The sequence below is a fragment of the Streptomyces sp. cmx-18-6 genome, assembly GCF_046548915.1.
In the GTDB taxonomy this organism is placed as follows: Bacteria; Actinomycetota; Actinomycetes; order Streptomycetales; family Streptomycetaceae; genus Streptomyces.
In genome coordinates this window covers 112012-169682 of sequence record NZ_JAEBEP010000012.1, presented here as the reverse complement: position 1 = coordinate 169682, position 57671 = coordinate 112012, and the positions used below count along the sequence as shown (strand labels likewise).

At 74.4% G+C, this 57671-nt stretch carries 18 protein-coding genes (2 of these 18 only partly in view); 16 read left to right on the top strand and 2 right to left on the bottom strand.

Annotation, left to right across the window (positions count from 1 at the left end):
- The 3 genes in view from ACLJPL_RS26165 to ACLJPL_RS26155 are tightly spaced (each overlapping or abutting the next) and all read left to right on the top strand, a layout consistent with a single transcriptional unit that may run on beyond the window.
- Positions 1–10222, top strand: the 3' portion of a protein-coding gene (locus tag ACLJPL_RS26165) for an amino acid adenylation domain-containing protein (RefSeq protein WP_411083390.1). It extends 7937 nt beyond the left edge of the window; the window shows 10222 of its 18159 coding nt (coding positions 7938–18159); its start codon lies off the left edge, out of view; the stop codon is at positions 10220–10222.
- The gene (locus tag ACLJPL_RS26160) at positions 10219–26331 is read left to right on the top strand and encodes an amino acid adenylation domain-containing protein (RefSeq protein ID WP_411083389.1); all 16113 of its coding nucleotides are present in this window, start codon (positions 10219–10221) and stop codon (positions 26329–26331) included. The genes ACLJPL_RS26165 and ACLJPL_RS26160 overlap by 4 nt, the downstream gene beginning before the upstream one ends.
- Complete coding sequence (locus ACLJPL_RS26155) at positions 26328–42026, top strand: amino acid adenylation domain-containing protein (RefSeq protein WP_411083388.1); 15699 nt, start codon at positions 26328–26330, stop codon at positions 42024–42026. The genes ACLJPL_RS26160 and ACLJPL_RS26155 overlap by 4 nt, the downstream gene beginning before the upstream one ends.
- Positions 42027–42135: 109 nt before the next feature.
- On the opposite strand, the gene ACLJPL_RS26150 is transcribed toward ACLJPL_RS26155, so the two are convergent.
- A complete protein-coding gene (locus tag ACLJPL_RS26150; RefSeq protein ID WP_411083387.1) occupies positions 42136–43125 on the bottom strand; it encodes an ABC transporter substrate-binding protein in 990 nt (329 codons plus the stop codon).
- A 138-nt stretch (positions 43126–43263) separates the two neighbouring features.
- Here ACLJPL_RS26150 and ACLJPL_RS26145 point away from each other — a divergent pair, with 138 nt between their 5' ends.
- The 10 genes from ACLJPL_RS26145 (at position 43264) to ACLJPL_RS26100 (ending at position 54442) form a co-directional block, all read left to right on the top strand.
- The gene (locus ACLJPL_RS26145) at positions 43264–44061 is read left to right on the top strand and encodes a siderophore-interacting protein (protein WP_411083386.1); all 798 of its coding nucleotides are present in this window, start codon (positions 43264–43266) and stop codon (positions 44059–44061) included.
- Between the two features lie 8 nt (positions 44062–44069).
- Complete coding sequence (locus ACLJPL_RS26140; RefSeq protein ID WP_411083385.1) at positions 44070–44942, top strand: alpha/beta fold hydrolase; 873 nt, start codon at positions 44070–44072, stop codon at positions 44940–44942.
- On the top strand, positions 44939–46681 hold the full coding sequence (locus tag ACLJPL_RS26135; protein ID WP_411083384.1) for an ABC transporter ATP-binding protein: 1743 nt from the start codon (positions 44939–44941) through the stop codon (positions 46679–46681). The genes ACLJPL_RS26140 and ACLJPL_RS26135 overlap by 4 nt, the downstream gene beginning before the upstream one ends.
- The gene (locus ACLJPL_RS26130) at positions 46674–48389 is read left to right on the top strand and encodes an ABC transporter ATP-binding protein (protein WP_411083383.1); all 1716 of its coding nucleotides are present in this window, start codon (positions 46674–46676) and stop codon (positions 48387–48389) included. The genes ACLJPL_RS26135 and ACLJPL_RS26130 overlap by 8 nt, the downstream gene beginning before the upstream one ends.
- A gap of 234 nt (positions 48390–48623) precedes the next feature.
- A complete protein-coding gene (locus ACLJPL_RS26125; protein ID WP_411083382.1) occupies positions 48624–49166 on the top strand; it encodes an FABP family protein in 543 nt (180 codons plus the stop codon).
- Between the two features lie 150 nt (positions 49167–49316).
- On the top strand, positions 49317–49730 hold the full coding sequence (locus tag ACLJPL_RS26120) for a DUF4190 domain-containing protein (RefSeq protein WP_411083381.1): 414 nt from the start codon (positions 49317–49319) through the stop codon (positions 49728–49730).
- 138 nt (positions 49731–49868) lie between these two features.
- A complete protein-coding gene (locus tag ACLJPL_RS26115; protein ID WP_370454205.1) occupies positions 49869–49946 on the top strand; it encodes a 50S ribosomal protein bL37 in 78 nt (25 codons plus the stop codon).
- Positions 49947–50214: 268 nt separating this feature from the next.
- A complete protein-coding gene (locus ACLJPL_RS26110; protein WP_411083380.1) occupies positions 50215–51366 on the top strand; it encodes an AI-2E family transporter in 1152 nt (383 codons plus the stop codon).
- Positions 51367–51808: 442 nt separating this feature from the next.
- On the top strand, positions 51809–52735 hold the full coding sequence (locus ACLJPL_RS26105; RefSeq protein ID WP_411083379.1) for an AurF N-oxygenase family protein: 927 nt from the start codon (positions 51809–51811) through the stop codon (positions 52733–52735).
- 54 nt (positions 52736–52789) lie between these two features.
- The gene (locus ACLJPL_RS26100) at positions 52790–54442 is read left to right on the top strand and encodes an FAD-dependent oxidoreductase (RefSeq protein WP_411083378.1); all 1653 of its coding nucleotides are present in this window, start codon (positions 52790–52792) and stop codon (positions 54440–54442) included.
- 105 nt (positions 54443–54547) lie between these two features.
- Here the strand turns inward: ACLJPL_RS26100 and ACLJPL_RS26095 are convergent, their stop codons facing one another.
- Positions 54548–55018, bottom strand: coding sequence for an SRPBCC family protein (locus tag ACLJPL_RS26095; protein ID WP_411083377.1), 471 nt, complete (start codon positions 55016–55018; stop codon positions 54548–54550).
- 137 nt (positions 55019–55155) lie between these two features.
- On the opposite strand from ACLJPL_RS26095, the gene ACLJPL_RS26090 reads away from it, so the two are divergent.
- From ACLJPL_RS26090 to ACLJPL_RS26080, 3 genes are all read left to right on the top strand, one after another.
- Positions 55156–55311: a DUF6131 family protein gene (locus tag ACLJPL_RS26090; RefSeq protein WP_411083469.1), complete on the top strand. Its 156-nt coding sequence runs from the start codon at positions 55156–55158 to the stop codon at positions 55309–55311.
- Between the two features lie 120 nt (positions 55312–55431).
- A complete protein-coding gene (locus ACLJPL_RS26085; protein WP_411083376.1) occupies positions 55432–56886 on the top strand; it encodes a WGR domain-containing protein in 1455 nt (484 codons plus the stop codon).
- A gap of 209 nt (positions 56887–57095) precedes the next feature.
- A protein-coding gene (locus tag ACLJPL_RS26080) for a TauD/TfdA dioxygenase family protein (RefSeq protein ID WP_411083375.1) crosses the window boundary here: on the top strand, positions 57096–57671 show its 5' portion. The gene runs 243 nt beyond the window's last position; the window shows 576 of its 819 coding nt (coding positions 1–576); it begins with the start codon at positions 57096–57098; the stop codon falls past the right edge of the window.

Here is a 57671-nt window from a genome sequence, read left to right as displayed (position 1 = left end):
CAGCGGCGGCATCGACGGGGCGATCAACTACAGCGCCGACCTGTTCGACCCGGCCACCGCACGCACCCTCGCCGACCGCCTGGTGGGGGTGCTGGCCGGGGCCGTCGCCCGCCCCGACTCCCCGATCGGCTCCATCGGCGTGCTCACCGAGGGCGAGGAGCACACCCTCCTGCGCGACTGGAACCCGCACGGCGACCACACGGGCACCCCGTCCGTCCTCGACCGGTTCGCCCGCGCCGCCCGGACCCGGCCCGACGCACCCGCCCTCACCCACGAGGGCCGGACCCTGACCTACGCCCAACTCGACGCCCGTACCAACTCCCTCGCCCGCCTGCTCATCTCGTACGGCGTCGGCCCCGAGGACCGGGTCGCCCTGCTGCTGCCCCGCTCCCTCACCCTCGTCGAAGCGGTGCTCGCCGTCGCCAAGACGGGCGCCGCCTACGTCCCCCTCGACCCGGCGTACCCGGACGACCGCATCGCCCGGACCCTCCGGGACGCCGCCCCCGCCCTCGTCCTCACCGACGCCGCGACCGTCGCCCGCACCCCCGTCACCTGCACCGCCCCCGTGCTCGTCCTCGACGAGGAACCCTGCTCCGGGACCTGGCGGCGGCAGGCGCGGGGACCGGTCACCGACGCCGAACGCACCGCCCCCCTGCGCCAGGACCACGCCGCCTACCTCATCTACACCTCGGGCTCCACCGGCCGCCCCAAGGGCGTCGTCGTCACCGGCCGGAACCTGGCCCGCCTCTTCGACGCCACCGCCGAGCACGCCTTCGGCGCGGACGACGTCTGGACCCTCTTCCACAGCTACGCCTTCGACTTCTCCGTCTGGGAGATGTGGGGCGCGCTCCTGCACGGCGGCCGCCTGGTCGTCGTCCCGCACACCGTCACCCGCTCCCCGGACGACTTCCTGGCCCTCCTCCACCGCGAGGGCGTCACCGTCCTCAACCAGACCCCGTCCGCCTGCCACCAGCTCACCGAAGCGCTCACCGCCCCCGGCTCGCCCGGAGCGCCCCCCGCGCTGCGGCTCATCGTCCTCGGCGGGGAGGCCCTGGACCCGGCCCGCCTCACCCCCTGGCTCCAACTGCCCCGCGCGCCCCGCGTGGTGAACATGTACGGCATCACCGAGACCACCGTCCACGTCACCGCCCTCACCCTCACGCCCGAGGCGACCGTCCCCGGAACCAGCCCGATCGGCCGGGCCGTCGACGACCTGCGCCTCTATGTGCTGGACCGCGCCCTGCGCCCCGTACCGCCGGGCGTGAGCGGTGAGTTGTACGTCAGCGGGGCCGGGCTCGCCCGTGGCTACCGGGGGCGGCACGCGCTGACCGCCGAACGCTTCGTCGCCGATCCGTACGGCCCGCCCGGCACCCGGATGTACCGCAGCGGAGACCTCGCCCGCTGGTCCGCCGGCGGCGTCCTGCACTACCTCGGCCGGGCCGACAGCCAGGTGTCGTTGCGCGGCTTCCGCATCGAGACCGGCGAGATCGAGGCCGTGCTCTGCTCCCGGGGCGGAGCACGCGGCGCCGCCGTGATCCTGCGCGACGACCTGCCCACCGGCCCCGGACTGGTCGCCTACACCACCGGGGGAGCCCCCGCCGCCACGCTGCGCGAGGCGTGCGCCGCCGCCCTGCCCGGCCATATGGTCCCGACCGCGTTCGTCGGCATCGACCGGCTCCCGCTCACCGCCAACGGCAAGCTGGACCGGGCCGCCCTGCCGCTTCCCGAGGCGGAGACCGGGGCCCCGGCGGGCCGGGGCGCGCGCACCCCGCACGAACGGCTGCTCGCCGGGCTGTACGGGGAGGTGCTGGGCCGGGCCCCCGTCGCGGTGGACGAGGACTTCTTCGCGCTCGGCGGCCACTCCCTGCTCGTGACCCGTCTGGCCGGACGCGTCCGCACCGAACTGGGCCTCGACGTCCCCGTACGCACCCTCTTCGAGGCCCCGACCGTCGCCGAACTCGCCGCCCACCTGACCGAGTTCACCCGTGCCGGGGCGACCGGACACACCGCCCCCGCCCGCGCCGTCGAACGCCCCGACCGGCTGCCCCTGTCACCCGCCCAGGCCCGCCTGTGGTTCCTGCACCGGCTCGGCGGCGCGCCCCTCACCTACGCCATTCCCCTGCTGCTGCGCTTCCACGGCCCCGTCGACGCCCAGGCCCTCGGCCGCGCCCTGACCGCCCTCACCCACCGCCACGAGATCCTGCGCACCAGCTACCCCGAGCACGAGGGCCGCCCGGTCCAGCAGGTGCTGCCCGAAGCCGCCTCCGTACCGCTGACTCCGATCACCCTGGACGGCGAGCACGCCGAGGACGCGGCGCGGCGGCTCGCGGCCGAGCCCTTCGACCTGGCGGACCGGCCCCCGCTGCGCGCGTACCTGCTCACCGGCCCCGACGGGACGCGCGCCCTCCTGCTGGTGCTGCACCACATCGCCTTCGACGAGGGCTCCACCGGACCTCTCGTACGCGATCTCGCCCAGCTGTATGCCGATGAACTCCACGGCCACCACGGCTCGTCGCCCGCCCCCGGGCTCCAGTACGCCGACTACGCCCTCGCGCACCGCGAAGCGACCGCCGCCCGCGAGAAGGGCCTCTTGGCGTACTGGCGCACCGCCCTCGCCGGAGCGCCCGCAGAGATCCCGCTGCCCCTGGACCGGCCCCGGCCCACGGAGGTCGACGAGCGGGGCGATTCGGTGGAGTTCACCATCCCCGCCGAGACGCACCGGGCCGCCGTCCGGCTCGCCCGCGCCGGCCGCGCCACCCTTTTCATGACGCTCCAGTCCGCCCTGGCCGTCCTGCTCAGCGCCCACGGAGCGGGCCACGACCTGCTGATCGGCACCACCCTCAGCGGACGCGGCGAGGACGGGCTCACCGACCTGCCCGGCCTGATCGCCAACACCGTCGTCCTGCGCACCGACACCTCCGGCAACCCCACCTTCACCGAACTCCTCGCCCGGGTCCGCGCGGTCGACCTGGACGCCTTCGACCACGGCGACCTGCCCTTCGAACGGCTCGTCGACGATCTCGCCCCGGAACGCTCCCTCTCCCGCCACCCCCTCTTCCAGGTCGCCCTGATCCACCAGAACGCCCCGGAGCGCACCCGTCCCTTCGGCCCGGGCAGCGTCGACGTGGAGCTGGTCGAGACCCGCGCCGCGAAGTTCGACCTGACCCTGGCCGTCGTCGAAGAGGCCGGTACGGACGGGCTCACGGCCGCCTTCAACTTCCGCACGGCCCTCTTCGACCGCCCGACCGTCGAGGCCCTCGCCCGCAGGCTGACCGTCCTGCTGCACCGCCTCTGCGCCTATCCCGACCTGCCCCTGAGCCACATTCCGGTCCTCGACGGGACGGAACAGCGGTGGGTGCTCGACGCGTCGAGCGGCCCCGACGTTCCGCTGTCCGCCCGCACCCTCGCCGACCTGGTACGCGACCAGGCGGCCCGCACCCCGGCCGCCGAGGCGCTGCGCGACGGGGGCCGCAGCTGGAGCTACGGCGAGTTCGACACCGAGGCCGACCGGCTCGCCGGACTCCTCGCCGACCGGGGCGTACGACGCGGCGACACCGTGGCCGTGGCCGTGCCCCGCAGCGCCGAACTGGTCCTCGCCGTCCACGCCGTACAGCGCGCCGGCGCCGCCTACCTGCCGCTCGACCCCGCGCTGCCCCCGGCCAGGATCCGCGACCTGCTCCGGGACGCGGAAGCCTCGCTGCTGGTCACCGACGCGACCGCACCCCTGCCCGACGACGCGGTCGACGGCCTCCCGGCGCTCGACGTCCGCTCCGAGGACGTGCCGCGCTTCACCACCGTGCCCGAAGCGCCCCGCCCCGCAGACCCCGCCTACGTCCTGTTCACCTCCGGCTCCACCGGCCGCCCGAAGGGGGTCTCCGTACCGCACAGCGCCGTCGTCAACCGGCTCCTGTGGGCCCAGGACGTCCACCGGCTCTCCGCCGACGACCGGGTCCTCCTGAAGACCCCGGCGAGCTTCGACGTATCGGTGTGGGAGCTGTTCTGGCCGCTGCTGGCGGGCGCGACCCTCGTCACCGCCGGGCCCGACGACCACCGCGACCCGGCCGCCGTCGCCCGCCTGCTGCGCGAACACCGCATCACCACCGTGCACTTCGTCCCCTCGATGCTGACGGCCTTCGCCGCCGTCGCCGGGCCGGCCGACTGCGCGACCCTGCGCCGCGTCCTCGCCAGCGGCGAGACCCTGACCGCCGCCGGAGCGGACGCACTGCGGCGGCTCGCCCCGCACGCCGAACTCCACAACCTGTACGGACCCACCGAGGCCGCCGTCGACGTCACCGCCCACCACGTCACCGGCCACGACATCGCCTCGGGCCGCATCCCGATCGGCGTACCCGTGTGGAACACCGCGACGCTCGTCCTGGACGACCGGCTGCGCCCGTCGCCGCCCGGCGCGGCGGGGGAGCTGTACCTCGCGGGAGCCCAGCTCGCGCACGGCTACCACGGCCGCGCCGCGCTGACCGCCGAACGCTTCGTCGCCCACCCCTACGGACCGCCCGGCAGCCGCCTCTACCGCACCGGAGACCTGGCCCGGCTGCGGCCGGACGGAGTGCTCGAGCACCTCGGGCGCGCGGACGACCAGATCAAGCTGCGCGGACAGCGCGTCGAACCCGGGGAGATCCAGGCGGTGTTGGACGCCCACCCGGCGATCAGCCACAGCGCGGTGGTCGTGCGGGAGGATCAGGCGACCGGGGCGACGCACCTCATCGGCTATGTCGTTCCGCACGCGGGGGCCGGCGACTCCCGTCCTCGGGCCGGTGATCCCCGGGCCGGTGGCCCCGCCGCGCGGTCCATGGCGGCTGCACGGCCCGTTCCGCTCGCGTCGCCCATTCCGGTCGCGTCGCCCGCAACGCCCGCTCCACCCGCACCGCCCGCGTCGCCTGTTCCGCCCGCACTGCCCGCCGGACTGGACGACCACCTCGCCGCCCGGCTGCCCGCCCACCTCATCCCCACCGCCCTGGTGCCGCTGGCCGCGCTGCCGGTCACCGCCAACGGCAAACTCGACCGCACCGCGCTCCCCGCTCCCGAACTCGCCTCACCGGACGACCGGACCGCCCCCGCCACCGAGGACGAACGCCGGCTGGCCGCCCTCTTCGCGGACCTCCTGCGGACCGAGGACGTCGGCGTGCACGACAGCTTCTTCGCCCTCGGCGGCGACAGCATCCTCTCCATCCAACTGGTCGGCGCGGCCCGCAAGGCCGGGATCGTCTTCACCCCTCAGGACGTCTTCCGCCGACGCACGGTCAGCGGCCTGCTGGAGGTCGCTGAACGGGCCGCCGCAGCGCCGACCGGACCGCAGGACGCGCGGAGCGCCCCGGACGACGAGACGCCGAGTACCCGGGACGACGGGGCCCCGGGACGGCTCACCCCGCTCCAGGAAGGACTGCTCTTCCTCTCGCAGTACGACGGCCTCTCGCCCCACGACGGCGGTCTCGCGCCCCACGACGGCCCGGAAGGCTCCCGGCAGGGCGAGGGGTCCGCGCCGCTGGACGTCTACCACGTCCAGGTCGTCATCCGGCTGGCCGACGCCCTCGACACCGACCGGCTGCGCACCGCCCTGCGCACCGTCGTCCACCGCCACGCACCCCTGCGCACCGCGTTCACCGGCGGCGACGACGGCTGGACCCAGCGCGTACGGGACGGTGGGGAACCGGAGGTGGAGGAGCTGGACCTGCGCCGCCGCAAGCCCCGGGAGCAGGAGCGCCGCGCGGCACGGCGCATCGACGACGAACGCCGCCGCCGCTTCGACCTGGCCGCCCCGCCGTTGCTGCGCGCCACCCTGATCCGGCGCTCCACCACCACCGAACTGGTCCTCACCGGACACCATCTCGTCCTGGACGGCTGGTCCCTGCCGCTTCTCGTACGGGAACTCCTCCACGGTTACGCCGGCCTGGAGCTGCCCCCCGCGCCCCGTTACGCGCCCTACCGGTCCTGGCTCGACGCGCAGGACGCGGACAGCGCCGCCGAGGCGTGGAGCCGCGCCCTGGACGGTGTCACCGAGCCCACCCGGCTCGTGCCCGACGATCCCGGCGAGCCGGAACTCCCCGACGAGCACGTGGTGTCGCTGGACGCCGAACTCACCGGCAGGATCGTCGCGTTCGCCCGCGAACGGGAGCTCACCCTGAGCACCCTCACGCAGACCGTGTGGGGCCTGGTGCTGAGCGCCCACACCGGACGGCGTGACGTCGTCTTCGGCACGGTGGTCTCCGGCCGGCCCGCCGACGTGCCCGACGCGCCGGACATGATCGGCCTGTTCGTCAACACCGTGCCGGTACGGGTGAATCCGCGCCCCGAGGAGACGCTCGCCGCCCTCGCGGAGCGGGTCCAGGACGAGTTCGCCGCGCTGCTGCCGCACCAGCACCTCGGGCTCGCCGCGATCCAGCGGGCGGCCGGTCACGGCGTCCTCTTCGACACCCTGACCGCCCTGGAGAGCTACCCGGCCGACGGGGTGCCCGCCCTCGCCGCCGCCACCGGGCTCGGCCTGGCGGAGATCCGGGGCCGGGACGCCACCCACTACCCGGTCACCTTCGCCGCCGTCCCCGGCGAGCGGCTCACCCTGCGCCTGGCCCACCGCCCCGGCGCGGTCCCGCCGCACCTGGCCCGCGAACTCGCCGGACGTGTCGAGCATCTGCTCCGTACGCTCGTCACCGCCCCGGACACCCGCGTCGGAGCCCTGGACCCCCTCACCCCCGCCGAGCACACTGCTCTCGCCCCGCACCGCGAAGGCCCGGCGTCGCCCCCCGCCCGCACCTGGGCCGAGCTCTTCGCCGCCCAGCGGGACCGGCGGCCGGACGCCGTCGCCGTGGACGCACCGGGCGAGACACTCACGTACGCCGAACTGGACCTGCGGGCGGGGGACTTGGCGGCCCGGCTGCGCGCTGCCGGAATCCGGCCGGGACAGTCGGTCGCCGTCGTCCTGCCGCGCTCCGCCGACCTGGTCGTCGCCCAGCTCGCCGTCCAGCGAGCCGGTGCCGCCCACCTGCCCATCGACCCCGACTACCCCGAACAGCGCATCGCCGCCATGCTCCAGGACGCCCGCCCGGCCGGGACCCTCACCCACCGGGCCCTCGCCGACCGCTACCCGGCGGCGCTGCTCACGGACGGGGAGCCGGGGGTGGAATCCGGCGTCCGTTCCCTGAGCGGGACCCTGGAGGCGGACACCGGCGCACCCTCCGCGCCGCACACCACCGTCACCCCCGACCACCCCGCCTACCTCACCTTCACCTCCGGTTCCACCGGTCGCCCCAAGGGCGTCGTCACCACCCACCGGGGACTCGCCGCCCTCGCCACGGCCCAGGCCGAACGCCTCGGCATCGACGACGACAGCCGGGTGCTCCAACTCGCCTCGCCATCCTTCGACGCCTCCGTCATGGAGACGCTGATGGCCCTGGCCACCGGAGCCGCCCTGGTGATCCCCGACCCCGGACCGCTCGCCGGCGAACTCCTCGGCGAGACCATCGCCCGGCACCGGATCAGCCACGCCCTCATCCCGCCGACCGCCCTCACCGGACTGGAACCCGAAGGTCTGGACTGCCTGCGCACTCTCATCGTCGGCGGCGAGGTGTGCACGGCCCCGCTGGCCGCCCGCTGGGCCCCCGGCCGCCGCATGGTCAACGCCTACGGCCCCACCGAGGCCACCGCCTGCGTCACCATGAGCGCACCCCTGCGCCCCGGAGCCGAACCCCCCATCGGCACCCCGCTGCACGGCGTCCGCACCCACGTCCTGGACGCCCTGCTCCGGCCGGTCCCGCCCGGCGCGACGGGGGAGCTGTACGTCGCCGGGCCCGGCGTCGCCCAGGGCTACCTGGGCCGCCCGGGGCTGACCGCCGAGCGCTTCATCGCCGAGGCCGGCGGCGTTTCCGGCAGCCGGATGTACCGCACCGGCGACCTCGTCTCCCGTACGGCGGAGGGGGCGCTGCGCTACCACGGCCGCGCCGACGACCAGGTCAAGGTCAGGGGTTTCCGGGTCGAGCCGGGCGAGATCGTCGCCGCGCTTCAGGCACTGCCGGAGATCCGCTCGGCCGCCGTGATCCTCCGCCAGGACGGCCCAGCCGGGCCTCGAAGGCTGGTCGCCTACGTCGTTCCGGCGGGCGGCGATGCGGGCGGCGTTGCGAAGGACCACGGGCCGGGCGATGCGGTGGGAGACGCCTCCGGCCATGCGACGGGCGATGCGGTAGGAGCCTCCAGCGACGCGGCGGGAGACGTCCTCAGTGACGCGACGGGCGTCGTCCCCAGCGACGCGGCGGACAACGGACCGGGGACCGCGACGGGCCGGGAGCCGGGTGGCTTTATCGACCCCGCCGCCCTGCGTACGGCCCTGGCGGGGACCCTGCCCGCCCATATGGTGCCCGCCGCCTTCGTGCCCCTCGCCGGGCTGCCGGTGACCGCGCACGGCAAGCTCGACCGCGACGCCCTGCCCGCGCCCGACTTCAGCGCAGCCACCGGACAGGCCGCCCCCGAAGGGCCCGTCGAGGAGGCCCTCGCCGCCCTCTTCGCCGACCTGCTCGCCCTGCCCTCCGTGGGGGCCGAGGACGACTTCTTCACCCTCGGCGGCGACAGCATCCTCTCCCTGCAACTCGTGGCCCGGGCCCGGGCGGCCGGGTTCCGCATCACCCCGCGCGAGGTCTTCGAGGAGACGACGGTACGGGCGCTCGCCGCGCTGGTCTCCGGCCGGGCGTCCGTGCCCGCCGCCCCCGCGACGGCTCCGGCGGCCTCGCCCACCGGTGCCGCGCCGCTCACGCCCATCATGCGCTGGCTCGCTGAACGCCCCGGCCCCACCGGCCGGTTCAGCCAGTCGATGCTGCTCACGCTGCCGCCGGGAGCCGACCACCCCCGCACCGCCCAGGTCCTGAGCGCGGTACTGGACCACCACGCCGTGCTGCGCGCCCGGATCGACCTCGCGGCCGGGACCTTCGTCGTCCCGGAGCCGGACGCGGCGCAGTCTCCGCCGCCGCTGGACGAAGGGTTGGGGGACCCACAGGCCGGCCCGGACTTCTGGGCCCGCGAGGTCGACGAGCTCGCCGCCCGACTCGCCCCGGCCGAGGGCCGCATGGTGAGCGCCCGGAGCTACGCGGGGAACGGGGAGGCCCCCGGCAGGCTGCTGCTCGTCATCCACCACCTGGCCGTGGACGGCGTCTCCTGGCGCATCCTGCTCGACGACCTCGCCCAAGCCTGGAGCGACGCCTCCGAAGGGCGTGCCCCTCAACTACCGCACCCGACGACCTCCTTCCGGGAATGGTCGCTCGCCCTGGAACGGGCGGCCGCCCGCCGCACCGCCGAACTCCCCCTCTGGCAGCAGGTCCTGGCCGCTCCGGACCGCCTCCCGGCCCCAGACCGGCTGCCCGCTCCGGACCGGCTCCCCGCCCCGGCGGCGTACACGCGGCTGGACCTGGGAACGGTCGCCGAAGCCCGCCATCTGACCCGGACCCTGAGCGGCGACCACACCCGCGCCCTCCTCACCGGGGCCGCCGAACGCCACGGCGCACGGGTCCAGGATCTGCTGCTCACGGCGCTGGCCCGTGCCGTACGGGAGTGGAGCGGGCGCGAGGGCGTGGACTTCGCCGCCCATGTGGAGGGCCACGGCCGGGAGCAGCAGATCGAGGACGGCCTCGACCTCTCCCGTACCGTGGGCTGGTTCACCAGCCTCTACCCCGTACGCCTGGCGGCCACGGCCGGCGAGCCCCCGGCCGACACCCTCGCCCGCACCCGGGACCACCTGGGGACGCTGCCCGACAGCGGCATCGGATACGGCCTGCTGCACCACCCGCATCCGGCCGAGGGCCCGTCCGGGGACCGGGCGAACCGCCCGGCCGCAGCCGAGGCGCCCGCCATCGCCTTCAACTACCTGGGCCGGTTCACCACAGCGCCCGGCGGCGCGGGAGCGCCCTGGAGCCCGGCGGCCGAGGCGGGCGTACTCGGCGGCGCGATCGACGACGCGCTCGCGATGGCCCACGCCGTGGAGATCAACGCCCTCACCCGCGACACCCCTGACGGACCGCTGCTGGACACCCGGATCACCTGGTCACCGGCCGCCGTCGACGGCGGGACGGCCCACGCCCTCGCCGACTGCTGGGAGCGTGCGCTGACCGCGCTCGCCACCGCCGGGCCACCACCCGCCGAAGCGCCCGCCCAGGCGCCGGCCCACGGGCTGTCACCCCTCAGCCCCGAACAGACCGCACTGCTCGAAGCCCGATGGAGGAACCGGTGAGCGTGGACCACGGCCTGGAAGACATCCTTCCGCTGGCGCCCCTGCAAGAGGGCCTGCTCTTCCACGCGGACCTCTCCGGCGCGAGCTCCGGCTCCGGCACGGCCGAGGGGATCGACGTCTACACCATGCGTCTGGTCTTCCGCCTCGACGGCGACCTCGACGCCACCGCCCTGCGCCGGGCGATGGACACGGTGCTCGACCGCCACCCCCACCTGCGGGCGGCCTTCCTCCAGGAGGGCCTGGACCGGCCCGTCCAGGTCGTCCCGCGCGACGGCGAGGCGCCCTGGCGCGAACTCGACCTGCGCGACGCGGACCCCGGGCAGCGCCGGGCGCGGGAGCAGCGCGTCCTCGACGAGGAACGCGCCCACCGCTTCGACCTCACCCGGCCCCCGCTCCTGAGGCTCACCCTCCTGCGCCACGCCGACCAGGAGCACACCCTCATCCTCACCGCCCACCACATCCTCCTCGACGGCTGGTCCGTGCCCCTGCTCGGCAAGGAACTCTTCACCGCCTACGCCCAGCACACCAAGGCCCCCGCCGCGCCCACGCTCCCGGCCGTACGGCCCTACCGCGACTTCCTGGCCTGGCTCGCCGCCCAGGACCGCCCGGCCGCCGAAGCCGCCTGGTCCCGGGCGCTGGCCCCGCTGACCGGGCCCACGCTGCTCGTCCCCGCGCCCGCAGGCGGCTCCGTGGCCGAACCGCCCGTCCAGCTGGACCTGCGGCTCTCCGCCGCCACCGCCGAAGGGCTGGCGGCGTTCGCGGCGGCCCGCCGGCTCACCGTGGCCGCCGTCCACCAGGCCGCCTGGGGCATCACGCTGGCCCGTCTCACCGGCCGGTCGGACATCGCCTTCGGGACCACCGTCTCCGGCCGGCCGGCCGATCTCGACGGCGTGGAGTCCATGATCGGACTGTTCATCAACACCCTTCCGGTGGTCGTCCACGCACCGCCGCGCGCACCGCTTTCCGACGTCGCGACCGCCCTCCGCGCCGACCGGACGAAGCTCCTCGGGCACGAGCACCTGGGGTTGCAGCGCATCCAGCAACTCGCCGGGCACAGCGAGTTGTTCGACACCCTGCTCGTGGTGGAGAACTTCGGCGTCGACAGCCGGGGGCTCGCCGAGGCCCAGGCGGCGGGTGGCCTCACCGTGCGCTCGGTACGCGGCGAGGACGCCACGCACTATCCCGTCACCGTCGTCGTCCACCCCGGCCCCGAGCCCCGGATCGCCCTGCGCCACCGCCCCGACCTGCTCACCGCCGGCCGGGCCCGCGCCCTCGGCACGGCGTACGTGCGCGTCCTGGAGGCCCTGGCGACCCACCCCGAGGCCCCCGTCGGCACGGTGGACCTGCTCTCGGCACCGGACCGCCGCCGCGTCCTGGAGGACGGCGAAGCCCTGGTCCCGGAGGAGCGGGACTTTTCGGATGAGGGGGACATCCCGGGGGAGGGGGACTCGCCCGATGCGCGGGACTCCCCGGAGGAGCGGGACGACGAGAGCATCCCGGGCCGGTTCGCCGCCGCCGTCGCCCTGGACCCCGACGCGATCGCCGTGACGGACGCGGACGTGCGTACCAGCTATCGCGAACTCGACGCCGCATCCGACCGGATCGCCCACCTCCTGCACGCGCACGGAGCACGCCCCGGCACCCTGGTCGCCCTCGCCCTGGACCCCTCCACCCGCCAGATCGCCGCGATCCTCGGGGTGTTGAAGACCGGAGCCGCCTATCTGCCGCTGCCCACCGACGCCCCGGCCGACCGGATCGCCCTCCAACTGGGCACCGCACGGCCCGTGGTGGGCCTGACCACCACCCAACACCGGGCCCAAATGCCCCCGATCGGCGGCAGGACGGACCGCCCCGGAGCGGGGTGGCTCGCCCTGGACGAGGTACCGGATCCGGAACCTTCCCCGCGTCCGGCGCCCCGCGTCCCCCGCGACGCCGCCGCCTACGTGATCCACACCTCCGGCTCCACCGGCCGGCCCAAGGGCGTGGTCGTCGAACACCGCAGCGTCCTGCGCCTGCTGGACGCCACCGACGAGGACTTCGGCTTCGGACCCGCCGACGTGTGGACGCTCTTCCACTCCTACGCCTTCGACTTCTCCGTCTGGGAGATCTTCGGCGCCCTGCTGTACGGCGGCCGGCTCGTCATCGTCCCGCGCGCCGTGACCCGCGCCCCCGAGGAGTTCGCCGCCCTCCTGCGCCGCGAACGCGTCACCGTGCTCAACCAGACCCCCTCCGCCTTCCACCAGCTCGCCGACGCCCTGCCGGAGAACCCGAAGGGCGACGAACTCGCGCTGCGCACCGTGGTGTTCGGCGGCGAGGCGCTGGATCCCGAGCGACTGGGGGAGTGGTGGCGACGGTACGGGGACGAGGGCCCCGAACTCGTCAACATGTACGGCATCACCGAGACGACCGTCCACGTCACCCACCGGGTGCTGGACGCAGCACCGGCCGCAGGGGCGGACGACGGGCCGCGCAGTCCCGTCGCACCGGCCGCAGGGGCGGACGGCGGGCCGCGCAGTCCCGTCGCACCGGCCGCAGGGGCGGACGGCGGGGCGCGCAGTCCCATCGGCCGGCCGCTGGAGGACCTCGCCGTACGCCTTCTGGACTCCGCCCTCCACCCGGTCGCCCCCGGCGCCACAGGAGAGCTGTACGTGGCGGGGCCCGGCCTGGCGCGCGGCTACCTGGGACTCCATGCCCTCACCGCCACCCGCTTCGTCGCCGACCCGTACGGCGGGCCCGGGTCCCGGATGTACCGCACCGGCGACCTGGCGCGCTGGACGGCGGACGGGGAGCTCGACTACCTCGGCCGCGCCGACGAGCAGGTGCAGATCCGGGGCTTCCGGGTGGAGCCGGGCGAGGCGCGGGCCGCCCTCGCCGCGCTCGACGAGGTCGCGGACGCCGTCGTCCTGGCCCGCCCCGCCCCCGGCGGCGGCACCAGGCTCCTCGGATACGTCACCCCCGCCGGCGGCGACCCGGTCGACCCGGCCCGGCTCCGCGAGGCCCTGCGCGCACGGCTGCCCGACTATCTCGTACCCGCCGCCGTCATGGCCGTCGACCACTGGCCGCTGACCGGCAACGGCAAGCTCGACCGGAACGCCCTGCCGGAACCGGAGGACGGGGCCACCGCCTCGGGACGCGCGCCGGCGACGCCGCAGGAAGAGATCATCGCGCACCTCTTCGCCCAGATCCTGGAACGCGAACAGGTCGGCGTCGACGACGACTTCTTCGCCCTCGGCGGCCACTCCCTGCTGGCCACCCGGCTCGCCTCCCGGATCCGTGCGGCCCTGGACGTACGGCTGTCGGTACGCGATGTCTTCGAGGCCGGGACCGTCGCCGCGCTCGCCCGCCGCACCCGGAACGCCGAGGCCGCCCCCGCACCCCTGCGCCCGCGACCGCGCCCCGACACCCTGCCGCTCTCCCCGGCCCAGCAGCGGCTGTGGTTCCTCCAGCAGCTCCACGGCGTCAGCGCCGACTACGCCATCCCGTTCGCCGCACGCCTCACCGGCCCGCTGGACGTCCCCGCCCTGCGCGCCGCCCTCACCGACGTGCTGACCCGGCACGAGAGCCTGCGCACCGTCTTCCCCGCCACCGAGGGGCGGCCGCGCCAGCACATCGTCGGGGCGAGCGACCTCCCGCCTCTGCTCACCGTGGTCGAATCCACCGGCCAGGACGACGAACTCCGTTCGTTCACCGAGGAGATGACCCGAACGCCCTTCGACGTCGAGCGGGACGTGCCGCTGCGGGCGGGGCTGCTGCGACTCGCCCCCGACCAGCATCTGATCGTGCTTGTCGTCCATCACATCGCCGCCGACCAGTGGTCGGCCCGGCCGCTCCTCACCGACCTCGCCACCGCCTACGCGGCCCGCCGCGAGGGCCGCGCCCCCGACTGGCCGCCGCTGCCGGTGCAGTACGCGGACTTCACCCTCTGGCAGCGCGAGACCCTCGGCTGGGACGACGGCGCACCGCTCTCCGGCGGCATCGTCGCGGCCCAACTCGCCCACTGGCGCGAGCACCTGGGCGACCTGCCCGCCGAACTGCCCCTGCCCGCCGACCACCCGCGCCCCGCGGTCCCGAGCCACCGGGGCGGCTTCATCGGCTTCACCGTCCCGGCCGACGTCCACGCCGCGATGCGCACCCTGGCCCGTACCGAGTCGGTCTCGCTGTTCATGGTCGCGCACGCCGCCCTGGCGACCCTCCTCGCCCGCACCGGCTCCGGCCACGACATCGTCATCGGCACGCCCGTCGCCGGACGCCACGACACCGCGCTCGACGACCTGGTCGGCTTCTTCGTGAACAACCTGGTCCTGCGCACCGACCTGTCCGGCGACCCGTCCTTCCGGGACCTCCTGCGCCGGGTCCGGGAGGGCGACCTCGCCGCCTACGCCCACGCCGACATCCCCTTCGAACACCTCGTCGACGCGCTTGCTCCGCAACGCTCGCTCGCCCGCCACCCGCTGTTCCAGGTGATGCTGGCGTACGAGAACCGGCAGGCGGGTGAGATCGGGCTGCCCGGCCTCACCACCACGACCGTCCCGGCGCGCGGCCGCTCCGCCAAGTTCGACCTGACCTTCACCCTGGCCGAACGCGACGGCACGGACGGCATCGAAGGCGTGCTGGAGTACGCCGAGGACCTGTTCGAACCGGCCACCGCCCGGGCTCTGGCCGAGCGCCTGGTCCGGGTGCTGTCCGCGGCCGTCACCGACCCCGCCGCACCGCTGCACCGCCTGGAGATCCTGAGCGCCGCCGAACGGACCGCGCTGCTCGGCGGCCCCGAGGACGCCGCCGTCCCCCGGGGCGACGCCTGCGCCACCCTCCCCGGACTCTTCGCCGCCCAAGCCGCCGCACACCCCGCAGCCCCCGCGCTCGCCGGACCCGCCCTCGCCACGGGCCTGCGCACCGAACTGGACTACCGGGGCCTGGACGCGGCCGCGAGCGCCCTGGCCCGCACCCTCACCGACCACGGCGTACGGGGCGGGGACCGGGTGGCGGTGATGCTGCCCCGCACCGTCGAGGCCGTCGTCGCGCTGCTCGCGGTGGCGAAGACCGGAGCCGTCTACGTCCCGGTCGACCCGGGCTACCCGGCCGAACGCATCGCCCACATGCTCACCGACGCCGCCCCCGCCCTCCTCCTCACGGCCACCGGGACACCCGCCTCCGCAGCCCCCGCCCCCGGAGGCGTGCCCCGCCTGGAGCTGGACAGCTCGCTGCTCACCCGGTCCGCCGACGACCCCGGGCACTGGCGCGCCCTGCGCCCCGACGCGGCGGCCTACGTCATCTACACCTCCGGCTCGACCGGCCGGCCCAAGGGCGTGGTCGTCACCCACACCGGACTGCCCGCCCTCGCCCGTACGCTCACCGACGCCTTCGCCCCCGGCCCCGGCTCCCGCGTCCTCCAGTTCGCCTCGCTGAGCTTCGACACCTCCGTGTGGGAGATCGCGATGGCGCTGCTCACCGGAGCGGCCCTGGAGATCGTGCCCGCCGAACAGCGCCTCGGCGAACCCCTCGCCCGCTTCCTCACCGAGCACCGCGTCACCCACCTCACCGTGCCGCCCGCCGTCCTCGCCGCGCTCCCCGAGGACGCGGTCGCCCCCGGAGCCACGCTCGTCGTCGCCGGAGAGGCGTGCACACCCGCTCTCGTACGCACCTGGGCCGGCCGCACCCGGATGTACAACTCCTACGGCCCGACCGAGACCACTGTCGACGCCACCCTGTGGCGCTGCGCCCCGGACGGGCTGCGCGCCGACGACAGCGGGCCCGTCCCGGTCGGAACCCCGGTCGTCGAGACCGCCGTCTACGTCCTGGACGCGGCCCTGCGTCCCGTACCGCCCGGCACTCCAGGCGAGTTGTACGTCGCCGGGTCCGGGCTCGCCCGGGGGTACTGGGGCCGCCCCGGGCTCACCGCCGGACGCTTCGTCGCCAACCCGTACGGGCCGCCCGGCTCCCGCATGTACCGCACCGGCGACCTGGCCCGGCGGCGCGGCGACGGGGAGCTGGAATACCTGGGGCGCGCCGACCACCAGGTGAAGCTGCGCGGCTTCCGCATCGAGCTCGGCGAGATCGAGTCCGCGCTCACCGCCCTGCCGGGAGTGCGCCAGGCCGCCGCCGCACTCCGCGAGGACCGGCCCGGCAGCAGACTGCTCGCCGCCTACGCCGTCGCCCGGCCCGGCACGGACCTCGACCCCCGGGAACTGCGCGAGGCGCTCGCCCGCCGACTCCCCGACTACGCCGTCCCCGCGACCGTCACCGTGCTGCCCGCCCTTCCGCTCGGCCCCACCGGCAAGGTGGACCGCACGGCCCTGCCCGCCCCGGCGACCTCGTCGGCCGATGACGACGACGCGCCCCTGGAGGGGGCCGCCGCCGCCCTCGCCGCCCTCTTCGCCGACGTCCTGCGGCTGGAGCGCCCGCCCGGCGGCGACGACTCCTTCTTCGCCCTCGGCGGTGACAGCATCTCCTCCATCCAACTGGTCTCCCGTGCCCGGCAGTCGGGCTTCGACGTGAGCGCCCGGCAGGTCTTCGAGCGCCCCACCCCGCGTGCGCTGGCCGAGGTGGCCGCCCCGCGCACGGACGCACCGGCCGACCGGGCTGACCCGGTGGCGGACGCGTCCGCGCCGGCCCTGTTCACCCCGCTCATGCACTGGCTGCGCCGCAACCCCGAGCACTGGACCGGCTTCCACCAGTCGATGCTGGTCACCGTTCCGGCCGAGCTCACGGCGGAGCGGCTGCGCACCGCCCTCGGCCTCCTCCTGGACACCCACGACCTGCTGAGCGCGACGGCCGTCACCGACGCGGAGCAGCCGTGCCTCACACCGGCCGACACCGCCCCGGACCCGGCCTCCCTCCTCACCGTCGTCCCGGTCTCCGGGGACGAGGCCGGGCTACGGCACGCCATCGACGCGCACTCCCGGGCCGCAGCCGGTGAACTCGACCCGGAACACGGCAGGTTGCTGCGGGCCGTGTGGTTCTCGCGCGGCCCCGGCCGCGACGGACGGCTGCTGCTGCTCGTGCACCACCTCGCCGTCGACGGGGTGTCCTGGCGGGTGCTGCTGCCCGACCTCGCCCACGCCGTCACCACCGGTACGCCCCCTCCCCGCCCCGGCACCTCCTTCGCCCACTGGGCGGACGCGCTGTACGCGGACCCCGAACGCTTCGCCGACGAGCGGGACCACTGGGCCGCCGTGCTCCAGGACCCGCCCGCGCCCCTGGCCGCCCCGGACGCCGCGACCGCCCGGCACACTCCCGGCGAGCTGCGCACCGAACTCGCCCCGGAGATCACCGCACCGCTGCTCGCCGCGACCGCCGCAGCCTTCCACGCCCGCCCCGACGAACTCCTCCTGGCGGCCCTCGTCCACGCGATCGGCGGTGACGCCCCGCTGCTGGTCGACCTGGAATCGCACGGCCGCCACGAGGAGGCGGTCCCCGGAGCCGACCTCTCGCGCACGGTGGGCTGGTTCACCACGCAGTACCCCGTACGACTGGACCCCGGCAGCGGTTCCCCCGGGCAGGACGTCAAGCAGGTCAAGGACCGGATCGGAGCCGTCCCCAACCGGGGAACCGGCTACGGGGCCTTGCACGCGCAAGCGCCGAGCGGGGCCCAGATCGCCTTCAACTACCTGGGCCGCTTCACCGCCGAGGCCCCCGGCGGGCACTGGGGCCCCGCCCCGGAATCGGACGCCGTCCACCCCGGCCCGCAGCCCGTCCTCATGGGCGGACACGTACTGGACCTCAACGCCTCCACCCTGGACGGCCCGCGGGGACCGGTGCTCACGGTCCGCTGGACGTACGCCGCCGATCTCCTCGGCCCCGACCGCGTCCGCACGCTCGCCGACCGGTTCACCGCCACCCTGGGCGAACTCGTCCGGCGCACCGGCGAACCCGGCTTCGCCGGACACAGCCCCGGCGACTTCGCCGTGCCGCTGAGCCGGCAGGAGATCACCGAGCTCGAAGCGGCCCACCCCGCACTCGACGGCGTACTGCCCCTCACGCCCCTCCAGCACGGTCTGGCCTACCACGCGCTGACCGAGGACGTCACCGGACCCGATGTCTACGTGGTCCAGCTGGAGTTGGAGCTCACCGGCCCCCTCGACCCCGCCCGACTGCGCCGCGCGGCCCGGGCCGTCGTCGACCGGCACGCCAACCTGCGCGCGGGATTTAGGCGGCTGGGCACCGGCCGGCTGGTCCAGTACACGAGTGCCGAAGCCGCTCCGCGGTGGACCGAGCACGACCTACGGGAGCACCCCGCCGACCTGGCGGCCCTCGTCGCCGATGACCGCGCCCGGCCCTTCGACCCGGACCGCCCGCCGCTGCTGCGCTTCACCCTGATCCGTACCTCCGAAGACCAGTGGCGGCTGCTGTTCACCAGCCACCATCTGCTGCTCGACGGCTGGTCGGCCCCGCTGCTCCTCACCGACCTCTTCGACGCCTACGCCGGCCGACAGCCGGTCCAGCGCCGCCCGTTCGCCGACTACGCTCACTGGCTCGCCACCCGCGACCGCCCGTCCGCCGAAGCCGCCTGGCGCGGTGCCCTGGCCGGGACGACGGAACCCACCCTGACGGCTCCCGCCTCCGCCGCCGCGCCGCCCACAGCCCTGATCCCCGAGGAGACCGGGACCGTACTCGACGCCGACCTCACCTCGGCGCTCCAGCGGTACGCACGGGCGGAGGGCACCACCCTGAACACCGTCGTCCAGGCGGGCTGGGGACTCGTCCTGGCCCGCCTCACCGGCCGGGACGACGTGGTGTTCGGCAGCGCGGTATCCGGCCGGCCCGCCGAACTCGACGGTGTGGAAGGGATGCTGGGGCTGTTCGTCAACACCCTGCCCACCCGCGTACGGATCCGGCCGGACCTTCCGATCGGGGAGACCGTCACCGATCTGCACGCCCGCCAGGTCGCCCTGCTCGACCATCAGCACCTCGGACTGGCGGACATCCAGCGCCTGTTGTCCCTGCCGGCCCTGCTGGACACGATGACCGTCTTCGAGAACTACCCCTTCGACGACGAAGCCCTCACCGGCAGCGAACGCGCCGCCGGACTCGATGTGCGCGGGGTCGGCGGCCGGGACGCCACCCACTATCCGCTGACGCTCGCGATCACCCTCCAGGGCGGCCGGCTGCGGCTGGTCCTCAAGCACCGCCCCGACCTGTACGACGCCGACGCGGCGCAACGCGTCCTGAGGCTGCTCACCCGCGCCCTGGACCACCTCGCCCACCGGCCGCAGACGCTCGCCGGTCGGGTGGACATCGCCCCGGAGACGGCCACCGGGGTGACGGGACGGGCCGTGCCGGCCGCCGACGTCGAGACGCCTGCCGCCCCCGCCGAGACCCTGGGCTGCGCTGCCGTGGTGGCAGCCGTCGCCGCCGTGGAACCGGACGCCGTCGCCGTACGCACCCTCGGCGGCGGAAGGACGCTGAGGTACGGCGAACTCGCGGCGCGGGCAGGCCGGTTCGCGGAGCTGCTGCGGGAATCCGGCGCCGGACCGGAGGCCGTCGTCGGCATCCTGCTGCCCCGCTCCCACGACCTGGTGATCGCCGAACTCGCCGTGTCCTGGACCGGAGCGGCCTACCTGCCGCTGCACCCCGACTGGCCCGCCGACCGCATCCGCGCGGTGCTCGGCGCGTCGGGCGCGGTCGCGCTGGTCTGCGGCCCCGGCACGGACACCGCCCCGTACGGGCGGCTGCCGGTCCTGCACCCGCCCGCCGCCGAGCCCGGGGCCGGGTCGGGGAACGAGCGCTGCGCACCGCCCGCCGGGCCCGCGCCGGACCGGCTGGCGTACGTCATGTACACCTCCGGCTCCACCGGGGAGCCCAAGGGCGTCGGCGTCCCCGAGAGCGCCGTCCTCGCCCTCGCCGCCGACAGCCGGTTCGCCGGTGACGCCCACCGCCGGGTGCTGGTCCACTCGCCGCACTCCTTCGACGCGGCCACCCACGAGATGTGGGGCACCCTGCTGCGTGGCGGCGAACTGGTCCTCGCCCCGGACGAACCGCTGGACCCGGCCCGCTGGCGCGAGCTGCTGGCCCGCGACGCCGAGCGGGGCGGGGGAGTGGACGCCGCCTGGTTCACGTCCGGGCTGTTCGCCCTGCTGGCCCAGGACGCGCCGGAGACCCTCACCGCGCTGCGCGAGGTGTGGACCGGCGGCGACGTCGTCTCGCCGGCCGCCGTGGCCGCCGCACTGGCCACGGCACCCCACCTGCGCATCGTCAACGGCTACGGGCCGACCGAGACCACCACGTTCGCCACCGCCCACGCGGTGGACCCGGGCGCGCCCGACGACGGCCCGCTCCCGATCGGACGCCCCCTGGACGGCATGACCGCCCGGGTGCTGGACACCGCGTTGCGGCCCGTCCTGCCCGGAGTGCCGGGCGAGCTGTACGTCGGGGGCGCGGGCCTCGCCCGCGGCTACCACCGGCGGCCCCGGCTCACCGCCGAACGGTTCGTCGCCGATCCGTACGGAGCGCCGGGGGAGCGGTTGTACCGCACCGGCGACCTGGTGCGCGTCCGCCCGGACGGGGGCCTGGACTTCCTCAGCCGCACCGACGACCAGATCAAGCTGCGCGGGCACCGGGTCGAGCCCGGCGAGAGCGAAGCCGCCCTGCTCGCCCAGGAGGGCGTCTCCCGCGCGGCCGTCGTCCTGCGCACGGACCTGCCGGGCGGCCCGGCGCTCGTCGGCTACGTCGTACCGGAGACCGGGTCGGGTGGATCCCCGGACCTCTCGGCCCTGCGCGACCGGCTCGCCGCCGTCCTCCCCGCGTACCAGCTCCCCGCCGTCCTCCTGAGCGTCGAGGCGCTCCCGCTCACCGAGAACGGCAAGGTCGACCGCAAGGCCCTGCCCGCGCCCGGGCCCGCCGCCTCCACCCGGACCCGGAGCGGACAGGAGCCGGTCGACCAGCGCACCGAACTGCTCTGCCGCATCTTCGCCGACGTCCTGCATCTGCCCGAACTCGGCCCGTACGACGACTTCTTCGAGCACGGCGGGCACTCGCTGTCCGCGATGAGCCTGGCCGGCCGGGTACGGACGGCCCTGGGAGCCGACCTCAGCGTGGGCGACCTGTTCACCGCCCGGACCCCCGCGGCCACCGCGGCCCTGCTCCGGGACGCCCGGCGGCCCGCCCGCCCCCCGGTCGCGGCAGCCAGGGGCCCGCGACCCGCCGAACCGCCCCTCTCCGCCGCCCAGCAACGCCTCTGGTTCCTCCACCGCCTCGACGACGAGCCCACCGCCGCGTACAACGTGCCCATCGCCCTGCGCCTCACCGGCCGCCTGGACACCGAGGCGCTGCGCCACGCCCTCGCGGACCTCGCCGCACGCCACGAGGTGCTGCGCACGGTCTTCCCCGAACGCGAGGGCCGCGCCGTGCAGCACATCCTCACACCGGGCGACGCCCCCGTACCGCTGACCGTCCGCGACGTGGCCGCGCCGGAGCTCGACGCCGCCCTCTCCGAGACCGCCACCCGGCCCTTCGCGCTGGAAGCCGAGACCCCGCTGCGCGCCGCCGTGTTCCGGGTGACGCCGCACGGCGAAGGGGGCCGTCACGACGTGGTGACTCCGTACGGGGAAGGGAAGCGCCCCGACGTGGTGACTCCGTACGGGGAAGGGAAGCGCCCCGACATGGTGACTCCGTGCGGCCAAGGGGAGCGCCAGGACGTGCTGCTCCTGGTGCTGCACCACATCGCCGGCGACGAATGGTCCGTACGCCCCCTCCTGGACGACCTGGCCACCGCCCTCGCCGCCCGCACCGGCGACCGGGCCCCGCGATGGGCTCCGCTGCCGCTCCAGTACGCCGACCACACCCTGCGGCAGCGGGAACTGCTGGGGGCCGAGAGCGACGAGGACAGCGAGATCGGCCGCCAGATCCGCTACTGGAAGGACGAGTTGGCCGGGCTCCCGGCGGAGACCGCGCTCCCGCTGGACCGCCCGCGCCGACCGGACACGGGCCACGACGGCGGGGTCGTCACCTTCGGGTTGTCGCAGGAAGTGACGCGCGGGCTGCGACGGCTGGCCTCGCGGACCGGCGCGACGCCGTTCATGGTCGCCCATGCGGCGCTCGCCGTCCTGCTGCACCGCGTCGGAGACACCGACGACGTGCCGATCGGCACGCTCGTCGCCGGCCGCGACGACGCCTCCGTCCATGACCTGGTCGGCTTCTTCGTCAACACCCTCGTGCTGCGCACGGACCTCGGCGGCGACCCGACCCCCGCCGAACTCGTGGCGCGCGCCCGGGACACCACACTGGCCGCGCTCGACCACGCGGACCTCCCCTTCGAGCGGCTGGTGGACCTGCTGGACCTCGAACGCTCCCTGGAACGGCACCCGTTGTTCCAAGTGATGATCAACTACCAGACGTGGACCACGACCGGCCCCGAACTCGCCGGACTGGGAAGCGAACCGCTGGCGGTGCACACCCGTACCGCCAAGTTCGATCTCACCTTCACCCTCGTCCAGGAACCCGGCGCGGACGGCGCCCTCAACGGCGGCATCACCTACCGCACCGGACTCTTCGACGAGCAGACCGTCCGGCGGCTCGCAGGCTGGTACGAGCGGGTCCTGACCGCCTTCGCGGAGCGCCCCGACCACCCAGCCTCCACCTGCCGCCTGCTCACCGACGACGAGCACCACCGGCTGGTCACCGAGTGGAACCGCGCAGAGGAGCCGGTACAAGCGCCCACGATCGCCGGGGAGTTCGCCACCCGGGCGGCCCTCACCCCTGATGCCCCCGCCGTGATCGACGGACCCCGCACCCTCGCCTACGGCGAACTGCTGGCCCGGGCGCAGGCGCTCGCCCTACGGATGCGGAGCCACGGAGTGCGGCACGGCGAACCCGTCGCCGTCCTGCTGCCCCGCTCGACGGAACTGGTCATCGCGGCCCACGCCGTGTTCCAGGCCGGAGGCGCGTACCTCCCCCTGGATCCGGCCCATCCCGCACAGCGCATCACCGGCATGCTCTCCGACAACCCGCCGCCGCTGCTCCTCACCGACACGGCCCACCGAGCCCTGCTGCCCACCGGTCTCGGCTGCCCCGTACTGCTGGTCGACGCCCCGGACGCGGAGGGCCGGGGGGCCCAAGCGGCAGACACCGGAGGCCGAGTGCTCGGCGACCCGCAATCCGGCGACCCGCGCTCCGGCGACCTGCAATCCGACGACCCGCGCTCCGGCGACCTGCGAACCGGCGGCCCGCGCTCCGGCGGCCGGGACCTCGAAGGCCAGGGCGCGCCCGCCCCGTTCGAGCCCGCCGTCCCTCACCCCGCGCAACCCGCGTACATCCTGCACACCTCGGGTTCCACCGGCCGCCCCAAGGCCGTCGTCGTGCCGCACGGAGCGCTGGCCAACCGGCTCGCCTGGACCCAGCGGCGCTTCCCTCTCGGCCCGGGCGACCGGATGCTCGCCAAGGCGTCCCCCGGATTCGACGTATCGGTCTGGGAGTTGACCGGACCGCTGCTCGCCGGAGCCACGGTCGTCCTCGCGGGCCCGGACGGCCACCGCGACCCCGCGTACCTGGCCCGGATCATTCGCGAACACCAGGTCCACGCGGCCCACTTCGTGCCGTCCCTGCTCGCCCTGTTCGCCGCCGAACCGGAGGCCGCCCACTGCACATCGCTCCGGTGGGTCTTCAGCGGCGGCGAAGCGCTCACCGACGCCCTCGTGCGCCGCTGCGCGGAGGTCTTCACCGCACCCGTCGTGAACCAGTACGGGCCCACCGAGGCCGCCGTCGACGTCACCGCCCGCATCGCCGTCCCCGGCGAACAGCCGCTCGTGCCGCTCGGCACTCCCGGGGCCGGCACCCGCGCCTACGTCCTGGACGCGCGCCTGCGCCCCGTACCGCCCGGCGTGAGCGGGGAGCTCTACCTGGGAGGCGTGCAGTTGGCCCTGGGCTACCTCGGCAGGAGCGGGCAGAGCGCCGAGCGCTTCGTCGCCGACCCGTTCGGCGGCCCGGGGGAGCGGCTCTACCGCACCGGCGACCTGGCCCGCTGGAACCGGCGCGGTGAGCTGGAGTACCTGCGCCGCACCGACGACCAGGTCAAACTGCGCGGCGTACGGATCGAGCCGGAGGAGGTACGGACCGCCCTGCTCGGCCATCCCGGCGTACGGGACGCGGTCGTCGTCGTCCGCGAGGATCAGCCCGGCGCGGCGCGGCTGGTCGGCTACGTCACCACGCAGGACGACACCGGCCCCGCCGATGCCCTCCCCGCCGACCCGGGCACGCGCACCGCGCGAGGACTCCCCGCCGCCCCGGACACCGGCGCCCGCACCGCCCGGCTGCTCCCCGCCGACCTGATCGCGCACCTCGCCCGGCTGCTCCCCGCCGCCCTGGTCCCCTCCGACGTCGTGGTGCTGGACCGCTTCCCGCTGACCGTGAGCGGCAAGCTCGACCGGTCCGCCCTGCCCGCACCGGCGTCCGCACGGCCCTCCGGCGCCGGACCGCTCACGGACGCGACCGAGCGGGTCGTCGGCGAACTCTTCGCGGACGTGCTCAAGGTGACCGCTGTCGGACGGCACGACAGCTTCTTCAGCCTGGGCGGCGACAGCATCTCCTCCATCGTGCTGGTCAGCGCGGCGCGGCGGCGCGGACTCGTGATCAGCCCGCGCGACGTCTTCGAACAGCGCACCGTCTCCGCCCTGGCCCGGACCGCCCGGCGGGAGGAGACGACGGTCTCCGTCCACGACCCGGGCGCGGGGACCGTGCCGCTCACCCCCGTCATGCACGCCCTGCGCCGGCGCGGCGGCGACCACCGCACCTACAGCCAGTCCATCCTGGTGACCACACCGCCCGGCCTCACGGCCGAGAGGCTGCGCCACGCCCTGGCCCTCCTCCTCGCCCACCACCCCGTCCTGGCCGCCCGGCTGGACACGACGGCCGACGAGTGGGCGCTCCACGTCCCCGAGGACCCCGCCCTCGACGCCGACGCCCTGCACTGCCTCCGCCCGGATCCGGAGAAGGCCGAGGCGCTCGCGGAGGCCATCACCGAAGCGTCCCGCACCGCCACCGGCCGGCTCGACCCGCACGGCGGCCGGATGCTCCGCGCGGTCTGGTTCGACCTGGGATCCGGGAGCGGGCGGCTGCTGCTGATCGCCCACCACCTGGTCGTCGACGCGGTGTCCTGGCGGATCCTCCTCCCCGACCTCGCCCAGCTCTGCGCCGACCCGGTGGCCCCGCTGCCCCCGGTCGAGGTCTCCTTCCGCAACTGGTCCCACGCCCTGACCGGCACGGCCGCCGATCGACGCCCCGAACTCGCCTACTGGGCTGATACGTTGGGTGATCCGGCCGACCCCTCCCCGTACGGGCGCACACCGGACCCCGCCACCGACACCCCGGACACCGTCCACCGGTTCACCACCACCGTGCCCGCCGCCCTGGCCGGCCCGGTCCTCAGCGAGGTCACCGAAGCCTTCCACTGCGGTGAACAGGACGTCCTGCTCACGGCCTTCGTCCTCGCCCACAGCCGCTGGCGCTCCACCGGCAGCACCCTCGTCCTCCTCGAAGGGCACGGCAGGGACGCCGCCCTGCCCGGGGTCGCCGCCCCCGCCCGCACGGTCGGCTGGTTCACCAGCCAGTACCCCCTGCGGGTCCGGCTGCGGGACGCCGGACCCGACACCACGATCGCGGACCCGCAGGCGGCGGGCCGGCTGCTCAAGCAGATCAAGGAGCAATTGCGCGCCGTACCGGACCACGGCATCGGCTTCGGCCAACTCCGGTACCTGGAAACCGAATCCGCGGCGGCCCTCGCCGCCCGCCCGGAACCCCTGACCGGCTTCAACTACCTCGGCCGCTACGACGTGGGCGAGGCCGAAGCCGCCGCACCCGAACCCTGGACCCCCAGCCCCGAGTCGCCCGCCGTCTGGCGCGAGCCCCCGGCACTGGGCGTCCGGACGGCGCTGGACCTCGACATCACCGCCCTGCGCCGCCCCTCGGGCACCGAGCTCTCGGTGAGCTGGCACCACGCGAGCCGGCTCGTGAGCGACGAGGAGATCGCCGTGCTCGACCGGTGGTGGCGCACCGCCCTGGAAACCCTGGTGTCCGCCGCCCGCACCCAGGCGGCCGGACACACCCCGTCCGACCTCGGCCTGCTGTCGCTGAGCCAGGACGAAATCGACGAGTTCGAAGACGAGTGGAGGACCACGTGACCGGCGCACCCTCGGGACTGCAGGACATACTCCCGCTGTCCCCGCTCCAACAGGGGCTCTACTTCCTCTCGTCGTACGACGAGAGCGCGCTGGACGTGTACACCGTGCAGCTGGCCCTGGACCTGACCGGACCGCTCGACCCGCCCCGGCTGCGCCGCGCCGCCGACGCGCTCCTGAACCGCCACACCAACCTCAAGGCCGCCTTCCGGACCCGGCGCAACGGCGACCCCGTCACCGTCATCCCGCACACCGTGCGCATCCCCTGGCAGGAGACCGACCTGTCCGGCCTGGAGGCGGCCGAGCAGGAGCGCCGGGTGCGGCGGCTCACCGACGCCGACCGGCACACCCGCTTCGACCTCGCGCGGCCGCCGCTGATCCGCTTCACCGTGCTCCGCCTGGCGGCCGGCCGGCACCGGCTGCTCCTCACCCACCACCACCTGCTGCTGGACGGCTGGTCCACCGCCCGCGTGGTCCAGGAGCTGTTCGCCCTGTACGCGGCCGACGCCTCGCCCGCCGCCCTGCCCGAGGTCCGCCCCTACCGCGACTACCTGGCCTGGGCCGCCGCCCAGGACCAGGTGGCCGACGAGCGCGCCTGGAGCGAGGCGCTGGCCGGTCTCGACGGGCCCACCGTGATCGCCCCGGCGCTGGACGGGCGGCAGCCGCAGGCCGAACCGGCAGCGCTGCCGGTGGAGTTGGGCCCCGGGTCCGCCGCCGCCCTGGTCGCCGCCGCCCGCGCTCTCGATGTGACCGTGCCCGTCGTCGTACAGACGCTGTGGTCGCTGGTCCTCGCCGATATGACGGGACGTCAGGACGTGGTGAGCGGCACCACGGTGTCGGGACGGCCCGCGGAACTCGCCGGGGCCGAGCACATGGTGGGGCTGTTCATCAACACCCTCCCGGTACGCGTACGGCTGCGGCGGACCGACACCCTCGCGGGCCTGCTGCGCCGCACGGCGGCCGAACAGGCCGCGCTGCTGCCCCACCACCATCTCGCGCTCGCCCGGATCCAGAAGCTCACCGGGTCCGGCGGCCCGCTCTTCGACACCCTGTGCGTGTTCGAGAACTACCTCGTCGACACCGCGGACGGCGATGAACAAGCCGAGGAGGCGAAGGAGTTCGCAGGACTGCGGGTCACCGCCGTCACCGGCCAGGACGCCACCCACTACCCGCTCACCCTGGTCGCCGCCCCCGGCCAGGACGGCGGCCCCGTGCTGCGGCTGCGCTACCGCACGGACGCCCTGACCGAACGCGATGCGGCCCGCGTCGCCGCCCGACTGCGGCGCGCGGTCGAGGAGTTCACCGCCGACCCGCACCGCCCGCTCGCCCGCACCGACCTCCTCACCCCCGCCGAACGCACCCGGGTCCTGACCGACTTCAACGCCGACACCACCCCGCTCACCCCCGCCACCCTGCCCGAGCTCTTCGAACGGCAGGCGGCCGCCCACGCCGGCCTGCCCGCCGTGGACGACGGCGGCCGCGTCCTCACCTACGCCGAGCTGAACACCCGCGCCAACCGCCTCGCCCACCACCTCGTCGCGGCCGGCGTCGGACCCGAGGACGTCGTCGGCGTCGCCCTGCGCCGGGGCGCCGACGTCTACGCGGCCCAGCTCGCGGTCGGCAAGGCCGGCGGCATCTTCGCGCCGCTGGACCCGGACCAGCCCTCCGGACGGCTCGCCGGGCTCGTCGCGGACAGCGGGGCGGACGTCGTCCTCACCCACTCCGCCACCGACGCCACGGGCTGGTCGGGCGAGGCGACGGTCATCGAGACCGACCGGCTGCCCGCCGGCCTGCCGGACCACGACCCGACCGACGCCGACCGCCGGTCACCGCTGAGCCCGCACCACGGGGCCTACCTGATCTACACCTCGGGGTCCACCGGCAGGCCCAAGGGCGTCCTCGTCGAACACCGCCCGCTCGTCGACCTGATCGCCTGGGCCCACGCGTGCTTCTCCACCGGACCGGGCGACCGCGTCACCCAGTTCGCCTCCCCGAGCTTCGACGTCACCTTCTGCGAACTCGCCAACTCGCTCTTCGCCGGCGCCACGCTCGTGGTCGTCCCCGAGGAGGAGCGGGCCGGTGCGCCGCTGGCGGAGTTCCTCGGCCGGGCCGCCATCACCCTGGCCGTGATCCCACCCACCGTCGTCGCCTCCCTGCCGCTCGACGCCACCCTGCCCGAGAACATGAGCCTCATCGTCGGCACCGAGGCCCTGCCCCCCGAGGTCATCCGCACCTGGGCGGGCCGCCACCGGCTGTTCAACGCCTACGGGCCCACCGAGGCCGTGGTCAACTCCGCTACCTGGCAGGTCCCTTCGGACTGGACCGGCGGGCCGGTCCCGATCGGCCCCCCGGACGTCAACAAGCGCGCCTACGTCCTCGACGGCCTGCTGCGCCCGGTCGCCCCCGGCGTCCTGGGCGAGCTGTACATCGCGGGCCCCGGCCTTGCGCGCGGCTACCTCGGCCGCCCCCTGATCACCGCCGACCGGTTCGTCGCCGACCCCTTCGGCCCCCCGGGCACCCGCATGTACCGCACCGGCGACCTGGCCCGCTGGAACGAGCGGGGCGAGCTGGAGTACGCGGGCCGCACCGACCACCAGCTGAAGATCCGCGGCTTCCGCGTCGAGCCCGGCGAGGTCGAGGCCCGCCTCACCGCCCACCCCGGCATCGCCCAGGCCGTCGTCACCGGCCAGACCGACCCCCGGGGCATCCGCCGGCTGGTCGCCCATGCCGTCCCGGCGGCGGGCAGCACCCCCCGCCCGGCCGACGTCATCGCCTGGGCCGCCGAGAGCCTGCCGGACCACATGGTCCCGGCCGCCGTCGTGCTGCTCGACGCGATCCCGCTCACCCCGGCCAACAAGACCGACCGGGCCGCCCTGCCCGCCCCGGACTTCACCGCACCGGGGGACGGCGGCACGGCCCCGCGCACCGACCGCGAGAAGGAACTCGCCGCCCTCTTCGCCGAAGTGCTGCATCTGCCCGAAGTCGGCGTGGAGGAAAGCTTCTTCGCCCTCGGCGGCGACAGCATCTCCGCCATCCAGCTCGTCGGCGCGGCCCGCCGCCGAGGACTGCGGTTCAGCCCCCGGGACGTCTTCGAGCGGCGTACGGTCGAACAACTCGCCGCCCTCGCCCGCACGGTCGACGACACCGCCGCGCCCGTCGAACGCACCGCGCGCAGCGCCCCGCTCACCCCGATCCTGCGCGGGCTCGTCGAACGCGGCGGCCCGATCGCCGACTACCACCAGTCCACCGTGCTCCACACCCCGCCCGGCGCGGACGCCGACCGGATCACCGCAGGACTGCGCCGCGTCCTGGACCACCACGACGTCCTGCGGGCCCGGCTCACCGACCACACCCTGGAGATCCCGGCCCCCGGGGCCCACCCCGAGCAGCCCCCGCTGATCAGGATCGATGCCGTCGAGAAGGCCGAACAGGACCTCCTCGCCACCCTGCGCGCCGGGGCCCGTGAGGCCGCCCGGAGCCTCGACCCGTACGCGGGCGTCATGCTCCGGGCCGTATGGCTGGACGCGGGACCCGACCGCGGCGGCCTGCTCGCCCTGCTCATCCACCACGCGGTCGTCGACGGCGTCTCCTGGCGCATCCTCACCCAGGACATCGCCGCCTCCCTCGAAGCCGAGCGCCACGGCCACACCGTCGAACTCCCGCCCGTGCAGACTGCGTTCGCCGACTGGGCCGAGAGCATGGCCCTGGCCGCCCGCACCCCCGAGCGGGTCGCGGAGGCCGCCCACTGGACCACCGTCCTGGCCGGCCCGGACACCGCGCTGCCGCCCGTGGACCCGGCGCGCGACACCTTCGCCACGGTGCGGACGATCCCGGTCGCGCTCGCCCCCGAGCACACCCGCCCGCTGATCACCCGACTGCCCGAGCGCTTCCACGCCGGACCCGACGACATCCTGGTCACCGCGCTCGCCCTGGCCTTCGCCGCCTGGCGCGGCGACGCCGACCCCCTGGTCGTCGACATCGAAGGCCACGGCCGCGCCGACCACCTCGTCGCCGACGCCGAACTGTCGCGCACCGTAGGGTGGTTCACCAGCGTGCACCCGGTACGCCTCGACCTCGGCGGCCACGCCCCGGCGAGCGCCCAGGAGACGGCGGCGGCCCTCAAGCTCGTCAAGGAACAACTCCGCGCCGCCCCCGACAGCGGCATCGGCTTCGGGCTGCTGCGCCACCTCAACCCGGAGTCCCGCGCCACCCTCGCCGCCCTGCCCGCCCCACGGGTGGCGTACAACTACCTCGGCCGCTTCGGCACACCCCACGAGAGGCCCGGCGGCGGGCCGCCCGCCCCCTGGAGCCCCGCCCTGACCGGCTCGCTCGGCGGGGGAGCGGACGACGCCCTGCCCGCGTCGCACACGCTCACGCTCAACGCCTCCATCGTCGACGGACCCCAAGGGCCCGCCCTCCAGGCCGGGTTCAGCTTCCCCGACCGCCTGCTGGACCCGGCGGACGTCGAACGCCTCGCCCACCTCTGGACCACCGCCCTGCGCACCCTGGGCCGCCTGCTGGACGACCCGGCGACCGGCGGCCACACCCCCGGCGACTTCCCTCTCGTCGAGGTCGCCCAGCAGGAGATCGACGCCCTGGAAGCCCGCGGACCGCTCACCGACCTGCTGCCGCTCTCCCCGCTCCAGGCCGGCCTGTACTTCCTGACCCGTTACGGCTCCGAGGGCGACGGGCCCGACGTCTACACCACGCAGACCACGCTGGAGATCGAGGGCGACCTCGACACGGCCCGGCTGCGCACCGCCGGCCGCGCCCTCCTCGCCCGCCACCCCAACCTCCGGGCCGGGTTCCACAGCCGCCAGGACGCGGACCCGCTCCAGGTCGTCCCCGCCGTCGCCGAGATCCCGCTCCACGAGTACGACCTCACCTCGGCCGACCTTCCCGAAGGCCGGCGCGAGGGGCGCGCGCGGAACATCCTGGACGCCGACCGCCGCAACGGCTTCGACCTGTCCGCGCCCCCGCTCCTGCGCTTCACCCTCGTACGGCTGGGCGCGGGCCGCCAGCTCCTCGCCCTCACCTCCCACCACATCCTGCTCGACGGCTGGTCGGGCCCCCTGCTGGTGCGGGACCTGCTCGCCCTCTACCGGGGCGACCCCGGACCGGCCCCCCGCCCCTACCGCGACTACCTCCACTGGATCGCCGGCCGCGACCGCGCGACCACGACCCGGCTGTGGCAGGAGGCGCTGGCCGGGATCGACGGGCCCACCCGCCTGGTCCCCGACGCGGCGGCGCTGCCCGCCGGAGTCCCCGAGCGCGTCGAGATCCCGCTGCCCGACGAGCTCGTGGCCCGCGTCCACGCCTTCGCCCGCGCCCAGGACGTCACCGTCAACTCCGTGCTCCAGAGCGCCTGGGGCCTCCTGCTGGGCCGGCTCACCGGCCGTAGCGACGTCACGTTCGGCGTCACCGTCTCGGGACGCCCCGCCGACCTCGACGGCTCGCACGAGATGATCGGCCTCTTCATCAACACGGTGCCCGCCCGCGTCACCCTGCGCCACGACCAGCCGCTCGCCGCCCTCGTACGGCAGACGAGCGACCGGCAGGCCGTACTGATGGACCACCAGTACGCACCGCTCGCCGAGCTCCAGCGGCTCGCCGGACACCGCGAACTCTTCGACACCCTCATCCTCTTCGAGAACTTCCCCGTGGACGCCGAACAACTGCGCCGCACCGAGGAGCGGGCGGGTCTGCTCGTCACCGGGGCCCGGGGGCACGACGCCACCCACTACCCGCTGGTCCTGGTCGCCCTGCCCGGCCGCGATCAGCTCGCCCTGGCCCTCGACCACCGCCCCGACCTCCTCACCACCGAGCAGGCGGCCACCATCGGCGCACAGTTGCGCCAGGTCCTGGAACAGCTCGTCGACCGGCCCGAGCGCCCCACCGGCTCCATCGGCCCCGCCGCCACCGACACGGCCCGCCTCGACGGCCCGGTCCACGACGTCACCCCGCTGGGCCCGGCCGGCCGCTTCCTCCACCGGGCCGCCGCCACGCCCGACGCCACCGCGCTGATCGCGGGCGACGAGGAGTGGAGTTACGCCGCTCTGGCCGCCCGGGTCACCACGCTCGCCGGGCGACTGCGTGACCTGGGCGCACGCCCCGAACAACTGGTCGCCGTCGCCCTGCCCCGCAGCGCCGACCTGCTCGCCACCCTGCTCGCGGTCTCCGCCACCGGGGCCGCGTACGTCCCCGTCGACCCGGACTTCCCGGCCGAACGCGTCGCGTACCTGCTGGCCGACGCCGACCCGCTGCTCGTCATCGACCCCGACTCACCGGTCCTCGCACCGCAACCGGACGACGGGCCCGGCCCGGCCGCCCCGGGAGCCTCACCGCGGCCGGACGACGGGCCCGGAGCGCACGCGTCGGGCGTCGCACCGGGGGAGCCGGGCCCCGTACCGGATCTGCCCGGCCTCGCACCGGGGAAGCCCGGCACCGGCCCCGTACCGGATCTGCCCGGCATCACCCCCGCCCCCGAGACCACCGCGTACGTCATCCACACCTCCGGCTCCACCGGAAACCCCAAGGGCGTCGTCGTCACCCACCGGGCCCTCGCCAACCTCCTGGACGCGATGGCGGACACCCTCGGCACCGGCCCCGGCGACCGGCTGCTCGCCGTCACCACCGTCAGCTTCGACATCGCCGCCCTGGAACTGCTCGTCCCGCTCGTCACCGGCGCGAGCGTCGTGCTCGCCCGGCGCGACCAGGTCCTGGACCCCGTCCTGCTGTCCGGCCTCGCCGAGCGCACCGGCGCGACCCACCTCCAGGCCACCCCGTCCCTCTGGCGCGGCCTGACCGACGCCGCCCCCGGCCTCCTGGACGGCCTCTGCGTCCTGAGCGGCGGCGAACCGCTCCCCGCCGACCTCGCCGACCGCCTCGCCCGGGGCGGCCGGCGGCTCGTCAACCTGTACGGCCCCACCGAGACCACCGTCTGGTCCACCGCCGCCGAACTCGCCGCGGGACAGGGCGATCCGCACGTCGGGCGCGCCCTGCGGAACACGACCCTGCGGGTCCTGGACGCCGGGCTGCGCCCCGTACCGCCCGGCGTTCCCGGCGAGCTGTACATCGGCGGCGCGGGGCTGGCCCGCGGCTACCTCGGGCGCGGCGGCCTGACGGCCTCCCGGTTCACCGCCGACCCGTACGGCGGGCCCGGCAGCCGCATGTACCGCACCGGCGACCTCGCCCGGTGGCAGCGGGACGGGACCCTGCGCGTCCTCGGCCGCACCGACCACCAGCTGAAGGTGCGCGGCCACCGGGTCGAGCCCGGGGAGATCGAGAACGCCCTGCGCTCGCACCCCGACGTCGTTGACGCCGTCGTGGTCGGCCTGCCCGATCCGGGCGGCTCCGTACGCCTGGTCGCCTATGTCACCGGAACGGCCACCGGGCTGCGCCCCTACCTCGCCGAACGGCTGCCCGACCACCTCGTCCCCTCGGTCCTCGTGCCGCTGCCCGCGCTGCCGCTGACCCCCAACGGAAAGGTCGACCGGGCGGCCCTGCCCGCACCCCAGGCGTCCGGCGGGGACCGGACCCGCGCGCCCAGGAACGCCCGGGAGGCCGTGCTCGGGGAGCTCTTCGCCGACGTGCTCGGGCTGGACCACGCCGGACCCGACGACGACTTCTTCCGGCTCGGCGGCCACTCGCTGCTCGCCATGCAGCTCGCCAACCGGCTCCGCTCGACCCTCGGCGTCGAGGTCGCCCTGCGCGACGTCTTCGAGCACCCCACCCCGGCCGCGCTCGCCCGGACGGTGCTGCCGCGCTCCGGAGCCCGTACGGTCCCGGTGCGGCGCGAACGCGTACCGGGCCGGCCGCTGCCGCTGTCGTTCGCGCAGAACCGGCTCTGGTTCCTGCACCGCCTGGATGGCCCCAGCGCCACGTACAACCTGTTCATCGTCCTGCGCCTGGGCGGGGCCCTCGACGTGGACGCCCTGCGCCGGGCGATCGGCGACGTCGTCATCCGCCACGAGAGCCTGCGCACCGTCTACCCCGACACCGAGGGGCTGCCGCACCAGCACATCCTGGACGAGGCCGAGGCCCGCGCCGCCTGCGGGCTCACCGTCACGGAGGTGGCCGAGGCGGATCTCGACGCGGCGCTGCGGGCGCGGGTCACCCACCCGATCGACATCATCGAGGAGATCCCGCTCCGGGCCCGGCTGCTGCGCACGGAGACCGATCACGTCCTCGCCCTGACGCTCCATCACATCGCGGGCGACGAATGGTCGATGCGCCCCCTCACCGAGGACCTGCGCACCGCCTACACCGCCCGCGCCGCCGGAACCGAGCCCGACTGGGAGCCGCTGCCCGTCGACTACGCGGACTACGCCCTCTGGCAGCGCGACGTCCTCGGCGACGAGGGCGACCCCACCAGCCGGGTCGCCCGGCAGGCGGCGTACTGGAAAGAAGCGCTCGCCGGTTCGCCCGACGAGCTGAGCCTCCCCTACGACCGCCCGCGTCCGGCGCGGGAGACCCACCGCGGCGCGACCGTCGCCTTCACCGTCGACCCCGCGCTCCACGCCGGGCTGCGGGCCCTCGCCGCCCGCAACGGCGCCAGCGTGTTCATGGCGGCGCAGGCGGCCCTGGCCGTCCTGCTCTCCGCCCACGGCGCGGGCTCCGACATCCCCATCGGCACGCCGGTCGCCGGCCGTACCGACGAGAAGTTCGACGATCTCGTCGGCTTCTTCGTCAACACCCTGGTCCTGCGCACCGACCTCGCCGGGCGGCCCACCTTCCTCGAACTCCTCGCCCGCGTCCGGGACACCGACCTGGCCGCCTTCGACCACGCCGACCTGCCCTTCGAGCAACTGGTCGACATGGTCGCCCCCGAGCGCACCCTCACCCGCAACCCGCTCTTCCAGGTCATGCTGGTCTTCCAGAACATCACCGAGGAGACCTTCACCCTGCCGGGCCTGGACGTCGCCCCCCTCAGCGCGGACCCCGAAGTCGCCAAGCTCGACCTCCAGTTCACCCTGGCCGAACGACCCGGCGGGGGCGGGATCAACGGCATGCTGATCTACCAGACCAGCCTGTTCGACCACGCCACGGCCCAGGCTCTGGCCGACCGTTACGTCACCCTCCTGACCGCCCTGGTCGCCCACCCCGAACGGCCCGTGCACCGCGCCGCCGTCCTCAGCGCCCCCGAACGGGCCCGGGTGCTCGCCTCGGCCACCGGCCGACACCGCCCGCTGCCGCCCGTCACCCTGCCGGAGCTGCTCGCCGAGCGGTACGGCAGGACGCCGGCCGCCCCCGCGATCATCGACGGCGAACGCACCCTGTCGTACGAGGAGTTCGACGGGCGCGTCGGCCGGCTCGCCGCCCTGCTGCGGGAGAGGGGCGTGGGGCCCGAGAGCCGGGTCGCGGTGGCCCTGCCCCGGAGCACCGACCTGGTCGTCGCCCTCCACGCCGTACAACGCGCGGGCGGGGCCTATCTGCCGGTCGACCCGGAGCACCCCGCCGAGCGCATCGCCCACCTGCTCGACGACTCCGACCCGTGCCTCCTGATCGGCCGGACCGAGGTGCTGGACGGTCTGCCCGTCCCCACCGGCCTGCCCGTCCTGCCGCTCGACGACGACGCCGTACGGGGCAGTCTGGCGGCGGCCGAGCCCGCAGGGGTCCACCCGGCGCTCCGCCCCGACCACGCCGCCTACGTCCTGTACACCTCCGGCTCCACCGGCAGGCCCAAGGCCGTCGTGGTCACGCATGCGGCGCTCGTCAACCGGCTGCGCTGGATGGCCGATTACCGCCCGCTCGCCCCGGACGACCGCGTCCTCCAGAAGACCCCGGCCGGATTCGACGTATCCGTATGGGAGTTCTTCCTGCCGATGCTCACCGGCTGCACCCTCGTCGTCCTGCCGGACGGCCACCACCGCGACCCGGCCGCCGTCGCGGAGGCCGTCATCCGGCACGCCGTCACCACGCTCCACTTCGTCCCCTCGATGCTGGCCGCCTTCGCCGCCGAACCCCGGGCCGCCGACTGCACCGGCCTGCGCCGGATCATCGCCAGCGGCGAGGCCCTGAGCGGCTCCCTGGCCGACGCCGTGCACCGGGCGCTGCCCCGCACCGCTCTGCACAACCTCTACGGCCCCACCGAGGCGGCCATCGACGTGACCGCCTGGGAGAGCACCCCCGGCTCCGGTTCCACCGTGCCGATCGGCCACCCGGTGGACAACACCGGCGTCCACGTCCTGGACGCCTGGCTGCGCCCCGTGCCGGACGGCGTCACCGGCGAGCTGTACCTCAGCGGCCCGCAGCTCGCCCGCGGATACGGGGGCCGGCCCGCCCTCACCGCGGCCCGCTTCGTCGCCCACCCGTACGGCGGCCCGGGCGAACGCCTCTACCGCACGGGCGACCTCGTCCGCCGCCGGGCGGACGGAGCGCTGGTCTACGTCGGGCGCACCGACGGCCAGGTCAAACTGCGCGGGCTGCGCGTCGAGCTCGGCGAGATCGAGGCCGTCATCGGCGAGGACCCGTCCATCGCGGCCTGCGCCGTGCTGGTGCGGGAGGACCGGCCCGGCAGGCCCGTCCTCACCGGCTATCTGGTCCCCGCCCCCGGCTCCACGCCCGACCACCGAAAGATCACCGAACGCTGCGGCCGGCGGCTCCCCGACCACATGGCGCCCACCGCGCTGATCACCCTGGACCGCCTCCCGCTCACCCCCAGCGGCAAGCTCGACCGCACCGCCCTGCCCGCCCCCGACCTCGCGGCCTCCGCCACGTCCGTCGCCCCGCGCGGCATCCGGGAGGCGCTGCTCACCGCCCTCTTCGCCGAACTCCTCGGCATCCCGGAGGCGGGGGCGCGGGACAGCTTCTTCGCGCTCGGCGGCGACAGCATCCTCTCCATCCAGCTGGTCGCCCGCGCCCGCAAGGCCGGTGTGGTCATCACGCCCCGGGACGTCTTCGAGCACAAGACCCCCGCCGCGCTCGCCCGCGCCGCCGCGACCGCCGGACCCACCGCCGTACCGCGACTCGACGCCACCGGACGGCTTCCGCTGACGCCCATCATGCGGTGGGCGCTCCAGCGCGGGCCGATCGACGGCCTGCACCAGTACGCCCATCTCGTGACCCCGCCCGAAGCCACCGCCGCCACCCTGACCGCCGCGCTCGGCCGGCTGGCGGAGCGGCACCCGATGCTTCGCGCCGCCCTGGTGGGCGACCCCGGGCGGCAGGCGCTGCACATTCCCCCGCCGGCCGGCCGCACCGGGGGCGAGGCGCGTGTGCTCCTCCACGCGGACTGCTCCGCCGACCTCCCCGGGAGCGCGGCCGCGGTCGAAAGGGCCGCCTCGCTCGCCGCTGAAGCCGTCGACCAACTCGACCCTGCTGAAGGGCAGTTGGTGCGGGCCGTCTGGTGCGACCACGGTCCGGGCCGCAGCGGGCGGCTGGTCCTGGTCATCCACCACCTCGCCGTCGACGGCGTCTCCTGGCGGATCATCACCGCCGACCTGGCCGCCGCCCACGCCGACGTCCTCGCCGGAGCCCCGCCCGCCCCGCCCGGCGACGGCACTTCCTTCCGGCAGTGGGCCCTGGGCCTGGCCGACGCGGCCGCCGCACCCGCGCGCCGGGCGGAGGCCCCCGTCTGGCGGGCCAGGGAAGAACGCACCGCGCCCGCGCTCGGGGCCCGCCCGCTCGACCCGGCCCTGGACACCCAGGACACCGTCGCCCACCTGGAACGCACCCTGGACCCCGCCCTCACCCTGGCCCTGCTCACCCGGGTCCCCGCCGCCGTGCACGGCTCCGTCCACGACGTCCTGGTGGCGGCGGCCGGGCTGGCCCTCGGGCGCTGGCGCGAGGAGCGCGGGGCGGGGGAGCGGGGCGGTGACGTCATCGCCGTGGAAGGGCACGGGCGCGAGGAGAGCGTCGTCCCGGGCTCCGAACTGTCCACCACCGTTGGCTGGTTCACCAGCTGGTACCCGGTCGCCCCGGACCTCCCCGCACCGGTGCCGGAGCGCGGCGGCGACGCGCGCAGCGCGCTGATGGCCGTCAAGGAACACCTGCGCGAGACCCCGGACCAGGGCATCGGCCACGGCCTGCTCCACCACCTCGACGACCCCGCCGGCCCCTCCCGCACCCCCGAAGTGGTGCTCAACTACCTCGGCCGCTTCACCGCACCCGGCGGTGCGGCCGACACCGGACCGGCGGCGTGGTCGCCCGCCCCCGAGGCGCTGCCCCCGCTGCGGCCCGCCCGCAACACCGTGCCCGTCCTCTTCCCCCTGGAGATCATCGCCTCCACCATGGACGGCCCCGAAGGCCCACGGCTGGCCACCCGCTGGACGTACGCCACCGGCATCCTCGCCGCACAGGACGCCGAACGGCTCCTCACCCTGTGGTGCGAGGCCCTGGAGACCCTCGCCGACATCCCGGCGGACCCGGTCCACACGCCCTCCGACTTCCCCCTGGTCCCCCTGGACCAGCGCCGAATCGACCGGCTCCAGGAGCGGTCGCCCGCGCTCCAGGACGTCTGGCCGCTCACCCCGCTCCAGGAAGGGCTGTACGCCCTCACGCAGTTGGCGGACGACGACGTCGACGTCTACACCATGCAGCTCGTCCTGCGGCTCGCCGGGGACGTCGACGCCACCGCCCTGCACCGGGCGGCGGCCCGGCTCCTCGACCGCAACCCCGGGCTGCGGACCGCGTTCGTCACCACCGGCGGCCGTCCCGTACAGGTCGTGGCGGCGGACGTCGCACCCGACTGGAGCGAGAGCGACCTCAGGACCGCCGCCGGCACCGCGCGGGAGGAGGCGCTGCGCGCGATCGCCGAGGACGACCGCACCCGGCCCTTCGACCTGACCACGCCGCCCCTGCTCAGACTGCGGCTCGTCCGGCTGGGGGAGCGGGAGCACGCCCTGCTCGTCACCAACCACCACGCGATCCTCGACGGCTGGTCGGTGCCCGTCCTGCTCCAGGAACTGCTGTCGCTGTACGCGGCCGAGACCGGGCCCGCCGAACCGCCCGCCCTCCGGCGTCCGTTCCGGGACTTCCTGGTCTGGCGCGCCGCCCAGGACGTCCCCGCCGCCGAGCACGCCTGGCGCGAGGCGCTGGACGGAGTCACCGAGCCGACCCTGCTCGCCCCCGCCGACCCCGGCCGGCGGCCCGTCCTCTCCCACCGGATCCCGCACCGGCTGGACGAGGTCCTCCGCGAACGCCTGCAAGGGCTCGCCCGGAGCGCCGACGTCACCCTCAACACCGTGGTCCAGTTCGCCTGGGCCCTGCTGCTGGCCCGGCACACCGGCCGGGAGGACGTCATCCTCGGCGCGACGGTCTCCGGACGACCGGCGGAGATCGACGAGGTGGAGAGCATGACGGGCCTCTTCATCAACACCCTGCCCGTCCGCGTCGACCTGCGGCGCGCCACCACCGTACGGCAGGCGCTGGCCCGGCTCCAGGAGGAGCAGTCCAGGCTCTCCGCCCGTCAGCACCTCGGCCTCGCCGCCATCCAGCGCATCGCCGGGGCCGGTGAACTCTTCGACACCCTCCTGGTGTTCGAGAACTACTTCGTCGACGGGGACGGGCTGCGCCGCGCGGAGCGCTCGGGCGACCTGGCCGTCACGGCGAGCGAGCACACCGACGCCACCCACTACCCGCTCACCCTCGCCGTCGTACCCGGCGGCCACCTCACCCTCGAATACCGGCCCGACCTCTTCGGCCCCCAGGAGGCGGGCGGCCTCATGCGCCGGTTCACCCACCTCCTGGACGAACTGAGCAGCCGCCCCGACGCCCCCGTCCACCGCGTCCAGGCCCTCGACCCGGCCGAGCGGAGCCGGATCCTGGACGACTGGAACCCCGCTCCCCGCCCGCACCCCGCGCAGACCCTGCCCCAGCTCTTCGCCGAGGCGGCCGCCCGCGACCCCGAGGCCCCGGCCGTGGTCTGCGGGGCCACCACCCTGAGCTTCGGGGAGCTGGCCGCCCGCGCCGCCCGCCTCGCCCACGAGCTCGTCGCGCGCGGCGCGGGCCCGGAGGACGTCGTGGCGCTGATGCTGCCGCGCACCGAGGACATGCTCGTCAGCATCCTCGCCGTCCACCAGGCCGGGGCCGCCTATCTGCCGCTGGACCCCGACTACCCGCCCGCCCGGCTCGCGTTCATGCTCGACGACGCCTCACCCGCGCTCCTGGTCACCACCACCGCGCTCGCCGGCCGCACCGCCCACCCGCACACCGTGCTCCTCGACGACCCCGCCACCCTCGCCGCGCTCGCGGACCGCCCGGACCAACCGCCCACCGACAGCACCCGGTCGCGCCCGCTGCTCCCCGACCACCCCGCGTACCTGATCTACACGTCGGGCTCCACCGGCGCCCCCAAGGGCGTCGTGATCACCCACCGCGGTGTGGTCAACCTCTTCCACAGCCACCGCCGGGCCCTGTACGAGCCGGTCGTCGCCCGGACCGGCCGGGACCGGCTGCGCGTGGGGCACGCCTGGTCGTTCTCCTTCGACGCCTCCTGGCAGCCCCAGTTGTGGATGTTCCACGGCCACTGCGTGCACGTCCTGGCCGAGGACGTCCAGCGCGACCCGGAGCGGCTGCACCGCTATCTCCGCGCCCACGCCGTCGACTTCATCGAGGTGGCCCCCTCCGTCCTGGCCCAGCTGGAGCAGGCCGGGCTCACCGAGGGCGGCCGGTGCCCGCTGCCCCTGCTCGGCGTCGGCGGCGAAGCCGTCCCCGACACGCAGTGGGCCCGGCTCCGCGAGCTCCGGGACACCGAGGTGGTCAACCTGTACGGGCCCACCGAAGGCACCGTGGACGCGCTGGTGGCCCGGGTCCGCGACAGCGAACGCCAGCTCATCGGCCACCCGGTGGACAACGCCCGGGTGTACCTCCTGGACGCGGCCCTGCGCCCGGTGCCGCCGGGGACGCCGGGGGAGATGTACCTCGCGGGCGCGGGGCTGGCCCGCGGCTACCGGGGGCGGGCGGCCCTGACGGCCGAGCGCTTCGTCGCGGACCCCTTCGCCGCCGACGGCAGCCGGCTCTACCGGACCGGGGACCTGGCCCGCTGGACGCGCGACGGGGCGGTGGAGTTCCTCGGCCGGGCCGACGACCAGGTGAAGATCCGGGGCTTCCGCATCGAGCCGGGCGAGATCGAGACGGCCGCCGCCGCCCACCCGGACCTGGCCCGCGCTGTGGTCACGGCCCGGGAGGACGACGGGGTGCGCCGACTGGTCGCGTACGCCGTGCCGCGCCCGGGAACCGCCCCGGACCCGGTCGAGGTGCGGGCCTGGCTCACCGGGCGGCTGCCCGCGCACCTGGTCCCGGCGGCCGTGGTGCTGCTGGAGGCGCTCCCGATGACCGCGAACGCCAAGCTCGACCGCGCCAGGCTGCCCGCCCCCGACTTCGGCGCGGCCGTCCGGGGCCGGGCGCCCGTGGGGGAGCGGGAGCAAGCGGTGTGCGAGGCGATGGCCGACGTACTCGCGCTGCCCCGGATCGGCGCGGACGACGACTTCTTCGCGCTCGGCGGCGACAGCGTCGTCACCGTCCGGCTCGCGGGGGCGTTGCGGGAGCAGGGGTGGCGGGTCTCTCCCCGGGACGTCTTCGTGCACCGCACCGCCGCCGCCCTCGCCCCGGGGCTGCGGCGCGGGGCGGAAGCGGACGGTACGGCTGCCGAGCCGGACGCCGGGATCGTGGGCGAGGCCCAGGACGCGGAGTCGCCGGGGACGGGTCCCACCGGCGTCTCGCCGGCCGCTCCGCGGGACGACCGTGCCGGACACTGACCGGCGGCACAGCGCGGGAGGGGGACCCGGCCCCGGCCGGATCCCCCTCGGTCCCGCACACCCCGCCCGCGCCGCACGGCGCGGGCGGGGATCGTCCCGCGTGCCACCCCTACATCTTCTTGAGCATGGCCTCGATCTCGTCGACCGTGCTGATGGCGAAGCTGTAGTTGGCCATCACGAAGTGCTTGGAGGGGAAGGCGCGCCCGGCCTTGACGGCGGGTACGCCCTTCCACAGTTTGTGGTCCAGCAACTGCTGGGTCGTGGGGGTCGCCTTGCCGTCGTACTGCACCGAGTAGATCAGCGCGTCGCAGTCCTTGAGGACGTCCATCTCCTCGTAGCTCTTGGCGACGAAGCCCGCCTCCTTCTCCGGCAGCCCCGCGCCGATACGGAGCCCGACGTCGCGCATCACCGTCACCAGAGGGGTCCCGAGGAAGAATTTCCCGTTCGGGCCCCCGCTGAGCGGCGCCCAGGTCGTCGTCTCGATCTCCTTGCGGTAGGCCGTCTTCACCTCGGAGATCCGCCGCTCGTACTCCTTCTTCTTCGCGGCGAGCTCACTCTCGCGGTTGACCGCCGTGGCGATCTTGGCGATCTGCTGGTGCCAGAGCGACCCGCTGGTGTGCCAGTCGAAGTACGCGACCGGGGCGATGGTCTTGAGCGGAGCCGACTTCTCCTTGTAGAACTGATCGATGATCAGGTCGGGCTTGAGGGCGGCGATAGCCTGGGAGTTGGGCGTTCCCGAGGCGCCGATGGTGTCGACGCTCTTGAGCTGTGCGTACACGTCCGGAGGCAGCAGTTGCGCGTTGGCCGCCCCATCGGGGACCCCCACGGGAACCAGTCCGAGATCGAGGAGCATCAAGGCGTCGTAGTTCTCCAGAACCACCACCCGCTCGGGCTTCTCCGGCACCCGCACGGTCCCGTTGTCCGTCTTCAGGCTGCGGGTCGCCGCACCGGAGGGTGCTGTGGACCCGTCGCCCGAGGGCTTGCCGTCGGACTCGCTCACGCCGCACGCCGTCAGACCTAAGGCCGCCGCGGCCCCCGTGAGCCCTCCGAGGAAACGCCTGCGCTCCACCGGGCCGGACAGGACACGTGAACGTGCCATGTTCACTCCTTCGTTCAGGAACAGAGAGTTCTCCCGGCCGCACCGGAGCGGTACCGGAAGTAAGGTATGCCTAACCTATCGCTTCCGGGTGGGATTCCGGGAGTCGATCACCGAACATCAGCGAGGAGTCCGCGGAACATGAGCAGGGCCACGACCGATGAGCGCCGAACCCGCAGGCCGGGGCGCGTCTATGTCACCACCGTGCGCAGGGTGCGACGCATCACGCCCCGAATGGCCCGACTCACCCTGTACGGTGACGAACTGTCAGTATTCAGCAGTCAGGGAAGCGACCAGCATGTCGCCCTGTACTTCTACGAGCCCGGCGTCGAGCTGCCCCGTCCCTTCACGGCCGAGGCGGCCAGAGCCCTGCTGCCCGTCGCCCAACCGCGCCTGCGCCGCTACACCATCCGGAGCCACCGCCCCGAACTGGGCGAAGTGGACATGGACTTCGTGCTCCACGGCCCCCGACAGCTCGCCTCCGGCTGGGCGGAGCGGGTCCGGCCGGGCGACGAGGTGATCTGGTTCGGGCCCAGCCCGGCCTATCCGCTCACCCCGCTCACCGACTGGACCCTGCTGCTCGGGGACGAGACCGCGCTGCCCGCCATCGGCGCAATCCTCGAGGAACTCCCGCCCGGGCACCGGGTCCTGGCCGTGATCGAGGTCGCCGGCCAGGAGGAGGAACAGCCGCTGCCCAGCCGCGCCGACGCCACCGTCACCTGGCTCCACCGCCACGACCGCGACCACGGCGACCTCCTGCGCGACCACGCCCTCTCCCTGGCCCTCCCGCCCGGCAGCGGCCGCGTCTGGGGCGGCGCGGAGCGCACCGTCGTACGGACCCTGCGCCACCACTTCGTCCACGGCCTCGGCCTCGACCGCGCCGACACCCATCTCACCGCCTACTGGACCAAGGGCGAAACCCAGGACAGCGAGGTCTGACCCCCACCATGCCTTCCGCAACGCTCAACGGCAGCACCCTGTTCTACGACGACACGGGCCACGGGGAGCCCGTCGTCCTCGTCAACGGCACCGGCGCCAGCCGCGGCGCCTGGCGCGCCCACCAGACCCCCGCCCTCCTCGCGGCGGGCTACCGGGTCATCGCCCCCGACAACCGGGGCTACCCGCCGGACGCGGCGCCGGCCGGCCCCGTCACCCTGGACGCCATGGCGGGCGACGTGGCGGCGCTGATCGACCACCTCTCCCTCGCCCCCTGCCGGATCGTCGGCTTCTCCATGGGCGCGTCCATCGTCGGCGAACTCCTCCTCGCCCGCCCCGAACTCGTCAGCCAGGCCGTCCTGATGGCCGGACGCGCCCGCCCCGACACGTTCGGCTCCGCCATCAACCTGGCGGCCCGCGAACTGTCCGACAGCGAAGTCGACGTCCCCGCCTCCCACCACGCCGTCTTCACCGCCCTGTGCTACCTCTCGCCCCACACCCTGCGCGACCCCGAGGCCGTACAGGACTGGCTCGACGTCTTCGCCTACGCACGGGGGGAGTCCGGACCCGGCGTCCGCGCCCAGTACGAGGTCATGGCCGACCCCACCGACCGGCTGCCCCGGTTCGCCGCCCTCGACGTCCCGCTCCTGTGCATCGGCTTCGCCGACGACGTCATGATCCCGGCGGCGGCCGGCCGGGACATCGCCGACACCGTCCCGGGGGCGCGCTACACCGAGATCGAACGCGCCGGCCACTTCGGCCATCTGGAACGCCCCGACGAGGTGAACGCGGCGCTGCTCGACTTCTTCGCGGAGCTGCCCGCCCGGCCCGCCGAGCCCGTCCGCTCCGAACGCCCCCTCGACGCCGGGCGAGGTGTCGCATGAGCCGCCCCGCGGAAGCCGCGAAGCCGGATCCCGCCGACCCGGCGCCCGCCGCGCCCACCACCAGGGACGGCCTGCGCCTCCTGACGGGATGCCTGCGGGACCGTCCCGCCCTCGCCGCCCTCGCCGTGCTCGGCGGCCTCGTCTACCAGCTCGCGCTCATCGCCCTGCCCTGGTTCATCGAACGCGCCGTCGACCAGGGGATCGTCCGCGAGGACAGCTCAGCGCTCCTCCGCTGGGCCGTGATCATCGTGGCGGCGGGCATCCTCGCCGCCCTCGCGGAAATGCTCCTCGGCTGGTACTCCACCCTGCTCGCCACCACCCAGGGCAACCGCCTCTACATCGCCCTCGCCGACCGGGTCTCCCGGCTCGACACCTCCGCCCTCACCCGCTTCGGCGAGGGCGACCTCGGCATGCGCGGCACCCGCGACGTGGACCTGGTGCGGGGCTGGCTCTCCGGCTTCGCCTCGTTCGTGACCGGGATCGCCGGCTTCGCCGTCATGATCGTCGCCATCATGCGGCTCGACCCGCTGCTCGCCGTGCTCTGCGTGCTGTGCGTCCCGCCCCTGGTGTGGATCAACACCTACTGGTTCCCCAAGCGGTTCGGCGCCGCCAACACCCGGCTCTCCGCCGCCCATGGCAGCCGCGCCGACGCGGTGGAGGAACTGCTCTCCGCCAGCGCGGCCGTACGCGGACTCGGCGGCGAACCCGCCCTGGTGCGACGGCACCACGAGCGCAGCGCCACGGTCACCGAGCACACCCTCGCCACCGGACGGGTCTCCGCCGACTGGGCCGCGCTCTCGCCCTTCGTGCCCGCCCTCGCCATCGGAGCCGGGCTCGGCCTCGGCGGCGTCGCCGTGCTGCGCGGCACCATGTCCGTGGGCGGCATCGTCGCGTTCACCAGCTGGATGAGCATGCTCGTCCTGTGGGTCGGCGTCATCACCCTGCGGGTCAGCCAGCTCAGCCAGGCCACCACCGCCGCCCGCCGCCTCCAGGAAGTCCTGCTGCCGAGGCCCACGGACCGCGCCGAGGGAGCCGAACCCCTGCCCGCCGCCGGCGAACTCACCGCCGAGGGCGTCAGCCACCACTCCGGCGGACACGCGATCCTCGCCCCGGTCGACCTCACCGTCCGCCCCGGCGAGCTGATCGCCGTGACCGGCCCCACCGGCTCCGGCAAGACCACCCTGCTGAGGATCCTCGCCGGACTCCTGCCGCCCAGCACCGGCGTCGTACGCTTGGGCGGCCTCCCGCTGGAGTCGGCCGACGCCGCCGACGTACACGCCAGGATCGGTTACGTACCCCAGCGTCCCGTCACGCTCAGCGGCACCCTCGCCGACAACCTGCGCCTGGGCGCGCCCTATTCGGACGACGAGCTGCGCCGGGCCTGCCACACCGCCGCCCTCGACGGCTACCTCGACTCCGCCCCGGACGGGCTCGACACCCTCGTGGGGGAACGTGGCAGCACCCTCTCCGGCGGCCAGCTCCAACGCCTCGCCCTGGCCCGAGCCGTCCTGCGCCGACCGTCCGTCCTGCTCCTCGACGACATCACCTCGGCCATCGACACCACCACCGAACGCGCCCTGCTGGAAAGGCTCCGCGCCTGGTCGGGCACGACCGCCGTCGTCTGCGCCACCCACCGCTCCACCTTCATCGAGGCGGCCGACCGCACCCTCGCCCTGACACCGGCCCGGACGCCGGAAGCCGACGACGTAACGGAAGAGCGGGTGACCACCGGTGGCTGAACACCAGCGCCTGACCGCGACCCCCGACCAGCGCCGCGTCCTGCGCCGCGCCTGGCCCCATATGCGCCCCGAACGGCGCGGGATCGCCCTCGCCCTGGGCGCGAGCGCCGCCGCGACCGCCGCCACCGTCGCCGTGCCCGCCGTCATCGGCGCGGGCGTCGACCAGCTCCTGGAACGGGACCGCGCGGGCCTGTTCACGGCCGTCGCCGCCCTCACCGTACTGGCGCTCCTCCGACTGGTCCTCTTCCGCCAGTCGGAACTGCTCCTCACCACCGTCGGCGAACGCGTCGTCCGCGCCCTGCGCGAACTGGCCGTCACCCGGCTCTCCCGGGCGCCGCTCCGCTTCCTCGAAGCCCACCCCTCCGGGGATCTGCTGCGCCGGACCACCACCGAGATCGCCGACCTCGCCAACTTCGTCCGCAGCCAGCTCCCCGACGTCCTCACCGTCGCGGGCTACCTCGTCTTCACCACCGTCCTGCTGCTCAGCTACTCGCCCCTGCTCACTCTGGCCCTGGCCCTCGCGTTCGTGCCCGCCATCGTCGGTGTGCTGCGGCTGTTCAAAAAGGCCGCCAACCCGGCGTTCGCCGCCGAAGCGGCCGCGGCCGGCACCGTGGCGACCACCTACCGCGAACTCGTCCAGTCCCGCGAGATGCTCCAGACCGGCGGCGGCATCGGCTTCTGGCGCGAGCGCTTCCTCGCGGACAACGAGCGCCGCTACCGGGCGGCCCGGCGCAGCCAGCGCAGCCTCTTCCTCATCAGCCTCTCCCGCATCGTCCAGAGCGTGACGACCGCCGTGCTCCTGCTCGTCGGCGGCTGGCTCGCCTCCCGGGGCTCCATCAGCGTCGGTACGGTCGTGGTCTTCATCCTCGCCACCCGCCAGCTCTTCGACTCGGCCACCCAGGCGTCGAACCTGGTCGGCCAGGTGCAGATCTCCCTGGTCGGGCTCGCGCGCCTGCTCGACCTCCTCACCACCACCGCGCCCCGCCCCGCCCTCGCCTCCCCCCGCCCCGCCCCCGACGACGAACCGCGCCCCGTCACCGCCGAACGCGGCCCGCTCGACATCGAGGACCTCCACTACGCGTACGTGACCGGCACCGAGGTCCTGCGCGGTCTGTCCGTACGGGTGGAACCGGGCGAACGCGTAGGGCTCGTCGGCCCCACCGGCTCGGGCAAGACCACCCTCGCCAAACTCATGACCGGCCTGTACGCCCCCGACAGCGGAACCGTCCGCTACGACGGCCACGACCTGACGAGCCTCCCGCCCGCCGAACTGCGCCGCCGGATCGTCCTGATCCCGCAACGCGTCCACATGATCGAGGGCACCCTGCTGGACAACCTCCGGCTCGTGCCGGGCGACCCCGACGAGCAGACCATCGCCCGGGCCGTCGAACACCTCGGCCTCACCCGCTGGATCGGCGCGCTCGACGACGGCCTGCACACCGACCTGGGCCGGGGCACGGGCAGACTCTCGGCCGGTGAACTCCAGCTGATCGGCCTGGTGCGCGCCGCACTCCTGGATCCGGCCGTCCTCGTCCTGGACGAAGCCACCGCCGACATCGACCCCGAGACGGCCAAGACCCTGGAGAGCGCGATCGACACCCTGCGGGCCGACCGGACCCTCATCGTCATCGCCCACCGGGAGGCCACCATCAAGCGCCTTCGACGCATCATCCGCCTCGACGAGAACGCCCTGCTCACGCAGAGCTGACCGGGCAGACGCGGAACCGGCCCTGCCCACCTGCGTGCTGACCGGGCAGACGCGGAACCGATCCTGCTCACCTGCGTGCAGACCGGGCAGACGCGGAACCGGCCCTGCTCACCCGCGCACTGACCTGACTCACCCGGAACCCACCTGCTTCCGGCCCGGCCGAAGCGCGGCTCCCGGTCGGGGCCCCCTAGGCTGCCACCCGGCACCCGGCCCCGACCCAGGAGCGCGCACACCATGTTCGAACCCGCCCCGCACCACCCCTTTCCCGAGGCCCTCCGGCCGGACGAAACACCTGCGCCGCACCCGCTCCTCGCGCCGGTGCTCGGCCTCCTGGGCGTCTGGACGGGCCGGGGGCGCGGCGGATACCCGACGCTCGACGAGGAGTTCGCCTACGCACAGGAGGTCACGTTCAGCCACGACGGGCGCCCCTTCCTCCACTACGCGTCGCGCGCCTGGCTGCTCGACGCGGACGGCGCGCCGCTGCGGCCCTCGGCCCGGGAGAGCGGCTGGTGGCGGGTCCAGCCCGAGGGGCGGATCGAGGCGCTGATCACCCAGCCCACCGGCGTCGCGGAGATTCTGGTCGGCCGGACCGGCGACGGCGGCGTCGACCTCGCCACCCACGAGGTGGCGCTCACCCCCACGGCCAAGGAAGTCAACGCCACCCGTCGCCGCTTCACCCTGACCGACGACGACACGCTGTCCTACGTCCACGACCTCGCGGCGGTCGGCCGGCCGTTGCAGCACCACCTTTCGGCGGAACTTCGCCGCACCCTGTAGAAACGCCACGCCATGCCCCGTGATGCGACGCGGCGCGACGCGATGGTCGAGCCGGTGGATCGCTGTGCGTCGCTCCGCACACCGGCGGCATGGTTCCGGCTGTCCGGGGAAGACGTCCCGGACAGCTCTCGCGAAGGAGTGTCGCACCGGATGTCCATACCCAGTTACCCGCAGGAGCCGAGCGCCGACCGTCCCCAGTACAGCAGCCCGGAACCGGCCAGGTCCAACGGGTTCGCGGTCACCGCGCTGATTCTGGGGCTGGTCGCCTGCCTCCTCTTCTGGACGATCGCCGGAGGGCTCCTCCTCGGTGTGCTCGCGGTGGTGTTCGGTGTCGTCGCCGTGCTCCGCACCCGCCAGGGCCGGGCCCCGCGCCGGGTCATGGCGATCGTCGGCGCGGCTCTGGGCGCGCTCGGACTGATCGGCTCGGTCGTCGTCCTCATCATCGCCGTCTCGGTCTACAACTCCCCGGAGTTCAAGGAGTACGAGAGGTGCGCGGAGAGGGCGAACAGCCAGCCCGCCAGGGACCGGTGCGCGGAGGATCTCGGCGAGAGCCTGTTCCGCTGACCCCGAACGGCGGGGCGGCGGTTTGCGACCGCGGCCCGAGTTTGTGACGGTAGGGGGCGGGGAGTGATCTCCCTCACCGGACCGGACGGTCCGGCGGATCAAGTGCAGGCAACGAAGCAGAGGGAAGAGGAGGGGCCGATGTCCTCGAAGCGACGTCGTAAGAAGAAGGCTCGCCGCAAGAACGGCGCCAACCACGGCAAGCGCCCGCAGAGCTGAGGGCGGTCCGGGGGTTCGAGGGGCGGCACCGCACGGTGCCGCCCCTCGAACCTGTTCCCGTGCGGGCGCGGCGTCTTCGTACGGTCCGCGACGTCTTCGTACGGTCCGAGGTCTCTTCGTACGGTCCGAGGGGGGGCGACTTGTACGGTCCGAGGAGGGCGACTCGCACGATCCGAGGAGGGCGACTCGCACGGTCCGAGGGGCGACGCCGGGCCCGGCATCCCGCCGCGATGCCGGGGCGGGGCCGTGACACTCATAGGGTGACCCCATGTCTGCCACGTTGAGCTCCAAAAAGACCGCGGCCGCGCTCCGCACATCGGCGCGCGTCTCCGTCGAAGTGCTGCTGATCCTCCTGATGGCCGCCGTCGTCCTGTGGTTGCTGGGCAAGACGTGGCCGATCGTCTGGCCGCTCATAGTGGGTCTTCTGCTCACCACCCTGACCTGGCCGCCGGCCCGCTTCCTGCGCAACCGGGGATGGCGGCCCGCACCGGCCGCCGCGCTGGTGACCGTGCTGTTCCTCCTGGTCGGCGCCGGCACGATCGCGCTGATCGCGGTGCCGGTCGCCTCCCAGTCCGGTGAGCTGGCCGACGGTGTCGTCGAAGGCATCGGCCGGCTGCGCGACTGGGCCGCCGGGCCGCCGCTGAACGTCAGCGAGGCCCAGATCACCGGCGCCTTCGACGCCGCCGTCGACCGCATCGAGAACAGCGCGGGGAGCGTCGTCACCACAGCGGTCACCGGGGTGAGCACCGTATTCAGCGGCCTGATCACCGCCGTCCTCGCCCTCTTCCTGATGTTCTTCTTCCTCAAGGACGGACCGCGGTTCCTGCCGTGGCTCACCCGTCAGCTGCCCGGCCGGCTCTCCACCGACATCCCCGTCGTGGCCGAGCGCTGCTGGAACACGCTTGGTTCGTTCGTGCGCTCCCAGGCGTTCGTGGGTCTGCTCGACGCCGTCTTCATCGGCATCGGCCTGTGGATCCTCGATGTGCCCCTGGTGCTGCCGCTGGCGGTGCTGACGTTCGTCTCCGCGTTCGTGCCGATCGTGGGCGCGGTCTTCGCCGGTTTCGTCGCGGTCCTCATCGCGTTGGTCTCGAACGGGCTGACGGACGCGCTGATCGTGCTGGCGATCATCATCGCGGTGCAGCAGTTGGAGGGCAACGTCTTCCAGCCCATCATCCAGAGCCGCGGGCTCGGCCTGCACGCCGCGGTGGTCCTGCTGGCGGTGACGCTGGGCGGCAGCCTGGCCGGGGTGGTGGGCAGCCTCCTCGCGGTCCCGGTGGCGGCGTTGCTCGCGGTGATCTGGAACTACGTACGCGAGCAGCTCAGCGACCCGCCGCAGGAGCCGGAACCGCGGGACGAACAGGATCCGGAGCCGGGGCCGGACTCCGGCGAACCGGACGTCGCCGCCCCCGTCCCCTCGTAACAGCGCACACCGCACACCGCACTTGCCCCCCCGCGTCCCGCAGCACCCGCCGCGCCGGCGGGCGTGACGACGTAACCCGCCTTCCGCCGGGGGGCGTTGACCTCTTCGCGCGATTTCGTCCCCACCGGCCTGCCTCAGCACCACCGAGGCGGGCCGGTTTCCGTTTTCCGCATCCGGCCCCCGGCCTTCCCGCGACCGGCTCCCCGGCCGGCCCGCCGGGCGGTGGCGGGCGCGGCGGGACGTGGAGAGCTCGTACAGATTCGCTGCGCGGGTCTAGGCCCACGCTCCCCTCTTGCTATACCTTGCGTCTAATAAGCTTGCTAGACACCGCGTCTAACAAGCGAGGGCGGCGCTCGCGGGCCGGCGATCTCATCGGGCGGGAACGCGATGGGGCACGGGTCGGGCGGCGCCGGGTCGATCTCTCGAGTCAAGGAGCCGCACCATGTCAAGCAGCACCGTTCGGCCGGAGGACCAGGATCAGGACCGGGACCGGCTCACCGAGCAGGACGTCGCCCGACGACTGCTCGACTCGGCCGCCAAACTCTCGTACGACCCGGCCACGCAGGTCGACTGGGACACCCCGCTCGACCTCGACCACCACGGCGCGAGCCCCGAGTGGAGCACGCTGTACAACACCGCGTACTGGGGCGAGTTGACCGACGCGCAGCGCAAGGCGCTCACCCGTCAGGAAGCGGCGTCCGTCGCCAGCACCGGCATCTGGTTCGAGATGATCCTCCAGCAGATGGTGCTGCGCGACATGTACGCCAAGGACCCGACCGACCCCCGGTTCCAGTGGGCGCTCACCGAGGTCGCCGACGAGTGCCGCCACTCGATCATGTTCGCCCGGGGCGCGGCGAAGCTCGGCGCGCCGGCCTACCGGCCGCGCCGGCCCGTGGTGGAGCTGGGGCGGGCCTTCAAGACGCTGGCCTTCGGCGAGGCGGCGTACGCGGCGATACTCGTGGCCGAGGAAGTCCTCGACGTGATGCAGCGCGACTGGATGAGGGACGAGCGGGTCGCGCCGTTCGTGCGCACCATCAACAACATCCATGTCGTGGAGGAGTCGCGGCACATGAAGTTCGCCCGCGACGAGACCCGTAAGCGGCTGCGCGACGCGGGTGCGGTGCGGCGGCAGCTCAACGCCATCGTGGTGGCGATCGCCTCGTACTACATCGTCACCAGCATGGTGAACCGGGACGTCTACGCGAACGCGGGCCTGGACGCCAAGCGGGCCCGGTCCGAGGCCAGGGTCAACGAGCACCACAAGTCGCTGATGCGGTCCAGCTGTTCAGGACTGATGGAGTTCCTGGCCTCGGCCCGGCTGCTCACCAAGCCCGCCCTGTTCTTCTACAAGCGCGCCTCGCTGATCTGATCCGGGGCCGACGACCCGCGCCGACGATCCCCGACCACGACCCGAGACGACGAGATGACCTACGCGATCACCCAGACCTGCTGCAGCGACGCCACATGCGTCGCCGTGTGTCCCGTCAACTGCATCCACCCGACCCCCGAGGAGCGGGCGTTCGGGGCTACGGAGATGCTCTACGTCGACCCGGCGACCTGCATCGACTGCGGGGCCTGCGCCGACGCCTGCCCGGTCGACGCGATCTTCCCGGTGGACAGCCTCTTCGGGGCGCAGAAGGAGTACGCGGCCATCAACGCGGCCTACTACGCCGACCGGGAGCCCGAACCCGCCCCCGCCGGGCCGAACTTCCACACCTGGGGCGAGCCCTCCTTCGAACGCGGCCTGCCCTCCGACTTCGCCCCGATCCGGGTGGCTGTCGTCGGCACGGGACCCGCCGGCATGTACGCCGCCGAGGACCTGCTCCTGCACACCAACGCCGAGGTGACCCTCGTCGACCGGCTGCCGGTGGCGGGCGGTCTCGTCCGTTACGGAGTCGCGCCCGACCACCCCGCGACGAAGAAGGTGGGCGAGACCTTCGCGCGCTTCCACTCCCACCCCCGGGTGCGGATGCACCTGGGCGTCGAGGTCGGCAAGGACATCACCGCCCAGGAGCTCGCCGCGCACCATGACGCGGTGATCTACGCGGTCGGCGCCTCCACCGACCGCAGGCTCGGCATCCCCGGCGAGGACCTGCCCGGCAGCACGTCGGCCACCTCGTTCGTCTCCTGGTACAACGCCCATCCGGAAGTCGCGCCCGAGTCCGTGGCGCTCACCGCACAACGGGTGGTCGTCGTCGGCAACGGCAACGTCGCCCTCGACGTCGCGCGCATCCTCGTCACGGACCCGGAGGCGCTGGCCGGCACCGACATCGCCGACCACGCGCTCGCGGCGCTGCGGAAGTCGGACGTACGCGAAGTGGTCCTGCTCGGGCGGCGCGGCCCCGAGCACGCGGCCTGCACCGCGTCCGAGCTGCTCGCCCTGGGGCACCTGCCGGGCGTCGACCTGCTCGTCGACGACCACGACCCCCGGACCGGCGTCGCGATCGACGCGGCGGGCCCCGGCGAGAAGGCGGCCCTGCTGCGGGACGTGCCCCGCCGGACGGTGGACTGGTCACGTCCGCCGGAGCCCGGTCGGCGCATCGTCTTCCGCTTCCACTCCGCCCCGGTGGAGGTGCTCGGCGACGACGGCGTCACGGCGGTGCGCGTCACCACGGGCCCGGGGGAACAGGAGATCCCGGCGGGCCTGTTGCTGCGGGCGGTCGGCTACCGGGGGCTGCCGGTGCCGGGCCTCCCCTTCGACGAGGCGACCGGGACCGTGCCGCACGAGGGCGGCCGGGTGACGGGCATGCCGGGGACGTACGTCGTCGGCTGGATCAAGCGCGGACCGTCCGGCGGCATCGGAGCCAACCGCACCTGCGCGGCCGAGACCGTCGGAACGCTGCTGGCCGACGCGGTGGCGGGAACCCTCACATCGCCGGCCCACGCACCGGCGGCGTTCCGCCGCCTCGCCCGGAGCCGCGGCCGCGACGTCGTGGACGCCCGGGGGCTGGCCGCCATCGAGCGGGCGGAGGTGGCCCGGGGCCGGGAGCACGGCCGCCCGCGGGTCAAACTCGACACGGTGCCCGCCCTGGTGGCGGCGGCGAAGGGCCGCCGTCGTTGGAAGACGCCGAGCTGAGGGACCGCGGCGGTATCCGCACAAGGCTGGGGCTTCATCAGTCACCGACTGATGAAGCCCCAGCCTTCAGATGCTTCGAGGGCGGTCAAGGGCGACCGGGGACCGTCAGAGGTCTGACCGGACTTCAGGTCCTGAAAGCCTTTCGGGGCCGCCTTCGGCCGCCACCAGCTCGGCCAGTTTCTGGAATTCCCCCAGGTCGTAGTTGGCCAGCGCCGAATCGAGATTGGTCAGCGCGCCGAGGTGCTCCACAAAGCCCTGGGGGTCGTATTCGATCTGGAGGGCGACCCGGCTGGAATGGTCGTCGAGGCGGTGGAAGGTGACGACCCCGGCGTGGTGGACCCCTTCGGTCGTCTTCCACGCGATGCGGTTCTCCGGCACGACCTCGGTCAGCTCCGCGACGAACCTCTTGTCCGCACCCGGCAGAGACAACTGCCAGGCGAAACGCCGTTCGTCGAGCGGGTCGACCCGCTCGACGTGGCTCAGGAACCGCGGCCACTCGGTGACATCGCTCCACAGCGCCCAGGTCACGGAGACCGGGGCCTCGATGTCGACGGTCTCGACCAGCGAGGAGGACATGCACAACCACCTGCTTTCCCTCGGATGCGGCTTGCGCTGCCTAGTACCCGCATTCCTTCCGCCCACGCGGAGCCGACTGACGGAAAACCTTTATCAGGCGCATACTCGAAGTTAGTCGGCATTGTTTGGAGGACTCCATGATCGTCCTCGGTGTCATTCTGTTGGTGATCGGCCTCGTGGCCGGCATCTCCGTTCTCTGGACCATCGGCATCATCCTGGTCGCGGTGGGCCTCGTGCTGTGGCTCCTGGGGTCCATGGGCCGCGCGGTGGGCGGGAGGCGTCACTACTGGTAGAGCCGCCACTACGTGGAGTCGCACCACTGCCGGAAGTCGTGATTGTCAGTGGCCTCTCTTACGGTGTGAGCACTGGGACCCGCCGGAAAGCGGCGGGTCCGCCCTGGGGAGGGGACTGCCATGCCTGCCGCGTCCACGGTGTCGACGACGTATCTGGAGCTTTCACAAGAAGGCGCCGGAGCGCACAAGTTCTACGAGGTGACCGTCGACGGCCACGTGGTGACGGTGCGGTACGGGCGCATAGGCGCGGCCGGGCAGACGCAGACGTCCACGTTCGCCTCGGTCGCGAAGGCGCAGGCCGCAGCAGCGAAGAAGGTGGGGGAGAAGGTCCGCAAGGGCTACGCCCCGGCCGTCCCCGGCGGGCGCGCGCCACGCTCGGTGACCCGCCGCCAGGTGACGTCCGCCCCCTCGACCGCGCGTGCGGTCGCCCCCGTGCTGTGGCGGTTCCGTACGGGCTCCTCGGCGTTCGGCATCCACGTGGACGACGAGCAGTGCTGGGTGGGCAACCAGGCGGGCGACGTCTACACCCTGGACCACGACGGCGGCGTCCTCGCCCGCTTCAGTCTCCCGGACGGCGTGAAGTGCCTGGTCGCCGACGACTTCTGGATCTACGCGGGCTGTGACGACGGCCGGGTCTACGACCTCTCCTCCAAGCTGCCGTTCGCGGCGTACGACATCGCGGCAGACGTCGACATCTTCTGGCTCGACATCCATGAGGGCCTGCTGAACGTGTCGGACCGCGACGGCCGGCTGACCGTCATCGACCACGAGGACGAGCACCAGTGGGCGCGCCGCAGCCAGGGCGAGCACGCGTGGATGGTCCGCGCCGACGACCGGGCGGTCTACCACGGCCACCACCGGGGCGTCACGGCCTACTCCCCGGACGGCGGCGGCGAGCTGTGGCACACGCCCACCCGGGGCGGCGTCCTGTTCGGCTGGCAGGAGGACGACGCGGTGTACGCGGGGACGGCGCACCGGGCCGTCCAGCGGCTGTCGAAGTCCACCGGCGCGATCGAGGCGACCTACGCGTGCGACAGCGCGGTCTACTCGTGCGCCACCTCGCCCGGCGGGCGGTTCGTCTTCGCGGGCGACGCCTCCTCGTCGGTGTACTGCTTCGACCGGGACGGCACACGCCTGTGGAAGCTCGGCACGGGCGGCGGATCGGCGCTGTCCATGCAATACCGCGACGGGCGGCTGTATCTGGTCACGACCGATGGCTCATTGGTCTGCGTGGACGCGAGCGAGGCGGCCATCTCCGCGGCCCAGCAGGGCACGGTCCCCGCGCCCCGTGACGTCAAGCTGGCCGCGGCACTGCCGACCTACGCGCCCGCCACCGCCCCGGCGGCGGTCACCACCGTGACCCACGCCCCCGCCGGGGCGGTCGTCGTCGAATGCGTCCAGGACGCCGGCGGCCGGCTCCGGGTGCACGTGGTGTCCGGGGGCTACGACACGTCATGGAACGTTCAGTTCCCCCGCGCGATACGGCAGCCCGGCGCGCGGTACGTCGTGGACGCCCTGCACACGGCGGCCGGCGGCTTCTACCGGGTCCGGGGCGACATCCGACGACTCCAGTGAGCGCCCGCGCGGCCGGAGCCCTGTTCATGCGAGTGCAACGACAAGCGCATGTCCGGAGGAGGGGGACCCGGCCTATCGTGGACGGGTGACCCTCCCGGCGCTGTACCGCAGATTGCACGTGGACCTGGCGCGCACATGCGCGTCCCTCTGTTGACGAGCCGGCCTCCGCCTCCGTACGTCAACAGCCACGAGCACAGGGAGAGATGGGCATGACCACTGTCGCCGGCCACGAGATACGGCGCGTCGGACCGAGGATCGGCGCGGAGGTGACCGGCGTCGACCTGACGAAGGCCGTCGACACCGCGACCGCCGACCGGCTGCGCGAGGCGTTCGAGGAGCACAAGGTGCTGGTCTTCCGCGACCAGCACCTGACGCCCGATCAGCACGTCGAAGCCGTACGCCTCTTCGCGGAGCCGTTCGACCACCCCACCGCCGTGAAGGACGCGGCCAACCCGCTGGTCTATCCGTACAACGTCCGGCAGACCGGGAAAGCGAGCGCCTGGCACATCGGCGGGCTGTGGCGCAGTCCCGTCTTCGCCATCGAGTCGCTGACGTACGAGGAGGTGCCCGAGCTCGGCGGACACACCCTCTGGGCCGATCTCCAGGCGGCGTACGACGATCTGTCGGAGCCGTTCAAGGTGCTGCTCGAATCGGTGAGCGCCACCTATGACGCGGACCCGAAGAACTACGCCCAGGGCACGAAGCGCACCGCCGTCGCGGAGACCGTCGAACACCCGGTCGTCCTGAAGCACCCGGTCACCGGGCGCAGGGGACTGTTCCTCAGC

Excerpts from the sequence above, each read along its gene's own strand:
- ACLJPL_RS26110 (WP_411083380.1), top strand. The coding sequence starts at position 50,215 with ATGTCTGCCACGTTGAGCTCCAAAAAGACCGCGGCCGCGCTCCGCACA.
- ACLJPL_RS26105 (WP_411083379.1), top strand. The coding sequence starts at position 51,809 with ATGTCAAGCAGCACCGTTCGGCCGGAGGACCAGGATCAGGACCGGGAC.
- ACLJPL_RS26100 (WP_411083378.1), top strand. The coding sequence starts at position 52,790 with ATGACCTACGCGATCACCCAGACCTGCTGCAGCGACGCCACATGCGTC.
- ACLJPL_RS26125 (WP_411083382.1), top strand. The coding sequence starts at position 48,624 with ATGTTCGAACCCGCCCCGCACCACCCCTTTCCCGAGGCCCTCCGGCCG.
- ACLJPL_RS26150 (WP_411083387.1), bottom strand. The coding sequence starts at position 43,125 with ATGGCACGTTCACGTGTCCTGTCCGGCCCGGTGGAGCGCAGGCGTTTC.
- ACLJPL_RS26090 (WP_411083469.1), top strand. The coding sequence starts at position 55,156 with ATGATCGTCCTCGGTGTCATTCTGTTGGTGATCGGCCTCGTGGCCGGC.
- ACLJPL_RS26145 (WP_411083386.1), top strand. The coding sequence starts at position 43,264 with ATGAGCAGGGCCACGACCGATGAGCGCCGAACCCGCAGGCCGGGGCGC.
- ACLJPL_RS26120 (WP_411083381.1), top strand. The coding sequence starts at position 49,317 with ATGTCCATACCCAGTTACCCGCAGGAGCCGAGCGCCGACCGTCCCCAG.
- ACLJPL_RS26095 (WP_411083377.1), bottom strand. The coding sequence starts at position 55,018 with ATGTCCTCCTCGCTGGTCGAGACCGTCGACATCGAGGCCCCGGTCTCC.
- ACLJPL_RS26140 (WP_411083385.1), top strand. The coding sequence starts at position 44,070 with ATGCCTTCCGCAACGCTCAACGGCAGCACCCTGTTCTACGACGACACG.
- ACLJPL_RS26115 (WP_370454205.1), top strand. The coding sequence starts at position 49,869 with ATGTCCTCGAAGCGACGTCGTAAGAAGAAGGCTCGCCGCAAGAACGGC.
- ACLJPL_RS26085 (WP_411083376.1), top strand. The coding sequence starts at position 55,432 with ATGCCTGCCGCGTCCACGGTGTCGACGACGTATCTGGAGCTTTCACAA.
- ACLJPL_RS26135 (WP_411083384.1), top strand. The coding sequence starts at position 44,939 with ATGAGCCGCCCCGCGGAAGCCGCGAAGCCGGATCCCGCCGACCCGGCG.